This is a genomic window from Lujinxingia sediminis, from assembly GCF_004005565.1.
Lineage (GTDB): Bacteria > Myxococcota_A > Bradymonadia > Bradymonadales > Bradymonadaceae > Lujinxingia > Lujinxingia sediminis.
On record NZ_SADD01000001.1, the window covers coordinates 115,343 to 173,013 of the forward strand.

Genomic DNA, 57,671 nt, shown 5'->3' on the forward strand with positions numbered 1-57,671 from the left:
TCGGTGACGTCGTGGAGCACCAGGATGAGCCCGGGACCGTGTTTGGGCCAGGCGGCGCGCGCCAGGATGGTGCGAGGCAGGGGGGCGGTGAGCTGAAATTCGGCGGAGGCACCCCGGGCGCTGCGCGCGCCGCCGATAAGCTGCTCCAGGGGCGCGGCGGGCAAGAGATCTGCCAGGTCGCGGCCATGCGGGTCGCCCTCGAGTCCCAGGAGGGCGCGGGCGGCGCGGTTGACCAGGGTCAGGGTGAGGTGGGCGTCGGTGGCCACCACGCCTTCGGCCATGCCGTCGAGGACCGCGCTGAAACGATCGCGCTCGCGGGCCAATGAGCCCACGCTGCGCTCCAGCGCCTCGGTGAGCTGGCGTACGGAGCGAGAGTTCGCGGCCTCGCGGACGCGGGGCTCGGCACCTGCCCGGGGGGGGGCGTTGTCGGGAAGCTCCGTGGCCTCGCGGGCATGAATCAACAAGTTCTGCAGTGTGCTCGACATCAGACGTGTGGCGATGCCGCTTAAGAAGATGGCAATGCCCAGCGCAATGAGTGCGCCGATAAGCGCGAGGGTACGCAGGCGGTCGAGGACCTGGTCGACCTCCGAGAGGGGTACCGAGAGGCGGACCACCCCGTCGAAGCCGTTTCGGGAGGCCGGGATCGCCACGTAGAGCAGGTCGGTGCCGAGTGACTCGCTGTGACGTCGGGCGCGCCCGAACCCGGAGGTTGTCGCCGCGATGACTTCGGGGCGATTGGCGTGATCTTCAATCGCTTCGTCGGCTTCCAGGTGGGAATCGGCCAGCACCTGGCCGTCGGCAGCGATCAGAGTGATGCGGGTCTGGGAGGCCTCGCTCAGTCGCAAAACATGAGCGTTGATGTCGGCGCTCGGGTCGATGGAGGCGTCGACGAGCTGCGCCCGTTGGAGAAGATCGGACTCAATACGGCTCTGGGTCCAGCTGCGTAGCGTGTGGTGGGCGGCCAGCGTCGCGATCAGGACAAAGAGCCCGATGAGGGTGATCGCGATGGCGAAGATTTTGCTGCGGAAGGAGAGAAACACCGTGTGCCCTTTCGGCCCTGCGTGTACGCCTCAGAGATCCGGGGGCGTGGCACAGAAGCGGTAACCGATGCCGCGCAAGGTCTCGATGTAGGGGCCACAGGGGCCGAGCTTCTCGCGCAGTCGCTTGATGTGGGTGTCGACGGTACGGGTCATGACATCGGCCTGTATATCCCAGACATCGCTTAAGAGCACTTCGCGCGATTGCGCGCGGCCGCGGCGAGTGAAGAGGGTTTCGAGGAGCCGGAACTCAAGGGCGGTCAGGGAGATGGGTTCATCATCGATCCACACTCGCACCGCCGGGAAGTCGACGCGAAGCCGGCCGAAGCTGACCTGATCCAGGGCCGGAGCGTCGTCGGGCCCTTCACTGCGGCGCAACACCGCGCGCACCCGCAACATCAGCTCGCGAACGTTGAAGGGTTTGACGACGTAGTCATCGGCACCGGCCTCAAAGCCTTCGACACGCTCGTGATCTTCGCCACGGGCTGTCAGCATCAGGATGGGGATGTGACGGGTGGTCTGATCGGCGCGGACCCGACGGCAGATTTCAAAGCCGGAGAGATCGGGGAGCATCAGGTCGAGCACGATCAAGTCGGGCAGCGGGCGCTCGTGAAGACGCGCCAGCGCCTGCTGACCGGTGAGGGCGGCGTCGGCCTCGAAACCCTCGCGGCGGAGGTTGTAGTCGAGGTTTTCGACCAGATCGGGTTCATCTTCGACGATGAGTATGAGCTTCGACATCACATTCGCTTTTTTAGCAGAGGTGGATTCAACTCCCCGTGACAAGCACGCAACAATCTAAGACTGCTGGTTGTTCGATGCGCTGGAAGGAATTCGCCGGTGGGCCTGCGCGACGGCGTCGTCGCGGCGATCGCGAAGCGCCGTGCTCAGGCCCACTTTGTAGATATGCGGGTTTTTAAACCGGCGATGCTCTGCGGGCAGGGCTGCGAGCTGCTCGCGGGCGTAGGTGCGAGCCTCAAAGGCGGAGGGAAGCTCAGCGATGCGCCGACCTTCTCGCATCACGGGCTTCAGCAGTGGGGTCTGCTCGAGGTGGCCGACCTGCGTCTCTTTATGGGGCTCATGAGGGTGGTGGATGCGATCGATGTGGGTCTGCTCATCAAGCGCGATGGCATCGGCGTAGAGCCGGCCCTGGTCGTCGCGGATCCGAAAGACCTGTTTGTCGCCGGGGAAGGTCATCTTGCGCAGGCTGTCGGAGAGCTTGATGCGAGGCGTCCCATTGAGGGTCGCGAGTTTGTAGACGCCACCGAGGGCCGGATCGTCGTGGGCGGTCACAAGCTGGGTGCCCACGCCAAAGATGTCGATCGGCGCATTTTGCTCGGCGATCAGGCTGCGGATGACGTGTTCGTCGAGGTTGTTGGAGGCGGCGATCTTGACGTCGGGGAAGCCGGCCTCATCGAGCATCGCCCGGGCGTGACGGGCGAGGTAGGCGAGGTCGCCGCTGTCGAGGCGAATGGCACGAAGCGACTGGCCACGGTCGCGAAGTTCCCGGGCGATGGTGATGGCGTTGGGCACACCGCTTTTAAGCGTGTCGTAGGTGTCGACGAGCAGCACGCTGGCGTCGCCGTACTGGCGAGCAAAGGCGCGGAAAGCGTCGAGCTCGTGCTCAAAACTCTGGATCCAGGCGTGGGCCTGGGTGCCCGAGAGGGGAATATCGTAGTGCATGCCCGCGAGTACGTTGGAGGTGGCGTCGAAGCCCCCGACGACTGCCGCGCGCGAGGCGTGCAGGCCGCCGAAGCCGTGAGCGCGGCGAAGCCCAAAGTCGACCAGGACGCGATCGCCTGCAACCTGGCGCATGCGCGCGGCTTTGGTCGCAATCAGCGACTGGTAGTTGAGCAGGTTTAGGAGAAGCGTCTCTACAAGCTGAGCCTCCAGCAGCGTGCCGCGCACCTGCAGCGCCGGCGCATAAGGAAAGATCAGCTCGCCCTCCGCCGGCGCTCGAACTTCGGCCTCGAAGCGAAAGGTCTTAAGACGCTCAAGAAACGCGTCTTCGAAGCCCTGCTCGCGCAGAAACTCCAGGGCGTCGTTGTCGAAGCGGAAGTCTTCGAGGATCTCGACCAGCGTGGCCAGGCCGCAGAAGACGACGTAGCCTCCTCCGAAGGGCGGCGTGCGGTAGAAGTAGTCGAAGGTGGCATGCTGCTCGGACTTGCCCTCCTTGAAGTAGCCTTGAGCCATGGTGAGCTCGTAGAGATCGGTGTAGAGCGCGATGGGTTTGAACCAGGTCGTCATAGGGCACCTCACGTGAAAGCCATGCATAAGCGCAGGAGTTATGCGCCGAGGAGTTCTGATGTTGGGCGGAGGTCACGGCGCCATGAGTTAGCGATGCAGTCGTGTCGGCTGCATGGTTGAGGATGGTTTGCCGGGATAAAAAAGGCCTCGACGAGGCTGAATCATCGTCTTCGCCTGGCGCCGTGCCGGAGTCACTCTCCATCTCGGAGTTAGCGGCATCACCTTCTGCTCATGACGTAGGTAAGCGCGCGTCGGCAGAGCGGCAAGAGGGCAGGGCAGGCGTTGCCGTTGCGATGTGTAGACGCGCCGACTATGCAGAGCAGGTGTCGGCGCGCCGTGCGGATGGTTCTGACGAGGTGCGTAGCAGGCAAGGAGCGTCGACGTTCGTCGTGGCGACGCGGAACACAAAAGCCCCTGAAAGTGTAGGGGCGCGGAAGATCAACGCGAGCTGAGGATGCACCGCCGCGGCGTGGGTGTGAACCATCGGGATGGCAATGGGTGATCAAGAGATCGGGCTGAGGATGATCTGGGCGCTGGAGCGCGAACCGCTGAGTGACGCCGAAGGCGCGCGCGAGCTATGGGCCGGGGCGTTGCAGGCGTGCGGTGACGAAGCCGTCGACTACGATTTGAATCAGCGGGGGCAGTGGCGCGCGTTCGATGCAGACCGCCTCATCGTCGATACGCTCACCCAGCGTACGCAAGTGGTGATGGTACGTCTGAGCCAGGGCGGGATGATCGCGCTCTCGACGGGGAAACATGGTGAGCGGCCGCGTCTTGTCGCCGAGCTCCGGTTGAGACTCGAGGAGCATGTGGAGCGTCTCGATGCGATGACCGCTGTCGGCATCGCGCTGATGCGTTCCCTGCTCATCTTTGCGCGCATCGATCGTAGCGATCGCGCGCAGCCGGGAGCGTCAAACTGCGTCTCTATGGCCGCCTCCGGCGAGCCACCGCAGCGCCTCACGTCACTGCTCACTTCGATCGAGGGCGTCGAGCTGACATCGACACCCTCCGGCTGGCAGGCCAGGGCGCGCTCGGAGGCGGTGGGTGATTCCGCAGGCCCCGAGTGGCAATCGTTTTGCGATACACTCAGCGCCGAGGTATTGACCTGAGTGGACGTCGGGCGTAGCCCCTCACGTCCGCGACGTTGTGGTCGCCCGGGTCCCTCCGATACGACACCTGCGGAATGGCCTTACGCGTGCGATATGCGTCGCCTCATATAAGCGTGCAAGACTGACACTCCCCCGAGCTCCAAAGGTACTTCGATGGATGATCGCGCCAGCTGGGACGACTACTTCATGGCGATTGCCCGACAGGTCGCCACCCGCGCGACCTGCGATCGCAAACACGTGGGCGCCGTGATTGTGCGCGAGCGCACGATCCTCTCCACCGGCTACAACGGCAGCGTGCGCGGGCTGGAGCATTGCGATGAAGTGGGCCATATGATGGAGGCTGGCCACTGCGTACGCACCATCCATGCGGAGGCTAACGCCATCATTCAGGCTGCGCGCAACGGCGTGGCCATCGGCGGAGCGGACATCTACATTACCGCCTCGCCCTGTTGGCAGTGCTTTAAGATGATCGCCAACGCAGGCATCCAGCGCATCATCTTCGGAGAATTCTACCGGGACGCCCGTATCTATGAGGTCGCAAAGACTCTGGGGATCGAGCTTTTGCAGCTGAAAACCGGCGAAGAACCCCCGATTGAAAAAAAGTTGCCCGCCGAGTGAAAAAGCTCTTGACGCCCGAGAAGGGCAGGCCTATAAGACACATCCTGCCGCTGAGGAACACTCCAAAGCGACACGGCGCGAAGGTAGCTCAGTAGGTAGAGCACGGCCCTGAAAAGGCCGGTGTCGGCGGTTCGAGCCCGCCCCTTCGCACTCCAGATTAGCACCTTGTGAAAGCCCGCCCTCGCTTAGCGAGGGCGGGCTTTCAGCGTTTGTATGCGTGTGATTGCTGGTCGGGTCGGCTTGCTTGCAAGCATGCCCCCCATCGGGTAGAACGGTCCGCCGGATTCATGCGCGCGCCACCCCTTTGCCTGCGCCGCGCCCGGCCTTTACCGGCAGAACGACCCGATGATGAACGCCGGCGACATCGATGGAACAACCCGCAGTAAGGATTGATGCAATGACATACGGCTTGAGTTCGAAGCGCAGCCGATCCCGGCGCACCAGGCGTCTGAGCTGGGCGACCCTGGTGGGTCTGGCAGGTGTAACGCTTCTGGGTGCGACGGGCTGCGATACCGTCGCCAGGATCAGCTTCTCCGAGCGTCGCTTTAACGATGTGCAGCCGGTGAGCTTTAGCTCAGCCGGTGGCCAGTGCGAGGGGTTGACCCAGGGCGGCGAGATTGGCTTCGTGCTCATGGCGAGCGATAACACGCCGATTAAACCCGGTGAGGCTATCTCTCAGGGCGTCGTGAATCTGGACCGGAACAGTTTTTCATTTGCTGACGGGGCCGTTTATTCCACGCCGGAGCGGGTGTGCGCGAGCACCGATGAATGCCCCGACAGCTTTCTCTGCGGGGTAGGCCAGGATGGCGCCCAGGATCTCGGCAACCGCTGCCACATCACCACGACGGTCGCCGCGGCCTCCGATCCGGAGTTCATCGGGAAAGATCAGGCCAGCCACGCCTTCGGTGTGCTGGTGTCACGCGCGGGCTCCTGGCGCGGTTTCCTGCCTTCGGAGGTAGGTGCCCTGAACCTCGTCGCCAATGAGCTTACCGACAATCAGTACGCTGTGATCGCCGGGCCCGACGTCAGGCCCCGTCCGGCACGTGCAACCGACAACAACCGCCGTCGCTACAGCGCGCTCAGTGGTCTGGTGACTAACTGGAACAATGTGGCTTCGATCGTGCGCGAGAGCGGCCGCGAGTCGCTCTTCGGTCTGTGGACCTACGGCGGCTCCAGCGGCACGATCTTCTCCCACGTCAACGCCACTTCCGGCGGATCGCTCTGGACTGGAAGCCTTCGCGGAGCGCAATCGGCGGAGGAAGATATGAAGTCGGAGAGCATCAATGAAGGGAGTCGCAATTTCCTCTACGGTGCGATCCTCAAGGTGCTTGACCAGGGCTTCACCGACGCCCGCGTGGCCGACTTTGAGTCGCGAACGCTGGTGGTGCTCACCGATAGCCCGGATTCCTTCCAATCGACGAACAACAGTGCGCAGAACGTGATCACGCGAGCCAATGAGCTCGGCGTCTCGATTATGCTGGTGCACGTCGACCCGGCGCTCGATAACAACCTGCTGCGCGACGACTTCATCTACTATCAGGGCAAGCCCACCTGCGCATCGGATGATGAGTGCCGCAACTACGAGACCTGCCGCCAGCCGCAGTTCTTTCGTTCGGCCAACAACACTCAAAATGACAGTATCGACTATCCGGGGATGAACCATCTTGACTCAGCGTTCTGCCTTCCTACGCGTGATGAGAAGGGGCGCATCGGGCCGGTGGCGGAGTTCCAGGAGATCGCCTGCTCCACCGGCGGCACCTACAACTACGTGCCCGCCGCGGAGATCCCGCTGATGCGTAACGCGCTTGAGCACCTGCCCGCTTATGTCGAGGCCGGCTGGACGGTCGATGTGTCACTGAGTGCAACCGATACTGACGTGCTCTTCCCCGGGGAGGCCTTCCGCCTTCAGTCGGTGATGAGCGTGGATGTCGGTTCGTCCAACGGAACGTTTAACTTCGCGCAGAAGGGCAGTGTCAGCGGTGCCTCCGGGCTCGACCCGGCCGCAGCCGATACGCGCGCGACCTTCTTTACGGCGGAGTGATCGCGCCGCGACCTTGATGCTTTGATCGAATGAACTACGCAGTAGGAGATAGATCGGTGAATGCCAAGCGAATTCAAGTCCCGCTGTGGGCTCTGGTGGTAGCGCTGACCGTGGCACTTCTGGCCACGCCGGCCCTTGCCCAGGAGGCCGGCGACCCCGCTGCCGCGGGCGCAGAAGAGGCTGCCCAGAATGAAGGGTTGCCCGAGCTCGACGAAGATGATCCGATGTACTGGGCCGAGATGCGCGAGGTCTACGTGATGCAGCAGCGCGCCTTTCTTAAAGAAGGCCGGTTTGCGCTGACGCTCTACGGCGGGATCATCCCCAACAACATCTTCGAGCAGTACCTCCCGCTGGGGATTCGCGCGAACTACTTCCTGCTGGAGAACATCGGGTTGGAGCTTGCCGGCTCCTACGCGTTCCGTCGTGACACTCAGCTGCGCGACACCCTGCGCGATGAGTCGGGCGCTGACGCCCAGGAAGTGCTCATCGGTGACGGGCAGGCCTCGCACTTTAACTTCGGTGTGATGTGGAGCCCGGTCTACGGCAAGCTCGCCTACTACAATGACCGCATCATCTACCTGGATATGAACGTCTTCGGTGGGGCGGGCATGGTGGTCGCGCAGACCCAGAGCGACTTCAACGCCGGTCGCTCCACCACTGCCAAGTTCGAGGGTGTGCTCGGTGCCGGCCTTGCGCTCTACGTGGGCGAGCATGCCTCGGTGCGCGCCGATTACCGCCAGTTCATCTTTGGTAAGGTCAACGGCGGAGTGGCCAAGCCCTCTGAGATCTCGCTGGGCTTTAGCTGGTTCTTCTGAAGGTGCGCGCTGTGCACCGGGAGCTGCCCGCCAGGCGGGCGACGATGATTGACAGGTCTACAGAAGGTTCTTTCATGACGACCGTGAAGTTTAAATGGAGCGCCATCGCGGTGCTTGTTGCCGCCGCCACCGCGCTCAGCGCCTCGCCGGCCGCTGCGCAGCAAGCCCTCGATGAGGAGCTTGAGCAGTACTGGACCAGCGAGCGCGATCTTCGCGTGCTGCGCGATCGTCTCTACGATCGTGAAGGCCGTATTGGCGCGGGGATCTACACCGGGCTGATGAGCAGCGAGCCCTTCTACTACTACATCCCGGTCGGTGGCCGGGTCAGCTACCACTTCAGCGATCAGTTGGGCGTGGAGGTGGGTGGCGCGTTTATGAACGCCCAGGGTGTGCTCACGCGCAATACGCAGCTGATGGACTTTCTGGTCGCGGATCGCGGTGAGGGCTTTGATGCCGCCACCGACACCGAAGACCGCTTCTTGTGGCGGGCCAATGCCGTGGTCACCTGGAGCCCCTTCTACGGTAAGCTGGCGCTCTTGCAGCGCAAGCTCTCGCACTTCGACCTCAATGTGGCCGCCGGTCTGGGCGCGGTGAGCGTGGAGCGCCCCAATCAGACGCGCGACGCGGCCAACACCAAGCTCACCGTCGAAGGTGTGCTCGGCGTCGGTGCGCACTTCTTTGTGACCCCGGATTTGACCGTGCGTCTGGATGGCCGCGGGTACATCTATCGCGGCGCGAAGTTTGACCATAACGAGGACTCCTTCTTTGGTCAGCTGCGCCTTCCGGTGGAGTTTCTGGTCGGTGCCTCGTACCACTTCTAATGGATGACACCGGAGAGGCGCGACGGATGCCGCCGGTCAATTCGATAAACGCGCAAGCAGGAAGACAGTCTATGCAGGGACTCAATCTCAAGACGCATACACGCCCCGCAGCACCACGAGGGGCTCGGCAGAGCCGATGGGTTCGACGCCTGGTCGGTGCCCTGATCTGTGTGACGCTGGTGGCCGGGACGGCCTCCACGGCGTTTGCACTCGATAAGAACCAGATCGTTCAGATGACGAAGCTGGGCCTTGATGATCGCGCTATTATGGGAGCGATTGATTCGGCCGGTGAGGGCATCTCGTTGAGCGCCGAGGACGTGGAAGATCTGCGCGCTCAGGGCGTCAGCGACCAGGTGATCGACCACCTGCGCCGCCGCGGCATGATCGCCGGAGAGAGCGCCCCGACCGAGCAGGCCCCCGTTGATGAAGGTGTCGATCCTCTGGCACCGGCCCCCGCCCCGGCTCCGGCCGAAGGGGAGACGGATTATGAGCGTGAGGAGCGCGAGCGTCTGGAGGCCGAACGTCAGGCCGAGATCGAGCGCCGTGCCAACGAGCTCAACGCTCAGCGCGATGCCGAGGCCGAGCGTCAGCGCAAACTTGAGCGCGCCGCCGCCCAGCTGCCCCGCGCCGCCCAGATTGTGCGCGACGGCAACAACATGGAAGGCGCGCGCATGTACCTGGAGTTTCTCTCCTACGAGCCCGAACAGGGCTCGGAGAACTGGTATGAAGCGACCTTTGGCCTGGCCAAGGCGCTCTACCAGGAGGGCATTCTCTCCGGGGCGTCGACGCCTCTTCTTGAAGTGCTGATGGCCGGTGCCGACAAGCCGCATTTTGTCGAAGCCTTCCGTATGCTCGAGGAACTCAGCTCGCGCATCGGCTACAACCCGCCCATCCTTGAGGAGCTGACCCGCTTCTACGTGGGCGATAAGAACGAGCGTTTCCAGGCCGAGTTCAACTACTACATGGGCAAGTTCTTCTACGGGTATAACCGTATGGACCTGGCCCTGGAGTACCTCGACCAGGTGCCCGAGAGCGCCACGGATTACCCCGAGTCGCGCTACCTTGCCGGTGTCGCTCGCCTGGATCCGGCGGTGAATGACATCCCCGGGGCCCTGCGTAACTTCGAGGCCGCGATTCTCGCGGCGGAAGCCGCCCCCGGTGGCAACGAAGACATCCTGCAGCTGGGCTATCTGGCGCTGGCGCGTGTCTTCTTTGAGGTGGGTTTCTTCGATGTTGCGCTCTTCTACTACCAGAAGATCCCCTCGGAGAGTTCCCGTCACGCCGATGCGGTGTTTGAGTCGGCGTGGAGCTACTTCATGAAGAACGACTTCAAGCGCGCGCTGGGAGCCTTCCACACTCTTCAGAGCCCCTACTATTCGCAGCGCTACTACCCGGATCTCTACATCCTGGAGTCGACCGTCTATCTCAACCAGTGCATCTTCCCCAAGAGCCAGCGCGCGCTTGCCGAGTTCAAGAGCCGCTACCTGGATCAGCGCCCGCTTTTGCAGGCGTACCTGGAAAACACGTTCGAGCCGGAGGCCTACTGGCAGATGATGGAAGATGCCTACAAGCCCGGCGAGAGCGCGCCGATTCCGCGTCTGTTTACCAACGCTGTGCTTGAGAGCCTTCCCTTCTACAACGTGCACCGGGTGGTGCGTGCGCTGCAGGCGGAGCGCGCCGCGCTCAAGGCTAACATCTCGGCGCTCGGCGACTTCGGTGAGCAGGTGCTTGAGCGGGTCGAAGAGCAGCTTGAGCTCAAGGTTCAGGAAGGGGGCATTATCGTTCAGCAGCGGCTCACCGCTGTGGACCAGGAGTTGGAGAACTGGGAATTGCGCTCGCTGCAGATCGAGTTTGATATCGGTAGTGAGGAGCGCACGCAGCTCCAGCAGCGTCTTCAGAACCCGAATTACGAGGCCCCTGAAGCCGCCGAAGCCGGTACCACGCTGATGGTCGTCGCCGACGACTGGCAGCCCTGGCCCTTTGAGGGCGAGTACTGGCTTGATGAGGTCGCGAGTTACCGCAGTCAGATGCGCACGGAGTGCATTGAACAATGAAAAACCGTCATACAACCCGCACGATCTTCGGAGCGCTGATGGTGGCGCTTCTCGCCAGCCCCACCGCCGAGGTCTGGGCGCAGGATATCAGCACCCAGGAGCGCGAGCGCGCCACGACTGACGATATTCTCGACTCGGCCTCGCGCCGCCTCGATGAGCAGGCCGCTACCGAGAGCGAGCGTGAAGTTGAATCGGACCTTGAGGCCGAGACCAACGTCACACTCGACCAGGTTGAGGATGAGCAGCGCACCATGTCGGTCGAAGAGATCGAGGCGCTCAAGCGTCGCCTCGAAGCTCAGAACCGTCGCATGATCACGCAGCTCGACGAGATCATCGCGCGCTCTCCCTACGCCGCGCAGAAGCCGGACTGGATGTTCCAGAAGGCCGAGCTGCTCTGGGAGCTGCGCAACATGGAGTACGTGCGGGCCCGTACCGAGTTCAACGCATGTCTGGACGCGGTTCACGAGGGCACCCTCGATGAGAGTGAGTGCCCCGAGCCCATGCCCGACTACAGCGAGGCGCAGGCGATCTACGAAGATATCCTTCGCGAGTACCCGGATTACAACCGCCTGGACGAAGTCATCTTCCGTCTCGGAAGCGGGCTGATTGAGGCCAATCAGGGTGCGCAGGCCGTTGGTTATCTGCAGCGTCTGGTGACGAACTACCCCAACTCTCGCTACCTCCCCGATGCCTACCTGGCGCTCGGTGAGTTCTTCTTCGACCAGCAGCAGGCTGGTGTGGCGAAGATGAACTACGAGAAAGTTCTGAACTACGAGCAGTACCGTAACTACGACTACGCCCTCTACAAGCTGGGCTGGTCGCACTTCAATAACGGTGAGCACCGCGAGAGCGCCGATACCTTCAAGCAGGTTATCGCCCGCGCCGACTCGGCTGCCTGGAACTTCCTTCAGACTCAGGCCAGCAATGACCTGATGCTGGCCCTGGCCGAGATCGACGACGGCTGGATTGAGGCCCGGGACTACTTCACCGAGATTCGCGACATCGAATACACCTACGAGCAGATCAGCCGGATGGCGGGCTATCTCGAGCTCCAGGGTAAAGACGCCGATGCACTTGCCGCTTACGAGTGGTTCCTCGAAGAGCGCCCCAACGATCCCTCGGTGCCCGACTGGATGGACGCCATCGTCCGTTCGTTGCGTCGGAACAATTTCGAGGCCTACGAAGAGCGCGTGCAGCGCTACGTGGCCTATCTCAACCCGCAGGGCACCTGGTTCCGTAACAACACCGAAGAGGAGCGGGCGATCAGCAACGCCAACCTCCTTGTGGAAGGGAACCTGGCGCGCCTGGCCAACCATTACCACCGTCAGGCCCAGCGAGGCGGGACGCGCGAAGACTATGTGACCGCGGCCGACTACTACCAGCAGTTTATCGATCGTTTCCCGGAGCATCCGGCTTCGTTCGATATGACCTTCTTCCTGGGTGAGATTTACCTCTACAACCTGGAAGATTACGAGCGCGCCGCGCTTCAGTACCAGCTGGTGGTCGACCTCTACAAAGACGACAACATCCCCGAAGAGGCCAAGCCCGAGGAAGTCGAGGCGCTGGTGCGCGACGCGGCCTACGCCGTGGTCAGCTCTTACAACGAGCTTGTGAAGCAGCATCACCCCGACTCGATCCTTGTGGAGATGGCTGCGCGTGCCGGTGAGAACCCCGAGCCGACCTCGCAGCGCATGGACTCGGCGGCCGACGCTGGCGAGACTCCGCCGATTCCGCGCACCGACCTGCTGAAGTATGAGCAGGGCTTCGTGGAGGCGAGTGACCAGTTCTCGGAGATGTATCCGACCGAAGATGTGACTCCCACGGTCGACTACGTGGCTGCCGAGGTCTACAAGAGCCGTGGCCACTACGATAACTGCGTGCCCCGTTACGAGAGCATCATCGAGAACGCGCCGCGCCACACCTACGCCAGCTACGCCGGCAACAGCCTGCTGGAGGCGAACTACCGTCTGCAGCGCTGGGATGAGGTGGAGAAGTGGGCCCGTCACCTGTTGGAGAACGAGATCTTCGACGTGACCCCGCGTGATAGCCTGACGCAGTCGATCGCCTACGCGATCAACGAGAAGGCCATCGACCTTAAGGAAGAGAATAAGGTCGATGAAGCTGCCGGAGAGATGCTCCGCCTGGCCGGGGAGTTCCCCGACTCGGAGTTTGCCCCCGGTGCGGTGTTCAACGCTGCGGCCATTTATGAGGGTGGCAACGAGGTCAACCGCGCTGTCGAATTGTACCAGCGCGTCATCGACACCTACCCGGAGTCGGAGCAGGCCCCCAACGCACTCTACGTGCTCGGGCTCATCTTCGAATCTCGCGCCGATCTCTCGCAGGCCGCCACCTACTTCGCTCGCCTGGGCGAAGAGAACTATCGCAGCTACGAGAACGCCGGCGACGCGGTTTACAACGCGGCGGTCCTGCGTACTGCGATGGAGCAGTGGGACGAGGCGATCGCGACCTACGAATCTTACCTGGAGTACTTCGGGGCAGAGATCGAGGACGAGGAGGTGAACACCATCGAGCTTGAGATGGCCTTCCTCGAGAAGAATCGCGAGAACTGGGACGCTGCGCGCACCCGCTTTGAGGAGTTCCTCAAGAAGGACACGATCAAGGGCGCGGAGCGCGTCGAGGTGAACCTTGAGCTGGGGCTTCTTGCCGAGCAGATGCAGCCCCGGAACTGGGAGAGCGTCGCCGACGGGTACTTCACCGATGCGGTCAGTACCTGGAAGGAGCTCGACGAAGAGGGGCAGGGCGCCAGCCGGCAGTTCGCTGCTCAGGCCCGCTTCCACCAGGGTGAGGCCATCTTCCGGAAGTTCAAAGAAGTGCAACTCTCCTTCCCGGTGCGGACTCTGACGCGGACCGCTCAGGAAAAGGGTCAGTACCAGCTCGACGCCGAAGAGATCTTCGCCGAAGTCATTCAGATGAAGAGCCCGCGCTGGGTGGCGGCTGCCGCCTACCGCATCGGTCAGGCCTACAAGGACTTTGCCGAGGGGCTCTTCAACCTGCCGCTTCCCGAAGGGCTGACGCCGGACCAGGAGTTCGAGTACCAGCTCTCGGTGGAAGACCTGGCCTTCCCGCTTCAGGAACGTGCGCTCACCGCGTTTAACCGGGCGCTGGAGCTTGCGCTTGAGTATGAGGCCTACAACGAGTGGAGCCGTCTCTCCGCCCAGGAGATCAGCCAGCTTGAGCGTGGTGCCTACCCGATCACCGGGCAGGAAGGTGTGGCGGTGGAACACAACCGCACCGAGTTCTTCGCGCCGGCTCCGGTGACGGAGTTGTCGGTGGTGGCCGAGCGTGGTGCCGCGCGCTTGGAGCGTCGGCCCAAGCCGCAGCCCGCCCCCGCGCTGGATGAGAACGGACAGCCCATTGAGGCTGGGCCCGAAGGTGCGACGCCGGCTGAAGGCGAGGGTACGCCGTCGGCAACGACTGAAACCCCGGCCTCTTGAGTTAGGACGATCATCGACGACACACACGCCGCAAGGCGTGGTGCGAGGATAGCATATGAAAAACACACTCACTAACCTGACTCGCCGCCCCCTGATGGGGGTATTGGCTGGTGCGCTCGCGGTGACGCTGAGCGCGGGTTGCTCCAGCGCCCCGAAGACCGTCGATGAGGCGCCGGTGGAGGTTCCTGAGAAGTCGGAGCAGGAGAAGATCTCCGAGTCGACCGGGATTCCTCTGGAGGCCCTCGGTGCTTTTGAAGAGGCGATGGCGGCCATCGAAGCCGGCGCCACCGAGCGTCAGACGGCCATCGAAGCCCTGGAGCGTGCCATTGAGATCGAGCCTACCTTCGCGGAGGCTCACTACAATCTCGGGCTTCTCTACGGTGAGATCGATCGCAATGACGATGCCGTCGAGCGCATTCAGAATGCCCGTGAGCTCGACCCGGATGTCTTTGATTACACCGTGGCGCTGGCCAAGGCTTACGCCGAGAACGAGCAGTATGACGACGCGCAGACGCTCTTCTCGGAGGTGGTTGCACGCGATCCGAACAACCTGGTCGCCAAGAATAACATGGCGGTCATCGCGCTTCGCCGCGGCGAGGAAGATCAGGCGCTGCGCTACGTCGAAGAGATCCTTCGGGAAGATAACGTCAACGTCGGCGCGCTCAACACGCTGGGTCTGATCTACATGGAGCGCGAGAACCTCTCGCTGGCGAAGTACTCGCTGCGTAAAGCGCTCAAAGAGGATGAGGCCAACGTCGACGTGCTCAACAACCTGGGGCTGGTTTACATCCAGGAAGACAACGTCCCGCTGGCGGTTGACTCCTTCTCCAAGGCGATTGAGGCCGATGAGGATTATCTGGAGAGCCGCCTGAACCTGGCTGCGATCCTGCTCGAGTACCTCGATTATGAGCGCGCCAACGCGCACTTCACGCACGCGGTGCGCATTGCGCCTCATCACTGCGTGGCCAACCTGGGCAAAGGTGCGTCGTCTTTCGCCGTCGGTGAGCATGAAGACGCTGATGAGCGCTACAGCTACTACCTGGAAGAGTGCGATAGCGATCATCTCTCCAGTCTGGAGCGTCTGGCGCAGCTCAACGAGACGCATCTGCAACGTCCCGAAAAAGCCATCGCGTATTACGAGCGTCTGGTGGAGCTGGAAGATGACGTGAACAAGGTGGCCAACTACCAGGCGTCGATTAACTTCATGCGCTCGCAGCTTGAGCAGCAGGCGCAGCAGCCGGAGCCCGAAGCGGCGCCGGAGGTCGAAGAGGCTCCGGAAGGCGAGGGCGAGGAATCGGCTGAGTGATCCTCGTAGGCTGCGGCGTCTTTGACGGCGGGGTGTTGGGGCGCTACACTTTTTCGGCAGGACGCGTGATATGGCGCGGATCGATTGAGGAGAGAGACGATGAAAAAAGCAATCTTTTGTCTGGTGCTTGCGGCGACGACGGTGTTCGGTGCCCAGGCTTTTGCGCAGGACGCCGAAGAAGGTGAGACGCGCTCGCGCTTCTACGACTTCGAAAATATGCTCGTCGAAGGTGAGTTTCGCTCGCCGGACCTGATGAACATGGAAGGTCGTGGTCAGGCGCAGTTCCAGCGTCTGCTGGACCTGAAGACGAGCTTCCTGCCGAAGATTCAGGAAAGCACCGAAGAGGCTGCGCTGCAGCAATAAGCGCCTCTTCTCGTGAGTTCCAACGCAATGACGCCCCGCCATCCCGTAGAGGATGGCGGGGCGTTTGTGTTGATGGCGGACACATGAGGTGTGAGAGGGGCGCGGGCGGGCCTAACGTAAAAGGTTGTGTCGATGTGGGGGAGATCGGGCCGTTGAGGCGCCAGGCGCGGTGTTCCGGGGGAAGATCTCGGTTGGGCGGCAGGGGTGACAACAGATTGACGCTTCATAAAGCGCTTTGCTACGTTGGAAGCCGCTGACCGGCACGCTTCCTCATTGATGTACGCCCGGGAGAGAGCCCCCTTCTTCGATGGAGGGTACGCGCCTCCGGGGAGCTCGCTGCGCGAGCAGGTACGAGACGTTGAGGGTCGGTTGGAACGAGTGCGCAGCGAAAGGTTGCGAAAGAGAGGTGGCGGTCGCGGATGATCGTCACAGAGCTGGTCGAATCCACGCCGGCCGCCTGATGAGGCGGCGTATTAGAGGCAACGCGAAGGAGCGGTTCCCCGATGAAGATCGTTTGCGACAACTGCGGCGCGAAATATTCCATCGCGGACGACAAGGTCCAGGGCAAGGTCTTTAAGATCCGGTGTAAAAAGTGCAGCGAGGTCATCGTGGTCAAAGGGACCGCAGAAGGTAGTGAAGAAGGGGGCGGTGAGTTCGGCTCGGCCTACGGCAACACCGGCGGAGCGTCGGAGTGGTACGTGGTGATCGACGGCGATCGCGTCGGTCCGATCACGCCCGAAGAGGTGGAGGCCTACTTCACCGCCGGTCAGGTGCACCCGGATACGTTCGCCTGGCGTGACGGGTTGGATGACTGGGTGATGTTGAGCACGCTCAACGAGTTCGCGCATCTGATGCAGGACGCGGCCGGTCCGAATGACGCGACGATGATCGCCTCGGCGCATAATCCGCTGCCGGCGACCGATCTCGACGCGACGGCTGCAATTAACTCCGGGCGGTTTGATAGCCTGGAGGGCTACAGCGACAACAGCGCGTCGGTGGAGAGTGGTAGTTACGACCAGCAGCCCTCGATCGAGAGCTACTCCGACAACGGGTACGGAGGTGGTGGCTATGACGATGGCTACGACGCCGGCGGCTACGATGCTGGAGGCTATGACGACGGCTTCGGTGGTGGAGAGGGCGGAATGTTCGCCGCGTTTGATTCGACACCTCCGGAAGACGATTACGCCGGCGGTTATGGGGCCGAGGAGCCGGAGCCGGCTGCCGCTCCCGCGTCAGGCGATATGGTGGGCGCGCGCAATGAGAACAGCGTGCTCTTCAGTCTGAGCAGCGTCGACCAGGTCAAGGCGGTGAGTAAGCCCGCGGAAGGGGCGGCGCAGGGTAATGACAAGTCCGGTCTGATCGACATTCAGGCGCTGGCGAGCACGCACGCGTCAATGAAGGGCGATAAGAGCTCGGATGATGATTTTGCGCCGGGGACGATGAGCATGCCGGCGTTGATGCCGATGGGCAGTCATCGCAAGCAGAACAAGGGGCTGATGATCGGCGTGATCGCCGGCGTGGCGATTCTGGCCCTGGCGCTCGTGGTGGTGGTCGTGGTGCTGCTGGGCAAAGATGGTGGCGATCAGCCGGCACAGCCGGCGGTGGCTGCTGCGCCCGCAGCGGCACCGGCAGCTGCTGAGGCGGCACCGACGCCCGAGGAGCAGAAAGAGGCCGAAGAGGCCAAGGCCGCCGCGGAGGCAGCCATGGCCGCTGCCAATGACAAGGGCTCCGAGGAGGAGGCTGAGGACGAGGCCGCCGCCGAAGAGGACGAGAAAGAAGAAGCACGCGCGGAGGCTCCTGCCCGTAAGGAGCGTGCGAGCTCGCGTACGAGCACCCGTCGCAGTGAGCCCGCGCCGGAGCCGACGCGCACCGCGTCGCGCACCACCGGCTCGTCGGGCGGCGGTGTGGACTCGATCATCGGTCAGCTGGATCGTTCGGGAAGCTCGTCGAGCAGCTCCGGCGGCAGCGCCCCTGCGGCGGCGAAAGATGTGCCGGATAGCCTGTCGCGCTCCCAGGTCGCCGGGACGATTCGTAAGTACAACTCGCAGATCGCATCGTGTGCTCGCGATTCCAACTCGGGTGGTCTCAGTGGGACGGCGCGAGTGCGTTTTGCGGTGCAGCCTGCAGGCAACGTCACGGGAGCCAGCGTGCAGGGTGGCCCGATGGCCGGCACCGACCTCGGCGGTTGCATTGAGCGGGTGGTCAACTCGATGCGCTTCCCCGAGTCGAAGAGCGATCTTCCGATCACCTATCCCTTCGTGATTCGCTGAGCGCCGAGCTTCGGCTCTCCGTAAGAATCGAAAAGCCCGCGAGCGAGAGCTCGCGGGCTTTTTTTTGGGGGTGAGGCGTCGGTGTGAGGGGCGCGGAGTGGGTTCAATCGGCGTGGTCGTCGATTTCGCTTTCGAGCAGGCGCTGGAGGCGGTCTTCGTCGAGGGTGACAGCGAGGGTGGAGCCGGCAGCGATGGTCACCAGTCCGGGGGCGGCGCCCCGGGGTTTTCGCACGTGGCGGGCGTCGGTGTAGGTGACATCGATCAGGGAGTCTTCGCGACCACGGGAGAAGTGGGCGGCGAGTGTGGCGGCGTCGAGCAGCGTCTCACTGTCGAGGTCTTCGCCGCGGTCGCGGCGGACCACGACGTGGGCACCGGCCCAGTCACGGGCATGCAGCCAGAGGTCGCGTCCGCGGGCGATGCGGGTGGTCAACGCGTCGTTATGGCGTGCGCCTCGACCGACCAGGATGACTGCGCCGCGACGGGAGCGGAACTCGCGGTAGGGGGGACGCGGTGCGAGTGCCTTGCGGGCGGCGCGTTGCCGGTGGGTGGTCTTGAGGAGGCCCTGGTTTCGGAGTTTTGCGTTGAAGGCTGTCAGTGTATCGAGATCGGCTTCGGCGAGCTCCTGGAGGCTCTGGCGAGCGTCTTCAAGGGCTTCGAGCGTGTCGACCGACTCCAGGTAGCGGGTCTCGACGTCGTCACGGGCTTCTTTGTAGCGACGGTACTGGTGGAAGTAGCGATCGATGTTCCATTGGAGGTCGTGGGCGGGGTCGAGCTCAATGATGATCTCAGGCATGCCCTCGGCGTAGTAGTCGGGGACGCGGACCTGGGAGGCGCCCCGTTCGACTTTTCCGTAGGCGCTTTGGAGGAGCTCACCGAATTTTTTGAAGTCGGCGGCTTCATCGATCCGTTGGAGGTCCTGCTCGATGTGTTTGACGCGTCGGCGCAGGCTTTTGGCGCGGGAGCGAAGATCGCGGGAGAGCGTGCTGAAGAGGCTCTCGCGGGATTCCTGCGCAAGGGTGGTGCGGGTGTGGTGGTCGATGTAGGCCGAGCGGCTGCCGTCGGCTGGCAGTTGCTGGAGCGCGGGGGTGGGCGGAGGGCCGAGTTCGGGTGGGGCCGGGGGAGGGAGGTAGGGCGTGGAGGGGCGTAGCAGGCGATCGCCAAGGGTGCGGGCGTGGGCCAGGCCTAAGACGGTGCCTTCTTCGGTGAGGATGATGTTGGGGTGGTGGCCGACCAGCTCGGCGATGAGGCGCAGGGAGCGGCGGGGGGCTTTGTCGTCTTCGGGCTTCGGTTCCCAGTCCGGGTCGACCGCAGAGAGATGGAAGGTGAGGACGCGGTCGGCCGGGTCGAGCTTTATCGCCTCAATCCAGGCGCCGTGGAGCCATTTGCGAAGTTGCATCACGAAGGCGTCGGGGCGGCCCTCGACCCGAGGGCGCTCCTCGACGAGGTGGGCGCGTGCGTCGGCGGGGGCGGCGCTCAGGAAGATGTGGTGGGTGTGACCGGGGACGCGTACCTGGAGGGTGAGTTGGCGCGGGCCTGCCGAAAAGACTTTCTGGATGACTCCGGGAAGGGTCAGTGCGGCGAGCTCTTCGGCGATCAGGGCAAGGTCGGCGTGGGAGAGGGGCATGGGGGGCACGTTGGGGGCGGGAGGAAAATTTGGGAGGGCGCCTGGCTCGTGTTAGCGTCAGCAACTCAGAGAGGGCACGGATGATGTGCCATGGTGCAGGTGTGGGACCAGGCCTTGAGGGTAGCAGGTATGTGGCGAAGAGGGATGCTTGTTGTGATGGTGGTCGGGGTGCTGCTGGGGAGCGGGTGCGCGACCGGGGGGCCGTCGGAGGAAGAGCAGATCGAGAAGAGCGCGCAGTTTCATTATGACATGGGCGCTGGCTACTTCGAGTCCAACGAGGTGACCCACGCGATTCGGGAGCTGACCCGGGCGTTGGAGATTAACCCGGATCATGCTCAGGCCCATTACCTGATGGGGATTATTTATATGGGGAGGCGCGACTACCGTCGCTCGATGAATCATTTTGAGGAGGTTCTTCGGGTGGAGCCGAGCTTTCACTTTGCGCGCAACAACCTGGGGTCGGTGTATCTGGCCATGGAGCGGTGGGAGGATGCCGAGCAGGAGTTTTTGATCCTGATCGATGAGACGCTCTACACCACGCCGGAGCTTGCGCATAACAACCTTGGGTGGGCGTATTACAACCAGCGTCGCTTCGCCGAGGCGCTGGAGCACTTCAGGATGGCGGCCTTTCTAGCCCCGCAGATGTGCCTGGCCGATAACAACCAGGGGCTGGTGTATGAGGCGATGGGCAATGAGAGTGAGGCGGCGCGCTACTACCGCCTGGCCATTGAGAAGTGCCCGGAGAACTACCAGGAGCCGCACTTCAATCTGGGGAAGTTGATGCAGGCACGCGGCGACGGACGCGCTCATGAGCACTTCCGCCGCTGCGTGCAGATTCAGCCGCGCAATGATCTGGCGGAGCGCTGCCGTCAGTACTTGAGTGTGAACTGAAGGGCAGCGCTGCGGGCTCAGGAGTGGGGGCGGCCGCGAAGAGGGAAGACGTCCTGGTCGGGGATGTGTCGCCCGGCGTGAGTGCCTGGCGGGCAGAGGGTGTCGATGGCGTCTTCGAGTTCGGCGTCCCAGTCGATGTTAGCGCTGTTAAGGGCGTCTTCGGCCTGGGCCAGGGTGCGCGGGCCGATGATGACGGAGTCGACCAGGGGATTGGCCAGCGTCCAGGCGGTCGCGAGCTGGCTTAGGGGGATGTTGCGGGCGTCTGCCAGGGGGCGGAGTTCATCGACGACCTGGAGGGATTCTTCGCGCCACTCGGCCTGGCGCATGCGCACGTCGCCGCGTGCCAGACGGGAGCCTTCGGGGGCGGGGGCGTCCCAGCGGTACTTGCCGGTGAGGACACCGCGGGCCAGGGAGGAGTAGGTGACCACGCCCAGGCCGTAGTTTTGGGCCATGGGGATGAGCTCGCGCTCCATGTCGCGGTTGAGGATGTTGTAGAGGGGCTGGACGACGTCGACCGGTTGCCAGCCGTGGGTGCGGGCGATGCCGATACGGTCGGCGATCTCCCAGGCCTGGTGGTTGGAGACGCCGCTGTAGCGGATTTTCCCGCTTCGGGTGAGGTCTTCGAGCGCACGCAGCGTTTCTTCGGGGCGGGTGTGTGGGTCGGTGAAGTGGAGGTAGAAGATATCGATGTAGTCGGTGTTGAGTCGGCGCAGGGAGTCTTCGCAGGCTTGGATGAGGTGGCGTGCGGAGAGGCCGCGGTCGTTGGGGTGCTCGCTCATGGGGCGGCAGGCTTTGGTGGCAAGCACGATCTGGTTGCGGCGACCGGCCATCAGCTGGCCGACCATCGTCTCGGAGGCGCCGCGGCTGTACATATCGGCGGTGTCCCAGAAGAAGACGCCACGCTCCAGGCAGAGGTCGGCGATGTTGCGGGCCTCATTGAGGTCGGTGCGGTCGGCAAACATCATCGTACCCAGACAGATGCGGGAGACGTTGATGCCGGTTTTTCCGAGGCGGCGATGGGGGATGTTCGGGGTGGTGCTCATAGCGTTTTGGAGCTCGTTTTGGGGGAGGTTGATGGAGGAGGATCAGGTGGGGAATTCGTGTTTGACGCTGCGTCGCATCACGCGCTCAAAGATGGCCGGGGCGATCTTGTTGAGCCAGTAGGCCTGGTGGGCGGTGGAGCCGATAAGTGCGATGCGGCGGCGGTTTAGGGTCGCATCGATGATGGCTTCTGCGACCTCGGAGGGGGGAAGTTCGGAGGCGTTATCGCGGGCATCTTTGCGAAAGGCGGTCTTGATGTAGGCGGGGCAGGCCAGGGTGATGGAGACGCCCTGGTCGATAAGCTCGGTGCGCAGGGATTCGAAGAAGCCGTGCAACGCGTGTTTGCTGGCGGCGTAGGCTGTGCGTCCGGTCAGCGGAGCGAAGCCGGCAACACTGGAAATCGCGCAGATGCGGCCTCTGGACCGGGTGAGCCAGGGCAGGGCGGCTTCGGTGATGCGTACCGCGCCCATGAGGTTGACGTCGATGACCTCTTCGATGCGGGCGCTGGTGGTGTTTGAGAAGAGCGCGCGGGAGGGGATGGCGGCGTTGTTGTAGAGGACGTCGATGCTGCCGAAGGTGGCGCCTGTCGTGTCGATGGCGCGCTGGCAGTCCTCGGGGATGCGCAGGTCGGCGTTGATCGCCAGGGCTTGTGCGCCCAGGGCCCGGGTCATCATGAAGGTGCGCTCAAGGGCGTTGGGGTCGCGCTCCAAGAGCGCGAGGCGGTCGCCGCGGCGGGCGTGTGCGCGGGCGAGCTCGAAGCCCAGGCCACCGCCGGCACCGGTGATGAGTATGGTGGCCGGGCCGTCAAAGGTGCGGGCGTTGCGGTAGCGCTCAAAGGCCTCTTCGGAGTTCAGGGCGGGAGTGAAGCCGAAGTCGCGTTTAAGCGCGGTGTTGTCGAGGACGGGGCGGTGCTTGATGAAGAGGACCTGCTCGGGCCCGTAGGGCCCGATGCCGCGTTTGGAGAGCGCGGCCAGAGCGGTGCGCACCAGCGATTCGGGCAGGGGGAGGTAGCGGTTATTCATGCGGCGGGCGATCTCTTTGAGGGAGAGGACGCCGTCGCCGGTGAGGTTGTAGATGCCGGTCTTGCCGGTGTGAATCCCGTGGCGAATGGCGTCGACGACGTCGAAGTCGGCGACGATGCAGAAGGGGGAGTCTGCGCCGCGAATGCCGGGGACGACGGGCTGCTCGAAGAGTCCGGTGATCTGGTTGTCGGTCTGAGGGCCGAGGACGGTGGAGACGCGGAAGATCAGCTGGCCCAGGTGGGGGAAGTCCTGGCGAGCGCGCTCCAGATCTTCTTCGACCGTGCGCTTGTGATGGGCGTAGGCGAAGACGTCGTTTCCGCGGACCGGGTCGTTTTCTTTGAGGGCGGGCGGGTTGTCAGGGTGGTAGCCGTAGGCGGCACCGCTGGAGGTGTAGATCAGTTGTTTGACGCCGTGGTGAGCGCAGGCCTGGACGACGTTTCGGGTGCCGATCACGTCGACATCGTACTGGAGTTTGCGAGTGTCCCCGGGGGGAGGTGTGACGATAGCTGCGAGGTGGACGACGATGGCGGGCTTGTGTGTGGCGATGAGGGTGTGAACGGCGTCAGCGTCGCGGATGTCGAGGTCTGCGGGGATGAGGCGCGGGTCATCGGGAAGATCCTCGGCCAGGGGGCGGATATCGGAGGCGATGATGGTGCGAAAGGCTGAGGTCTCTTCGAGGAGTGAGCGCAGCAGGGCGTCACCGACAAAGCCTGCGGCGCCGGTGATGAGGATAGTGGCGTCTGCAGCGGAGTTTTTCTTGGACTTTGCCATAGGAACAACCATCTCGGCGTCGGGAAAGGGAAACGTTGGGGTGAAGAGCGGTGTGAAGACAGGGGGAGGAGGTTCAGAGGGCGGTCCGGGGGCCTGGCGAGCGCGACCAGAGAGTGGCCATGAAGAGGCCAGCGACAACATGCCAGATTCCCCACCATCCGGCGATGACGGCCATGCCGCCCAGGCCGTTGAAGAAGCTGAAGATGAGGACGAGTCCCAGGCCGGAGTTCTGGATGGCGACTTCAATGGCCAGCGCGCGGGTGTCTTCCAGGGGGAGACCGGCGGCGCGGCCGGCGGCGTAGCCCACGACCCACGCGGTGGCGTTATGGAGGGCGACGGGAATGAAGATGATGCCGATGACAGCGAGAAAGGCACTCATGTTGGAGCGAAAGGCCACGATGATGAGCAGGACGAAGAGGAGGATCGAGAGGATTTTAAAGGGGCGTTCGGCCTTGCTGGCGAGCGAGGGAGCGTAGTGGCGCAGGAGCATACCCGAGGCCAGGGGGATTCCGAGGAGCATCAGAACATTGAGGAGCATGTCGAGGGGGTGAAGGCTGAACTCGGTGAGGATCGCGCGGGTGTCGGCGGATCGGGAGCCCCAGAAGGCGACGTTGAGCGGGGTGAAGATCATCGCGGCGGTGGTCGACAGGGCTGTCACTGAGATGGAGAGGGCGGTGTTGGCCCGGGAGAGATGGGCGATGAAGTTGGAGATGTTTCCGCCGGGGCAAGACGCCACGAGGATCATGCCCATGGAGATGGAGGGGGGAAGCTCAAGGAGGCGAGTGAGGCCCCAGGTCGCCGCAGGCAAGAGACCGAATTGGGCGAGTATGCCGACGAGGGGGGCGCGGGGATGTTTGACGACGTAGCGGAAGTCGTTGATGCGCAGGGAGAGCGCGATACCGAACATGATCAGCCCCAGGATGGCGTTGAGGGCCATCAGGCTGGAGGGCTCGAAATTGAGCTCGATTGCGTCGATGCTCTCGCGCATGTCAGGTTGCCTCTGCGGAGGATGAGGGACTTGACGTATCTGACCGTTCGGTTAGTGTTTTATCCAAATGAAACGAACGTCGTCAACGCGAGGGAGGATCATGAGTGAGCCAAGCACGAAGGTCGAACGCATCGTGGAAGCGAGCGCGATTGAGGAGAGGGCGATCGTCGCCGGATTGCCTCACGGGGTCAAGGGTGAGGTTGTGGACCGAAGCGATCGAGTATGCGTGATCGGCGCGGGGCCGGCGGGACTGGCGACGGGGCGTGCGCTGGCGCGAAACGGGGTGCTCTACGATCAGTTTGAGCGCGCCGACGATGTGGGTGGGGTGTGGGATATCGACTCGGAGTTCAGTACGATGTACGAGTCGGCGCACTTGATTTCATCGAAGAAGTCGACGCAGTTCGATGACTTTCCGCTGGGGGAGGAGGTGGCGGATTACCCGTGTCATCGCACGGTTCTGACGTATTTTCGGGATTTCGCGCGGGAGTTCGGGCTCTATGAGCGGATTCGCTTCGGTGCGAGTGTTGAGGAGGTGGCGCGCGAGGGGGAGGGCTGGCGTGTGACGTTGGATACGGGGGAGGCGTTTTTGTACGACGCGGTGTGCATCGCCAACGGGCATCTCAACGATCCGAACTGGCCGCAGTTTGAGGGGGAGTTTGAGGGGGAGATCTTTCACTCCTGCGACTATCGCAGCGCGGAGGTGTTCAAGGGGAAGCGGGTGTTGATTGTGGGGGCGGGCAACAGCGGGTGTGATATCGCGATCGACGCGGTGCACCAGGCGGTGTCGGTGGATCTATCGATGCGGCGGGGCTATCACATCGTGCCGAAGTATATTCTGGGGGTGCCAGCGGCGGATTTCGGCTCGGGCAGCGGTAAGCTGAAGATGCCGATGTGGTTGAAGCAGCGGGTGGACACGTTGTTGTTGCGTCGGATCGCGCCGGATCCGCGCAAGTACGGGATCCCGGAGCCGGACCATAAGTTGTATGAGAGCCACCCCATTGTGAACTCCCAGCTGCTTTATCATCTGGGGCATGGGGACGTGAATGTGCGCAGCAACGTCGCTCGTTTTGAGGGGAAGACGGTGCACTTTGTGGACGGGAGTCAGGGGGAGTACGACGTGGTGGTGATGGCCACTGGCTACACGCTGACGTTTCCCTTTCTGGATCGGAAGTATTTGCCCTGGCGCGGGGGGAAAGCGCCGCAGCTCTATCTGAACATCTTCCACCCGGAGGAGGATGATATCTTTGTGATGGGGTTGATTGAGAGCGACGGTGGGGGTTGGCAGATCCGCGACTGGCAGGCGGAGGCGGTGGCGCGTTTTCTGGTGGCGCGGCGAGAGGCTCCGAGGCGCGCGGAGGCGTTTCGGCAGCTTAAGAAGGGGCCGGCTCCGGATACCAGCGGCGGGGTGGATTTTTCGAAGTTCGAGCGGATGGCCTACTACGTGCGCAATGCGGTGTACCGGGAGCGGATCCAGGAGTTGATCGGGTGGTTTGAGGCGCCTCTGGGGCGGAGGCGCTGAGGGCCGGGGGGGCTCAGAGGTGGGCTCGGGACTCGACGGCATCGAGAAGGACGTCGACGAGCCAGTGGAGGTGAGCGCGGCGCTCGGCGAGGTGGCGCTCGGCCAGGGGCTCGTTCTGCCACATATTGGCGAGCACGGGGGCATAGGTGAAGTGGTGGAGGACGGAGCCGGCGACGGTTTCAAAGAGGTTTCGCACCGAGATCGGGCCTTCGTCGGGGGCAATCTCTCCGAAGGTTTCGTTGGCCCAGGCGATCATGGGGTCGAGGCCGCGCTGGACGGTGGGGATGTGTTCGCTGTGTTCGGTGGCGGCGACGTGCTGGACGAGTTTGGGCCAGGCGCGGTGCTCGACGATGAAGTCGACGTAGGCTTCGATCATGTTGTGGACGCGGTCGCGCAGGGAGCCGGTGGAGGTCCAGGCCTCGCGCAGGGCTTCGGTGTGGCTCTCGAAGTAGTGGAGGAGGACGGTCTCGAAGAGCTCATCTTTGCTGTTGAAGTGGTAGAAGATCAGCGCTTTGTTGACCTCGGCACGTTCGGCGATGTCACGCACACTGATGCGGTCGAAGCCGTGGGTGCCGAAGAGCTCTTCGGCGGCTTTGAGGATTCTATCGCGTCCTTCAGACATAAAGGCTCCACCGTGAGGATGGCGAGGTGTGGGAGTGTCAGCGGGAGGGGTTGAGTTCGGCGTCGAGTTCAACGACGAAGGTCAGCTCCGGGCGGTTTTGCAGGGCACCCAGGGGAGCTCGGTAGGGTGTGAGGCCGAGGTCGGTGTGGGAGAGCTGGATCTGGCCGCGGGCACGGATGTGGTGCGGATCCACGTGAAGGTCCAGGGGGAGCTCAAAGTCGCAGCGGGTGTTGCGAACGGTGAGGCTGGCCTGCATGCGGGTGTCGGTGCCGGTTTTGATGCCGTGGCAGGCAAAGCGAAGCTCGGGGTGGCGTGTGGCGTCGAGCTGGTTCTTTGCAAGCATGTTGTCGGCGGTGGCGTTGCGATCTTTGAGCGCGATGGTTCCGGGGAGGCCGACGCGGGGGCGGTCGAGGTCGGCGTCGACGATGAGGTCTCGGGCCGGAAAGGAGAGCTCAAAGCTGAGGGCGTCTACCTGTTCGGTGTCGAGCTCGATGCGACCCTGGGAGGGGATGGCGCGCACGACATGATCGTGGCCCATGCGCGAGAGCATGCGGCTGGTGTCGTTTCGGACGATGACAGCGGCGAAGAAGTTCGCCGGGGAGAGTTCGATGAAGCCAATCATGGGGCGCTCTCGCGGACGGTCGTCATAGGACCGCTCCGTGGTACATCAACCTGGAGCGGGGGGTAAAGGCGTATTGTGGGGGCGTACTCAGGAGTGGGTCGCTCCCCGGCGCAGCGCGCGTGCGCGGCACCGGGGAGCGCCCGACCACGGTGAAGGAGTCCGGGGAGGTGGGGGCTATTCTGCGGCCGGATCGACGGCATCGTAGCGGGTGTTGCGGCGGCGCAGCTGAGCGCGACCTTCGGTGGAGATGAGGGTGCCTGTGGCACCGCGGCCAAGGTTTGCGGCGTTGCCCTCATCGGTGTCGATGTGCATCTCCAGACGGTATTTTTCGGAGACGCGGACGAGGACATCGCCGAAGGTGAGGTCGCGGTCGCCCCCGGCGACGGCGACTTCGACGACGTCGCGGTCCTGGACACCGAAGTGTGCGGCGTCATCGGGCGTCATGTGGATGTGGCGCCAGGCGCAGATGACGCCCTGGTCGAGTTTGACCTGTCCGGCGGGGCCGACGAGCAGGATGCCCGGGCTGTTGGCGACGTCGCCGGAGGCGCGCACCGGGGCGTCGATGCCCAGGGCGAACTCGTCGGTGCGTGAGATCTCGAGCTGGTTGAGTGAGCGGGTGGGGCCGAGGATACGGACGGCGGGAAACTCGTTTTTGGGTCCGACGACGCGCACGGTCTCTTCGGCGGCAAACTGGCCGGGTTGGGAGAGGTCGTTTCGGGGCGTGAGCTCGTACCCGGGGCCGAAGAGGGATTCAACCGCCTCGCGGGTAAGGTGGACATGGCGTGCGGAGACGGCGACAGGGATGGGGCGTTGGTCGAGGGTGAGTTCGTCGGATTTGAGGATGAGTTTGGAGACGGCCTCGGCGATGGCGCGGCTCTCGTCGGTGCGGGCGACGAGGAGGCGAGTGCGAGCGTGGGGAGTGGAGAAGCTCTGAACGGGTTGTTCGCTGGCGAGTTGGAGCTCGCGGTTGCGGTCTTCATCAAGGCGCGCACCGAGGAAGTCGAGGCGCTGGGCGATGCGATGTCGCATCAGCGCGCTGTTTTCGCCGATGCCCCCGGCAAACACGATAGCGTCGACGCCGCCCATGATGGCGGCGTAGGCGCCGATGTATTTGCGCACGCGGTGGGCGAAGACCTGGATGGCGAGTCGGCAGTGGTCGTCGCCGTCGGCGGCGCGGGCCTCAATGTCGCGAAGGTCATTGCCGACGCCGGAGAGGCCGGCCAGGCCGCTTTTGCGGTTGAGGAGTTCGTCGAGTTGTTCGACCGTGTAGCCGTGTTCCCGCATCAGGTGGATGAGCAGACCGGGATCGATGTCACCGGTGCGGGTGCCCATGACGAGGCCTTCCAGGGGAGTGAGACCCATGGAGGTTTCGATGGAGCGGCCGAACTCGACGGCGCAGAGGCTGGCACCGTTGCCGAGGTGGCAGGTGATCAGGCGCAGGTCGCGCACGTCGGCGTCGAGGAACTCGGCGGCGCGCTGAGCGACGTAGGCGTGGCTGATGCCATGGAAGCCAAAGCGGCGCAGGCCGGGGTCGTTGGCCATCGCGTAGGGCAGCGCGTAGGTGCGGGCGCGTCGAGGGAGGGTAGCGTGGAAGGCGGTGTCAAAGACGGCGACGTGGTCGACGTCGGGGAGGAGTTTGCGGGCGGCGCGGATGCCGGCCAGGTTTGCGGGGTTGTGCAGGGGGGCGAGGCTTGCGAGTTCGTCGATGGCGTCTTCGACCTCGGTGGTGATGCGGACCGGGTGGGTGAAGCGCGCGCCGCCGTGGACGACCCGGTGTCCGACGCCGGCGATGGCGCCCGGGTTATCGAGGCGCTGGAGGAGGAGGGCGATGGTTTTTGTCAGGGCTTGCTCGTGGTCGACCGGACCGAGGTCGGTGGTGACATCTTCGCCATCAAAGCGCAGCGTGGCGTTGGGTTGGCCGATGCGTTCGATGTCCATGCGGGCGACAAAGGCACCGGTGGCGTGTTCGCGAACGTCGGCCTTGATCGACGAGCTGCCGCAGTTGATGACGAGGATCTTCATCGGTGTCTCCTGAGGAGGGGGGAATTAGGCCGGATAGCGCGCGATGGGTGCGAGAGCCGGACATGCTAAGCGTTGACTGCGGGCACCATTTCATAGCGCGGCGAGGGTGTGCAACCCGGGTGGCGACGCGATGGGGAGAGGAGCGGGGTGTGGAGGGGGAGAGTCGCGCTGCAAAGCACGTCGGTGAGGTTGCGCAGCGGGTGAAGAGCTCCAGAGACCCGGACGGTGAGGTTGCGGAGAGCTTGAGGCACCGCGCAACCGTGGGGAGTGAGGTTGTGGTGAGGTTGAGGCGCAGCGCAACCGTGATCGATGAGGTTGTGGCGAGGTTGAGGCGCAGCGCAAACGTAAGCGACGACGTTGTGGAGAGGGTGAACGCCTCGAAAACCTCGGTCGACGAGAGATTCGGGGTCACCTGACCCCACGAAAACCTCGGTCGACGAGAGATTCGGGGTCACTTAACCCCACGAAAGTCTCGGTCGGTGAGAGATTCGGGGTCACTTGACCTCACGAAAACCTCGGTCGACGAGAGATTCGGGGTCACTTGACCTCACGAAAGTCTCGGTGACCGAGGTTTTCGAGGGGTGATTCATCCTAAAAGGGTACGTCTGTAGCGTTTTCGAGACGCGTATCATCTCGCAAGAGTGGCCGGGTGGTGTTTTTGAGGGGGGGAATGTTCTCAGCGGGGCAGTGTCGTGAGTAAGATCGAGCGTGTGGCGGCGGCCAGCGTCTGGAGGGAGCGGGTACGGAGGCTGGGGGAAGGGGGAGCGGGTGTGGCGCGCGTGAGGGCGGAGAACCAGCGCTCAGGGTGAGCGTCGTTGAGGATGCCTTCGAGGCAGAAGATGGCGACATCGTGGACGCCGGCGTGCAGGGTGGCGCCGAGGTCCAGCGCGAGCTCGGTGGGGGAGCTATAGGCGGGCTCATCGCCCAGCACACCGGTACCGGTGAGGCCGATGGAGGCATGGGCGCGTGGGCCGAAGTGGGTGTGCAGATGACGTAGCAGGCGCCAGTGGATGTAGCGGGCGTCGGCCGGGGAGAGGAGGCCGCGGGAGTAGCCCGAGAGCATGGAGCCGTAGGTCATGATGCCGGCCAGCTGCCAGTCGATATGCATCCAGGGGGTGCGGGCGATGCGTTGCCAGAGGTTGTGGCCGTCGCGAAGATCATGGGCGGCGGTGGGCAGCGTGATGCCCAGGGTGGGGATGGTGAGGCGATGAAGATCGGCGATGAGTTCGTCGAGAAGGGTGCGGGCGGTGGGGAGGTCCACGGTCGGACGCAGGTGAGGTGCGTGTCGCGGGGGAGGCGCCGGGACGAAGGGGCGGAGCACGCGTTCGTGGAGGCGTTTGAGGGCGTCGAGTGGGGGCTCAAGGTCGATGGCGGCCAACGCCGGGACGGCCTCTCTGGCGAGCAGCTCCTGGATGAGGTTGCGGATATAGGGGGCGAAGAGGGGGAGGGTGGTTGTGTTGGGCCAGTAGCCCTGCTCCGGGCTGAGCAGGGGCCAGATGCCGGGCTGGAGGTCGAGCGCGCGGGCGCGGCGTATGTACGTGGCCGCCAGGTGGAGGTCGGCATCGGGGCGAAGCGCGGCGATGGGGTGGATGCGGTATCTGGCAAGCAGGCGAAGCAGCGGTGGGCTTGCGAGTTCGGAGAGGGGAAGGTGTTCGGACCAGATGCGCAGGGTGGGGGAGGGCATAAGGGGGATGTGGGGTGTGGGTGAAGGGAGGGGGGCGGTGTGTCGTGCGTGGACTCGGCAGGGAGGTCCGAGATGCGTTACACTACGGTGACAAAGGCGGTGTTCGGTTCCGGCCATGTGCGAGCAGGGCGCGCGCGTGTCGGTGGCGAGAAGGCTTATGACGAGGCGATGGCGATCACGCTCCGGTGTAGGGCGGAGATGATAGGCGGTGTGGAGACCAGGTCCATAGCTCTGGCGAAGATGCGATGGGCTGGCGAGCGAAAAGGTAGAGTGATGACTATGTGGCGGGCGTTCGGATTAAGGTTCGGGTTGGTGTCGGTGATGGTGATGGGAGCGCTGGCGGTGGGATGCAGCGATCCGGAGGTGGTGGACGGGGAGGGTGAGCCAGACGCGGAGGTGGGTGAGCCTGATGGGGGAGACGTGGGCGGGGAAGGCGATGTGGATGCCGGCGAGGAGGAGCTGGAGCGGGCGGAGATCGACGTGGAGGCGGTGCTGGAGGCCCCGGGAGAGGGCTTTGTGCGTGCGGTGCAGGTGCAGAGCGCTGAGGAGGGCATCGTCGGGGAGGTGGCGCAGGGGGTGGCGGGGGACTGGGTGCTGGAGAACGACTTCGGGCGCTATCAGATCGGTTTCGGGGAGCGTGTGGTCGGGCCGTGTTCGTGGGATGGGAACCCGATCGCGGTGAGTAGGGCGGACGAGGGGGCGGAGAGCGTGCTCGGGGAGATCTGCTTTTTGCTCAACATCGGGCAGACCTTCCGGCCGGAGGTGGTGGAGGTGTTGGAGGATGGGTCCGAGGGGCGCGCGGTGGTGGCGGTGACGGGGAGGCCTGTGCCCCTGGATTTTTTGAACGTGAGCTCGATGGTCGATGATTTTGCTCCGGGGCTTCTCGACGCGCTGGATTTTGATCCGGTTCGGGAGCTGCCTCTGACGGTGACGGTGTATTACGCGTTAACGCCTCAGAGTCGGTCGTTGCGGGTGATCACGGCGATGCGCAACGACGGGGGGGCGGCCGAATATGTGGTGGCGGCACATCTGGTGTTGTCGGGGTCGACGGGAAGTTATTTCAACCCGTTTGGGGGGCCGAAGGGGTGGGGCTATCGCATGCTGGGCAGTGATAATTTGAACGCGGATCCGGTGAGTTATCTCGGGTATTTCAATCGCCGGGGGGGATATGCAGTGGTTCCCGATGCCTGGGAGTACCTGGAGCGAGACGGGATGCCGGTGGGCGCGGGGATGCTGGCGGTGAGCGGGGCGGCGGGGCTTATACACGGCGCGACGGATTTGTTGCAGACGCTGACGGCCCCGCGTTCGCGCTGGCCGCAGACCCGGGGGTATCAGGCGATTGAGCCGGGTGCGGTGAGTTTTGTTGGCTACAGGCTCTATCCGGGAGCGGGGGCGGTGAGTTCGGTGACCGATGCAATTTACGAAGATATGGCGTTGGGAGCCTCGGAGGTGAGCGGGCGCGTGGTGGACGCGCAGGGAGAGGGCGTGTCAGGCGTGAAGGTGAGCGCGTTGCGCGATGGCGATCGCGCGTTTGTGGCCGGGTGGACCGACGCGCAGGGGGGCTTTGCTTTTGATCTTCTGGAGGGGAGCTGGGAGCTGCGCTTTCGCGACGATGGTGTGCTCACGCGCGTCTCGGATGTGGAGGTCGGCGGTGAGGATGTGGCGCTGGGTGAGGTGGCGTTAAGCGAGCCCGGGGTGATGGCCATTCAGGTGAGGGACGCAGCAGGGGAGCCGGTTCCGGCGCGTGTGGTCATTGCCTGTGTGAACGACTGTGGTGATCGGCGCGAGGATAGTCGGGAGCGCGACGCGGGCCTTGCGCCGCCCTACGGGTGGTTGCGCATCGAGGAGTTGGGGGTGGGCGGGCAGGCGACGCTGAAGATGGCACCGGGGGAGTACCGGGTCAGCGTAAATCGGGGGATGACCTGGTCGGTGTGGCCCTCGGATGCGACGTTGACCGGCGGGGAGCCGGTGAGTGTGGTCGCCGGTGAGGAGGTTGTGGTGGAGGCGGAGATCGCCGAGGTCATCGATACGAGCGGTGCGCTCAGCGCGGACTTTCACATTCACGCGATGTACTCGCCGGACTCCAACGTCTCGGAGGAGCAGCGGGTGCTGGACTTTATGGCCGGCGGGCTCGATGTGATGGTGAGCAGCGACCATGACGCGATCAGCGATTTCGGGGCGGCGATTGTGAGGCTGGGGGCGCAGGCGCAGATTGCGAGTGTGGTGGGAAGCGAGATCACGACGTCGAACCTGGGGCATATCAATGCGTTTCCGTTGCAGCGGGACGCTCAGGCGCGTCGTGGTGGGCCGCTGGACTGGAGCAATGACGGTGGTCTGCATCTGACGCTGCAGGAGGTCGTGGATCGGACGCGGGAGCACCCCGGGGAGCAGGTCATTCAACTCAACCACCCGAAGAAGCCGATGGGCGCGATCGGGTTGTTGGAGGCGGATGTGATAACGGGGCAAAGTTTCGCAGATCCGGCGGCGCGGCGGATGACGGACGCGTTTGTGGATGAGGTCAGCGGCGATACGGGGCTGTGGACCGATGATTTTGACGCGATCGAGGTGCTCAACGGGTTTAGCGAAGGTGACTTCTGGAGCTCGATGCGCTGGTGGCTTGCGATGGTGGGACGCGGGTTTTCACCGACGGCGACAGCGGTCAGTGATACGCACGGGGTGTACGGGAGTCTGGCCGCGAGTCCGCGCAGCTTTGTGATGGTGGATCAGGGGCGAGATAGCGCGCAGACGATGTCGATCGAGCATCTGGTGGAGCGGATCAAGGAGGGGGCGTTGGTGGGGACGACCGGTCCCTTTATGCAGGTGGAGGCGGTCAACGGGGCCCAGGAGAGTGCCGGGCCGGGCGATGTGCTGGATGCGGCTTCCGGGACGGTGACGCTGCGTGTGACGTTGCAGCTGACCGACTGGGTGGATGTGGACCGGCTCGACCTCTATATGAACGTGCCGGCAGAGGGGCTGGTGGGGGCGCCGGGAGAGGCGGTGGAGGAGGCGTTGGCACCAACCCGACAGGTAGATGTGGTGTGGGATGAGGCTTCGCACCGGGAGTTGGTGGCGCAGGGAGCCCGGGCGCATTATCGCTGGCGGCAGGAGGTGGAGGTGGAACTGGAGGTCGAGCGCGATAGCTACGTGGTGGTGATCGCGCGCGGTGCGAATGGGCGAACGATGGTGCCGGTGCTGGCCAGTTCGGTGAAGCCGATGGCATTCTCGAACCCGGTGTTCCTGGATGCCGACGGGGGTGGGTATGATAATCCGCCGCTGGCGTCGTATCGTCAGGAGCTTCTGGAGGCGCGCGCCAGCGGGGAGGCGGTAGGGCAGCGGCGCGGAGCGCTGGTGGCGCCTGTGATTCGGCCTGGCGAGGAGGTTCGCGCGGAGCATTTTACAGGGCTGATCAATGCCTTGAGTTGTGGTCACGGCGGCGAGGAGGCGACGCATGTGCACGGTCATCACCACGATCATGGGCATGAGCATGAAGGCGGTCATCATCATCACCACGGGGGGAAGGCCGGGCATGTGCATTGAGAGGATGGGCGGGGGGATTCGTTGACATGGGAAGGGGCCCGGCGCTAGGTTCGGGCGCACGTTTGTTAGAAAAGCGGTGAAAAGGTGGGTTCATCTGCGGTGCGGATGTGCCCTGGTCATAAACGCGTGCGGAAGGCGCGACGGAGGTTCGGATGGGAGCAGTGTTGGTCGTGTTGGGCGTGATGTTTCTCGGGGTGGTGGTCCTCGTGGTGTTCGGGGTGGGGATTTACAACAAGCTGGTGACGCTGCGGAATCGTTTTCGCAATGCGTTCTCGCAGATCGATGTGCAGCTGAAGCGACGCTACGATCTGATTCCTAATCTTGTGGAGACGGCGAAGTCCTTTATGGCGCATGAGCGCGAGACGCTTGAGGCGGTGATTCAGGCGCGGAATGCGGCGCAGTCGGCCAACCAGCGCGCCGCCCAGAACCCGGGGGATGCCCAGGCGATTCAGGGGCTGATGGGGGCGGAGGCGGCCTTGACCGGCTCGCTGGGTAAACTCTTTGCGCTTTCGGAGGCGTATCCGGAGCTTAAGAGCGACAAGACGATGAGCGGGTTGATGGAGGAGTTGACCTCGACGGAGAACCGTATCGCGTTTGCGCGTCAGGCGTTTAACGACGCGGTGACGACGTACAACACGGCGCGGGAGAGTTTTCCGGCGGTGCTCTTTGCGCCGACGCTGGGCTTTCAGCCGGCGATGCTCTTTGAGATTCAGAACCCGACGGAGCGTGAGGCCGTGCGTGTGAGCTTCGGCTAAGCGAGGTGGGGGAGGGGGGATAGTGATGTGCTGATCAGGCGACAAACGACGTGATGCGAGTGGTCAATGATGGACTTCTTTGAGCAGCAGGATTCGGCCAGGCGCAACACGACGTATTTGATCGTGCTCTTTGCGATGGCCGTCGTCGCGTTGACCACGGTGATGTATTTGCCGGTCTATCTTGTTGACTATCACATCACGGGGGGACGCTTTGAGACCGAGATGGTGATGGTCGACGGGCGCTACCTTGCCCTTGAGGTGCTGGACTATTTTCAGTGGCGGCTGGTGGGGTTTTCGTTTCTGGTGACGGCGTTGGTGGTGGGGCTGGGGAGCTACTATAAGATCTCGCAGCTTGGGGAGGGGGGGAGCAGCGTGGCGCTGGAGTTGGGCGGGGTGGAGGTGGATGCACGCAGTGAGGATCCGCTGCGTCGCAGGCTCTACAATGTGGTGGAGGAGATGTCGCTGGCCTCGGGGGTGGCGGTTCCGCTGGTGTATGTGCTTCCCGATGAGGTGGGGATCAACGCGTTTGCAGCGGGCTATACGATCAATGATGCGGCAGTGGCGGTGACCCAGGGAGCGCTGGAGGCTCTGACGCGCGATGAGCTGCAGGCGGTGATTGCGCATGAATTTTCGCACATCCTCAACGGGGATATGCGGCTGAACATCCGACTTATCGGAGTGGTGCACGGGATCTTGCTAATCTCGATGGCGGGTCGGGGAATGCTGGAGATGATCTGGCGAGGGGGAAGTCGGCGGGGTGGCAAGGGTGGGGGAGGAGCGATTGTTTTTATCGGGGGTGTGGGCCTTTTGCTGGCGGTGGGGGGCTGGCTGGGGGTGATGTTCGGGCGCATGATCAAGAGTGCGGTGTCACGCCAGCGGGAGTATCTGGCCGATGCGGCGGCGGTGCAGTTTACGCGCAATCCGGCGGGGCTTGCCGGGGCGTTGAAGAAGATTGCAGCGCACCAGGCGGGCTCAGGGCTCTTCTCTCCGCACGCCGAAGAGGTCAGTCATATGTGTTTCGGGCGGGTGAGCAGCCGCTTTACGATGACGATGACCGGGTGGTTTGAGTCACACCCGCCCCTGGAAGAGCGGATTCGGCGGTGGGACCCGGGCTATCACCCCTCGCAGCTTGACGCGATTCGGTCGCAGCTGGAGCGAGGCCAGGCCCGGGCGGGCCTGGCGATGGCCAGTGCCTCGGCCACGGGGGCTACGGTGGGGGCGGAGGTGGGCGGAGCGATGATGATGGCGGCAGCAAGGCCCGGAGAGCCTGCTTTGAGGTCGGGAGTCGGGCCGGGGGCGCAGTCGCATGGTTCGAGCGGAGGAAATGATTGGAGCGGGCAGTCTCGGGAGCTGAGTTATGCGGTGGGCGCCGAGGAGATCGTCGCTATGATCGGAAACCCGAGCCCGGAGCGGCTGGTGTACTGCTCGTCGCTTCTGGGGGAGTTGCCGCGTCCGATCATGGAGGCGCGCAGCGATGTGATGGGAGCGACGGCGCTGGTATTCGCGTTGTTGATGGACGAGCGCGAAGAGGGGCGTCGCCCTCAGATCGAGCTCCTTCACGCGGAGACCTCACCGGCGATCCTTCGGAAGGTGCGCAGGCTCTGGGAGCATGTTTCGGCGTTGGATGCGGAGTTTCGGTTGCCGCTGGTGGACCTGCTCTTTCCAACCTTGAGGCGGATGACACCGGAGCAGTACCTGAGCTTTCGGGAGCTGGTTGGCGGGCTGATCTATGCGGATGAGCATGTGACCCTGTTTGAGTTTGTGGTGCAGAAGGTGTTGATGCATCGCCTGGAGGTGGCGCTGGGGAATCCGGGGCGCCGAACCACACAGTTTGTGGCGATGCGGGCGATGTTGCCGGAGCTTCAGGTGTTGTTGAGCGCGTTGGCGATCATGGGACATGATCACATGAGTGAGGCACGGGGGGCGTTTGATGCGGGACGCTCAGCGTTACCGCCAGCGTTTGCAGGAGAGCTTGTGTTTCAGGAGGGGGCGGTGAATCTTCAGCAGGTCGGTGCGGTGCTTGATCGTTTTTCGCAGGCTTCGTTGCAGATCAAGCGGCACGTGATCAACGCTGCGGCGTTTTGCGTGTTGGGCGATGGGCGGGTGAGGTTGGAGGAGGTGGAGATGTTGCGGGCGGTGTGTGATGTGCTCGATTTGCCTCTGCCGCCCCTGGTGCCCCAGGCCACGCGTCGTGTGTGAGGCGCGCCGGTGGCTGGCCAGTTGCTTTGCGTTCATCGTTGCTTAGGTTCGCGCTCGTTCGACTGATTCGTACACACACGCACGAAGGAGTTGCTATGAGCGAAACCGTCGATAAGGCGACCCTGTTGGAAGGGCTCAACGAAGACCTGGCCCACGAGTACCAGGCCATCATCATGTACAACACGTATGCGGCGGCGGTGAGCGGCATTCACCGAAAGGAGCTTCAGGGCTTCTTCCAGGAGGAAGTTGCCGATGAGTTGGAACACGCCAAGTTCCTCGCCGATAAGATCACCGCACTGGGCGGTACGCCGGTGACCCGGCCCGCTGAGGTGACCTATACAACCGACCCGCGGGAGATGCTGGAAAACGTCGTCGAGGCCGAGAGCGAGACGGTCACGCGCTACGTCAAGCGCATGAAGCAGGCCGAGGCCTACGGGGATTACGGTCTGGCGTCGATGTTGGATACGATGGTCGCCGATGAGACACGCCACAAAGAAGAGAGCGAGAAGATCCTTCGCGGACAGTGGGGCTCATGAGCCCGCTGTGAGAAGGGGGCGGCCGAGGCCCCTGAGAGCATAAAAAAGCGCCGCCGGCACATCGTGCCGGCGGCGCTTTTTTATGCCGCTTGAAGGGGAGGCTGGCGAGAGACGACGGGTCTGAATCAGGCGCTTGCATCGGACTGAGTGCGGTGTTCGATCAGGGTGGTATGGATGGCGTCGAACTCCGCCGGGGGAAGCTGCCAGGCATCTTCCGGGCAGTCGATGCGGGGAACGCGGGAGGCGCGCCAGACTTCCGGTTCCGGGTCGAAGGTCATCAGATGGACGGGGGCGTGGTAGGGCGGGTCGATGGTGAGAACCCAGCCCAGAGTGAGGTCTTCAGGGGACTCCCAGCGGTTGAGCTCGACACGGCGAAGCTCGGCGATAGGCCAGGAGGTGCGGTCGAGGATCAGGCGCGCGTTCGTCGCGCGAAGATCGGCTTCCTCTTCAACTTCGCCGCGGGCGATGATTCGGAAGCGAGCGCCGTGCCACATGGGTCGCCATGCGCGAACCAGGGGGAGAATCCCCAACAGACCCAGGGCGGCGAAGGCGGCAGGTTGGGCCCAGGGGTGAACCCGAAGGGGGTTCTGTGTGATGTCGAAGAGGGAGAGGATGCAAAGGATGGCCAGCCCTCCGATGAAGACGCCGGGAGGCCCCAGAGTGGCGGCGATTTCTCCGCCTGTGAGGATTTGCCAGCCTTCGCGGATGCGGTAGCAGCGCACGCGAACCCGATCTTCGGGGGGCCGACTGGGGGCGGCGGAGTCATCGAAGATCGAGGGGGCATCCTCGTCGGGTTCGTTGGCTTCTGGAGCTTCTGGTGAGAGCGTCGCGTCGTCGAGTGGCGAGCGGGATCCGTGCTCGTCATCGGGAGCATCCTCCGCAGCGTGGTACTCGCCGATTGTGGCCAACGCGTCGTCGGTGGACACCGTCGAGGCGGGGGCGGTCTCCGGGGCGTCCAGGGATTCGGGAGCTTCCGGCGGGACCTCATCGACGGCGGTCGGTGTGGTGTGGTCGACGGGCTTTGCTTCGCTGTCCCGAGTGAGCAGTTGGGTGACGACCTCGTCGGTCATCGGGGCGGTGGGGCCGGGGAGGTCGATCTCGTTCTCGTTCTCGTGCTCGTACTCGATCTCGATCTCGTTCTCGTTCTCGTTCTCGTTCTCGTTCTCGTTCTCGTTCTCGTTCTCGTGCTCGTACTCGATCTCGTGCTCGTGCTCGTGCTCGTACTCGTGCTCGTTCTCGTTCTCGTACTCGTGCTCGTACTCGTTCTCGTTCTCGTACTCGTTCTCGGCCTCGTTCTCGTACTCGTTCTCGGCCTCGTTCTCGTACTCGTACTCGTACTCGTTCTCGGCCTCGTGGTGGAACGCGTTCTCGAGCGCGTTTTGAGGCTCGGGGCGGGGGGGGCGGGCGTCTTCCCTGGCGGAGGGAGAGGAGGCGGTGTCGAGGAGGCCTCCACCGAGGAGGCCAGCACCGATGAGGCCTTCGCGGGCGCGGGCGCAGAGATCGTCGAGCTCGGTGAGACCTTCGAGGGTGGTATCGATGCCTTCGCGGTGCAGGATGAGAAGATCGTCCCAGACGCCTTGAAGTTCATTGACGCGTCGGCGTTGATCTTCCCAGAGTTCGGCGATCTCGGCCTGGGCGGCGCGTCCGCGGTCGAGGTCGCCTTCGGAGATCATGGATTCGAGGGCCTCGACGTCGGCCTCGCGACGACTCTCCAGATCGAAGACGATCGCTTCGAGGAGGCGCTCCAGGGCCTGCGGGCCGTCGTCGGCCAGGGCGCGCGCAGCCTGGCGAGCATCGTCGAGGAGGGCGTTGAGACGCGCGAGGTTCTCGGCGAGCTGCTCGGGGTCGTGGCTGGCGAGGTCGGAGTCCTGGTCTAAGAACCAGGTGTGAATGAAGTTCTCGATCTCGGCAGCGGTCACCGCGGTGGTGCGGGGGCCGATCAGAGTACCGGCGAGCGCTTCAGGGCTTTTGAGCTTAAAGGGGGCGCGGAGCTCGGCGACGGGTAATGCGAGCCACAGGGGGATATGCCGGCAGGTTCGGGAGAGGCGTCCCTCGAAGTCTTCGAGGGCGTCGGCCAGCTCGGCGCGGAGATCGTCGAGGTCGTCGTCGAGGCCCATGCGTGTGCGTCGCAGGATATCGAGGCGTCGGTGAGCGTCGTCGGTCAGTAGGGCCATGCCAGCGCGGGGAGAAAGAAGGTTGAAGGTGGGGCCGCCGTCGCGGTTGGCGGGAGTGTGCCACCAAGGTCAAAGCGCGCGCAAGGTGGCCTGCGCGCCGGGGTGTCAGAAGTAGTGGATGGAGACGATGAGGACCATCATGTTGGCGCAGGCGTGGAAGATGGTGGGAGCGATGATGGAGTCGGATCGCTCGCGCATCCAGCCGAAGATCAATGAGGGGAAGAAGACCGCAGCGCGGGAGGCGATGATGGCACCGCCCACCGGGACGAGGAGGTGACCCAGGGCGAAGAGGGCGCTGGTGAGCCAGTTGGCAAGCGAGAGGCCTGCGAATCGCCGGGGCTGGCCGTGAGCATCGCACAGGATCTGGCTGAGGCGGGTCTGCAGGTAGCCGCGGTAGAAGATCTCTTCGGGGAGAGCGACGAGAAGCAGGTGGGTCAGCGCCCAGAGCACAAGCCAGCCGAAGCCGCGCTTAAGGGGCAGGGGCTGGCCGGGGGCGACGCTCTCGGTGGCGGAGGTTATGGGGGCGTTGTCGAGGGAGAGTTCGATCGAGGAAAGGGTTTGCGGATGGGCGTGTGGGTCGAGGGGGGGCAGGGTGAAGCGGGTCAGCGGGGCGGTGGGGGTGAGCTCCCAGACGAGGCGCTCATCGTCGGTGGGCCGGGCCAGACCGGAACCGAGGGGCTGCCAGTGGATGGGCCGATCGGCGCGGGCGATCAGGGTGGGGGGCGGCGTGTCGTCGGTAAAGTCGGCGATTTCCAGGTGGAGGGCGCGGCGGTTCACCCAGACGCGGGCGCCGTCCTTCTGAAGTTCGGGGGGACGGCGCTCAAGCGAGGGAGACCACTGGCGCAGGTTGTGGATCGAGGGATGGAAGTCGCGCTCCAATGCCTGCCGCTCCCAGACGTGGTTGCCCAGGGCGAAGAGGGGAAAGACGAGGGCGCTGACGCCCAGACCAAAGAGAATCTGACGCGGGGGGATGCGATCGAGATCGATGCCGAAGTCGGCCGGCGATGCGCCGATGCGACGGATCGCAAGGTGGGCCAAACCAAAAAAGACGAGGCCGACGATGGCCACGAGGTTCTGCGAGAGCAGGGGCAGAAGGGGGCTTAAAAGACTCAGCGCGATGATCGTCAGAAGTGCCAGGCCAAAGACGCCCAGGGGCTCGCGCCAGTGAGGTGTTGAGGCAGGCTCAGTCATCGGAGTTAGCCCGTGGGGCGGGTGCCTTCAGCGTTATTTCGCGCAGGGCGCGCACGCTTCGGGTGAAGATGCGCGGGCCGTCGGTGCCTACCGCCAGCGCGCCGCGGGGAGCGAGTGCCGCCCGGGTGGCCAGACCTGTACGTGGGTCGAGGCTGGTGAGGAGGGGCGGGGCATCGCTGCGGCGCACCAGGACCAGCAGGGCGTCGTCGGTGGTGGCCAGAGAGGGGTTGTCGACGCCGACGGTCATTGTGATTCTTTGCGTCCCGTCGGTGGTGCTGAGGGCATGGAGGGTGTCGCCGATCTTGAAGACGAGAAGTTCGAGAGAGGGGAAGCTCTGGCCGGAGTTGGGTTGTGGTTTGTCGGGGAGCGTGAGCTGCCAGTCGATCTCCAGGGTCTCCAGGTTCCAGGCGCTCAGCACCGGGTCGCCGTCGGCCGGGACAAAGAAGACGTGGGTGGGGCTGGAGGCGTAGAAGGCGGTGCGACCGCCGCGGGCGCCAAAGGCGCGGTGGCGCATCTCCACGCCGGTGAAGGGATAGCGGAGGGTCAGGCCGTTGATGTCAGCACCCACAAGAGCCGGGCCCACTCCCACCAGGTCGATGCCCGACCAGAAGTTCATCGTGCCCTCGAAGATGATGTCGCCGGAGTCCTGGTGCGCGCAGAGGGCCTGGGTGCCGCCCTGCCAGCGGGTGCCGGCGCAGACAAACTTCTGATCGACGTGGGTCAGAAAGGAGCCGCGGAAGTTGGCCGTGAAGTTATCGCCCTGATGCTGGCGGTCGATGCGCTGCTGCCAGAGGAGTTCGCCCGTGTCGTTGTAGGCGACCAGGCGAAGATCGGTGGCGCGGGAGTCCGTGGGGCGCGGGAGGCTGTAGGCGACCAGTCGCATGGGGGGAGCGCTTAAGGTGAGAGCGGCCTCCGGCTCGCACCCGAAGAGGGTGGCGTCGGCCTCATCGTGGTCGAGGGGCCAGGCGCGGGGGCTGCCCTCAGGCTCAAAGAGCTCGTGGCAGCGGGGATAGAGGGTGGGCTGGCCAACCTCGGTGGGATGCATGGGGAGGGCATCGGGATTGCGGAGGTCGACGGGCTCCGGGGGGGCCCAGGTGGCCTGCGGGATCTCGGAGACGGCGACGTCGTCGCTCGGGGCCGATGCGCCCTGCGGGTCAGCCGGCGCATCGCAGGCCACAAACGCCAGTGCGGCGCTCAGGCTCATGGCGAGTGCGTAGATGTGAGGCGCGCGCGGGAGACGAGGGGATGGGTGGAGGCTCATGGACAGGTCCAGGTGTGCCAGGTGGTGTGGGGGTGCTCAAGCCAGGGGCGAAAGAGAGGATCCTGGAGGAGGCAGCCGGAGTGTCCGACGATGATCAGCTTACGGCGGGCGCGGGTCAACGTGACGTTGAGGCGACGCGGGTCGCTCAGGAAGTCGCCAGGCCGCTCGCTCTTGACGAGGCTGGCGATGATGACGTCGCGCTCGCTGCCCTGGAAGCGTTCGACAGTGTCGATGTCGATGGAGGTCCCTTCGGGCAGGGTGAGCTCGTCTGCGACGAGCGTGCGCAGCAGGTGGACCTGGGCACGGAAGGGGGAGATGACGCCGACCGAGAGGGAGGGAGCGCGGTCGATGAGTACGCTGAGAAGTTCAACCACAGCGCGGGCCTCTTTGAGGTTGGTGCGGGCGTCTTCGGTGCCGCGTACGTCCAGAAAGGCCACCGGCTCATCGCTTGCCAGGGCGGGGTGGAGGAGGTCGACCCGGGGCAGGTGTCGGTCTTCGACGTGGGGGGCGGCCTGGAGTTTATTGTCGTAGAAGGTCTCGGCCGGGAAGCTCATGATGGGGCGGTTCATGCGGTACTGCACCTGGAGCATGTGTACCGGGAGGCCGACGGAGGCCAGGCGTTCAAAGAGGCTGCGGTCGAGGCCGGCCAGGCCGGCCTGCTGCAGGTCGTCGTTGAGCTTAAATGGGCTATGGTCGGCTGTGATGAAGGCCGAGAGGGCACGTTCGCTGGAGACGATCGGGGGGAGCTGGGCGTGGTCGCCCACGAGCACGAAGCGGTGTGCCAGTGAGATCGGGCCCAGTGCCAGCGGTTCGGTGAGCTGGCTGGCTTCGTCGACGATGGCGACATCGAAGGCGTAGCGGTCGCGCTGGCGCTCAAAGAAGGCGATCAGCGGGGATCGCAGTGCGCTGTGGGTGGTGGTCGCGATGATGGTGGCGCGGCCCACAGCTTCGCCCAGGCGGTTGAGGCTTGTGTGGGCGTGGGCCAGATCGTCGGCGAAGTAATGGTCGGGGTTGAGGCCACGTTCCTGAAGCGCGCGGGCGACCCGGGGGCTTTTGGCGGCGGAGCCGATGCGCAAAAAATGGGGGTGATGTCCGCGCTGGTCGCCGGCCTCCAGCAGCTTGATAAGCATCGTGTCGACGGCGGTGTGGGTGAGCGCGGCGAGGAGGACGCGCTGGTCGCGGTCGGCGGCTTCGAGGGTGAGATGGGCGATGACGGTGGTTTTTCCGGTGCCGGGAGGGCCCTGGATGAGCGCGCCGGTGGGGGCACAGAGGGCGTGTTCGATGGCGTTGCGCTGAGGAGCGTTGAGGGCGTCGAAGGTGGCCGGGTGGAGGTTGGGCGTAGCGCCCTGGCCACGCATGGCGTTTTGAGCGGCGGGCGTGGTGGGGCGGACCAGGACCTCGAGAAGATCGCGTCGTTGCTCGCGAAGCACGCGGTAGAGAGCCTGATGGGCGCTGCGGTAGCCCAGGCGTGCGGGGGGCAGATCGGCGATGTATCCCGGGCCGCTGAGGGCCTCAGGGAAGTGGGCGGCGCGCAGGCGAAGTTCCAGGCTGTCGTCGTCCACCGAGACGCAGCGGCCGCGCAGGATATGGGAGGCGTCGACATCACCGCGGTGGATGAGCAGGGCGTCGCCCGGGGAGAAGATCTGCAGGTTGTTGCCGCGCAGGCGAGCGCGGTCGGGGTGGCCTTCGACCGGCTCCAGGTGAAGATCAGCCGAGGCCAGACCGGCCTCCACGCGCTCGGAGAGGCGCTGGGGCTCGAAGATGGCGCCCAGGGCTGCGTGATCACTCCAGCGCTCCATCGCGACCAGGCGGCTCATGTGGGCGTGGTAGGCGCGGGCCTGGCGCACGAGTTCCGGATCGGTGGAGGGCCAGGCAAACACGCCGTAGTCGGGCTGGGGGGCCAGGCCGAGAAGTTCGGACTGAGCTTTACAGCGGTCGCGACGAAAGCGGCAGGTGCCCTGGCGGCACAGCGCAGGCTCCTCCATGTAGTAAGGCGCGCGGTAGGCGAAGGCCGGGTCGACCTGCGCGCGGTAATGGGCCACGAGATCGTTTCGGGCGTGGAGGATGCGACGTTCGCGATCGATATCGTTAAGGGGGGCCTGGCGCATGGTGCCGTCGCGCGAGTAGAGGAGGTGGCCGGTCATCGGGAGGCTCTCGGCCCTGGCGAGCTCCTCCCAGAGAAGGGCGTAGCTGCGAACCTGGCCGATGTGATCGTCCCAGGGTTTGCCGCTTTTAAGCTCGATGATCTGCACACCTTCGTCGGGGTTTTCGACGACGAGGTCAATGCGACCTTCCAGGCCGTAGCGCGAGGAGAAACGGGTGGCCTCAACGTGGCGACCGCTCCAGCCGACGCGGGCGGCACCGGGGCCCGACGCGCTGTGGGTTCGCGGGGCGGTGAGCCGGCGCATATGATCAAAATGGGTGCGGGCCTGAACTTCGAGGGAGGCCAGGGTGGCGTCGTCAACGCCGGCGGCCAGAAGGTCGAGGCGAAGGTCGGGGAGGCGGCTCTCCAGAGAGGCTTCGAAGCTCAGAGGTTCAGGGGCGGTGAGATCTTCGAGCATGCCGTGAATGAGGTTTCCGAAGGCCAGGTGGTGGGTCAGATCGCCGGGGTCGCGGGCGTCGACGAGGACGCGCTGGGGGCAGCCCTGGGCTTTGAGCACGTCGCTCACCGAGACGGGCCAGGAGGGCTCGACGATGGGCAGCGTGTTGGCACCGGCGGTCAGGAAGGTTCGCCCTCGGGAGTCGTGCAATGGCGAGGCGTCGATGAGGTTGAGGCGCGCGCCCTCCCAGAGGTTTCGGGCGCTGTTATAAACCTCACTGTGATGGCGAGCGTAAAAGAAGACGCCAACCGAGCCCTCCTCGCCGTGGTCCAGGGTAAAGCGCAGGCCGGGCCCCTGGCGGGGATGCTCAAAGTGGTCGAGGTCGCGCACCACACCGCCGAGGATCGTGACCGGGGTATCGTCGGAGTCGCCTGCGTCAGGCAGCGCATCAAAGCCCTCGGAGGTCCGAAAGCGAAGCCCGGCCAGGAACTCATCGATGGTCTGGGGACGGCGCGCCGGGTCGGGGCTGATGGCGCGCTCCAGGGTGCCGATGGCAAAGGAGGGGATCGTCTCGAAGTTGGGGCGTGCGGCCGTCGCCTCCCGGGGGGGAAGCGTCAGAAAGAGCAGCACGCGCGCCAGGCCCTCGATGTCGGTGAGTGGCGAGGGGGAGGCGACATTTCGGGGAAGCGCAGCCCATTCGCCCAGGCCGACCGCGGAGAGCCGACCCGTGGTCGGCTCATAGAAGACGCGCTCGGGGCCGAGCGCGCCGTGCACCACGCTGCGGCGGTGGGCCGACTTCAGCGCAAGCGCAAGAGGTGTGATGGCGTCGACCGCGGCCGAGAAGGTCAGGCGCTCCAGAGCCGCGTTGGCCAGGAGCTCGCCGCCGGGATAGGGAGCGCAGAGGTAGAGGGCGTTATCATGCAGCCACCAGCGCTGCGGGGCGTTGAGGCCGGGGTGATGGGCGGTGGCAGCGTGGCGTAACGCCACGGAGACTCTCAGAAGCCCGCCTGAAGCCTCGTGCCGCCAGACCACGTACTCCCCCTCCTCGTCGCGGTCCATGAGCCAGACGGGGCTATCGCGTAGCTCCCAGCGGGGTGGTTGGTCGAGGAGGGAGGTGGGGAACTGGTGCATCTGCGGGGTCGCTTGCGTCGGGGGCCAGAAGTGCGGGCTCATCGGCGCGCCACTCTACTGATGGGGCAGAGGGGCAGCAAGGCAGATGCGAAAAGTCGGGCTCACTCCTCGGTGTCGACCGCCGGAAAAAGCACGAGGGTGCCGGGAGCGTGTCGGACAACCCCGCGGGCCACGCCACCTAAAAACCATTCGGCGACCCGGGAGCGGCCGGTGCAGCCCAGGAAGATGATGTTGGCGTCGAATTCCTCGGCTGTTGCCAGAACTTCGTGGGAGGGGTAGCCGGGGCGGACCTCGGTGGTGAGCTGAGCTCCGAGATCGAGGGCGTCGGCCAGGCGATCGAGCTGGGCACGCGCGACCTTCTGGGTTTCTTCAAGGTGGGTGACCAGTGCGGCCGGATAGGCGCTGGGCTCGACCAGCGAGGGAGTGGAGCGAGGGAGTTCGATGACGTGCAGGACGTTGAGGTGCCCTCCCTGGTTGCGGACCGTGTCGGCGGCGAGCTCGACAGCACCGGTGGCCGAGGGGCTGAAGTCGGTGGGAGCGAGCGCGCGGGCATCGCCCTCCCAGGCAAAGCCGTCAGGGTGCACAATCGCAAGCGGGCAGGGGGGGCGGTGGGCCAGGCGCTCGGCGGTGGATCCCATGATCAGGCGCGAGAGTTGGCCGCGCCCGGAGACGCCGACGACCAGCCAGTTGGCTTTGTTGAGCTGAGCTGCATGCACAAGCGCACCGGCCGGGGCGCCGATCTGAATGGAGATCTCAACGTTGATACCGAAGGTTTCGACCTGGCTCATCCACTCGCGAAACTCGTCGCGGAGCGCGTCGGTGGCATCTTTGTCACCGCCGCCGGAGGCCACCCGCAAGAGCGAGAGCTCCTCGGGGCTGATGGCGTGCACGCCCACCAGACGCACCGGGCGACCATCCTGCTGATGCAGACGCGCCAGGCGCGCGGCCCAGCGGGCGGCGGGGATGCCATGTTCGGAGAGATCGCTGCCGAAGAGAATCGTGGTCATTCAAAACTCCAGTGTGTCGCCAATCATCAGAGGGCCGAAGTCATTGTGGCCCCATTATAGTGGTAATGAGGAAGACCAAAGCAAGGGCAGGTCGGCAATCGGAGGGTCAGGGGCGGTTTAACTTTACAGCGGAGGCGGGCGTTCGTAGCGTCTGGCCGCGACGACCCGCACACCCCAACGAGGCGTTATGATTCACGAGAGCATGTTCTCCCGACAACAGGTCTATCCGGCAGTCTTTGTGGGGCGAAGCTCCGCGGAGATTGCGCGCCGTTACAGCCAGCGATTCAAGCGTCTGGCCGACGCGGGATTTGAGATTCATGTGCTGGCAGCGGATGACGGTGGCTTCGATGCACTTCGGCGTCAGGGGGTGCAGTGTAAGGCGATTCCGGTGGCGAGCCCGCGTAATGCAGCGGCGCTGATGGGGGCGTATTTCATCGTTCAGGGGGTGATGCTCGAGCTGAGGCCTGTGCTGGTACACATCTTCTCGCATCGGCTGGCCTGGCTGAGCGCGTTTGCGGCTCGCCAGGCCGAGGTGCCGGCGTTGTTTGTGACTCTGGAGTATCACTGGCTTGAGGAAGAGCCGGTGCATCTTCCGCTGGGGCCGATGGCGCTGGTCACCTCCAATGAGGGTGTGCGAGCGGCCGAGGAGCGCATCAACGCGGTGGTGGGCTACCCCTGGCGTAAGGTGATGTTGCAGGCGTATGAGCGCCTCGGCACGCAGGTCGATCGTTATGTGGTGACGACGGAGTTTGATTTTCGCCTGCTTCAGGACCTGGGGCTGGTGGCACCCTCGCGCCTGGAGGTGGCGGTGGGGGGCGTGGGCGTTGATGTGACACGTTATCGGCCGGCCAGCGGCGATCAGGACGAGGCGCGTCAGCGAGCGCGCGAGGCGCTCGGGTTGCCGACGCATTGGCGACAGGTAGTCGGGTGGGTGGGGCCGGTGAGTAGGCGCCATGGGGCCGACGATCTGGTGGCGACCGTCAAGGCACTGCGCCGCACGCACCCCTCGCTGGGCTGGGTGATCGCCCCCCGCGGGACGCTTGCCGACGGGCAGGCTCGCCGCCTGCGGCGGCTCGCGGACCGCGGCTGGGTGCGGCTGGTTCACGGGGAACGCAAGACCGACGCGAATTTCTACCAGGCGCTCGATGTGATGGCGTGTTTTGGCACGACCTCCACGCCCATCGACGGTGTGCTGGAGGCCGGGGCCTGCGGCGTGCCGACGGTGGCGTACAATACGCCGGCGACGCGTTCCTTGATCGTCTCGGGAAGCACGGGAGAGCTCGTCCTTGAAGGCGATCAGCCCACGTTGACGAGTGTGCTCAGCGCCCGGCTGCGCGCTCCGGAGCTGCTCCGGGGCCAGGGCACGAAGATGCGCGAGCGGGTCGAAACGTTCTTTCGTCGCGAGAGCAGCGATGACCAGATGCTACAGCTCTACGATGCGGTGCTCGGCGCAAAGCTCGTCACCTCGTAAGCCCGGGAGCATCGTCCGAAGGCCGCGCGAGAGTGCCTGGGGGCCGACGCACACGGGGGGCTTTAAAGGCGCGTTGTTCTTGGCATGATGGCGGTCACGACCGTCAACGTGCATCTTCGGATGCGCGCCGGTGGAGGAAGGTGCTCAGGGGGTCTCAAATTCAAAGTGAAGCTCGCTGATCGGCGCGTCCAGGGTGCGGGTCTGCTCGTCGTTGGCGTTGAGACGCGCGCCGATTTTCACGGGGAATTGCGACGCTTTGAGTTTGAGGTCGACGGGGCTAAAGCCCTGGGAGTTGCCGTTGAGGAGCACCCGGAGCGCGGGGGGAGAGGTGGTTACCCGCAGGGTGTAGGTGGCCTCGGTCGGCGTCTGCTCCTCAAGAGCCTCGGCCCGGGCGCTCCGGGGGACCTCGGTGGGCGACATCAGCAAAAAGGCCGCCGCGCCAGCAAGCGCCAGCGCGATGAGACCGAGCCCCAGCAAGGGAGGGGCGGACTTTTTGGCTCCCGGGGTCGGAGTGCGGTGGGCACCTGCCCGGGGGGGCCGAGGCTGGATCGGTCCCGAAGCGGGGGAGGCGGGGCGGGGCTGGGTGGACGTCGCGCTTGTGATTGCGGGCTCGGGCGCAACCTCAACGGCATCGGGGATGTCGTTGTAAGCCTCCGAGGGCAGCTCATCGAGCCCTTCCGGCACCGGTTCCTCAATTGAGATGCTGGCTGAGCGCGAGGCAGCGGCGGTGTCTGCGGGGGCAGGGTCGTCGTCCTGGCCGAAGTTCAGTTCGGAGGCAAAAAGATCGTCAACGTCGGCGTCGTCTGAGAGGAAGTCGAGCGGCGACTGGGTGTCGATGCCCAACGCGCTTCCATCGCTGAGCGAGCGCAGACCGCTCTTTTCGGAAAGGAAGAGCTCGTCGACATCGCCGGCGTCATCCGAAGAAGCGGGCACCGGCGCAAAGGCGCGCGCCGCGTCGTCAGACTCAACCTCGCTTTCGGGGGAAATCATAAACGGGTCGGAGGGCATCTCCAGGCCCGGCGTCCTCCGCGGGGAATCGTCGGTTTCAACCTCGGAGCTGACAACCACCGAGGAGGGGACCGGCTCCGGCTCGATGGCCGGAGGTTCGTAGACGAAGCGCTCTCCTTGTTGGTTGAGGATGTCGCAGGCCGTCGCGGCGTTTTGGAGGCGAGCGTCTCGATCTTTGGTCACGAGCATCGACAAAAAGGTGCGGAAGCCTTCCCCGGCGTCGACAAAGTAGGGAAGTTCGGGAGGCTCGGGCGCGAGCTGACGAGCGATAAGCGCGATGCGATGGTCTTCAGGGTAGGCCGGTGTACCCGTGAGCATCTCGATGGCGATAAGTCCCACGGTATAGAGGTCGGCTGCCGGTGTGAGGGTACGCTCGCCAAAGATCTCAGGAGCCATGTAGCGGACCAGCCGGCGCGAGAGGTGCGACTCATCGAAGGCTTCATCGCCGCTGGAGAGTTCGTAGAGCTTCCAGATCTGAAAATCGACCACCGAGAGCAAGGGCGGCCCGCCGGGCCGTGGCGCGACCATAACTTTGGAGGGGCGCAGGATGCCGTGGGTCAGGTTGACCTGGTGGGCGGTGTCGAGCGCGTAGAGAAGTTGCTGCATCAGCGGCAGCGTGACCTTCAGAGAGAGCAGCCCCTGCTTCTTCAGGTAGGTGTCCAGGGGCATCCCCCGGGCCCACTGAGTCACGATGTAGGGAAATCCCCGGATGGTTCCGTGCGCGTAAGGTGTTGCGATGGTGTCGCTCTGGAGTGCGCGGAGTTCGGCGGCCTGGCGGGCAAATCCGGTCGGGTTTGCCGGGCCATCCTCGCCCATGGGAAAGATGCGAATGGCCACGGGACGATCGCCAAGGTCGAGATCGCTGGCGCGAAAGACGCTTCCCCAGCGCCCCTCATGAATCAGGGATTCGAGGCGATAACGATCATCGATGAACTCGCCGATCTTAACGCGAGGTTGAACTACCATAGAGCTTCCGGCAACGTCTGGGGAGGGGAGAGGGCAGTCGGGCGAATCTTAACAAGGGTTTACAGTTCCGACAAGAATACTCACTTTCGAGAGGCGCGCAGGCGCGCTGAACTTTGCACGAGATATCAAAGCGTTATGAATCAGGCAGCAGAACGGTCGGCTGGCGAGTCTCCTTCGCTGAAAGATGTGCGTGAGCGCGGGGAGTTGGAGGTTTCTATCGACGACTTCGGGTTCACCGGGGAGGGATATGTTCGGCTGGAGGATGGCTGGCTCTCGGTGCCTGGTGCGCTTCCGGGGGAGCGGGTGAAGGTGCGGGTGCAACCGGGCCAGCGCGAGGGGGCGCGGCGCCTTTACGCCGATGTGGTGGAGGTGCTTGAGCCTTCAGCAGAGCGTCGCGATCCGCTCTGTGAGCGCGCCGCGATCTGCCGGGGATGTCAACTCCGGCATATCAGCGTGGACGGGGAGCTTCGATTTAAAGCCCGGGGCATTGCCGAGGTTGTGGAGAAGTTCGCCGGGTTGAGCAGAGCCGAGCAGCCGGAGGTGGAGATCCTCACCCCGCAGCCCACCGCACGCGGCGATGCTTTTCGGTATCGGACGTCGTTGAGCTATCGGCGAGTGGGGAATCGGGTGGAGTTGGGGCTGTACAGCCCGGCGAGTGAGGGATTGATTTCGATGTCGAACTGCCCGGCGTTGACGGTGCAGACGCAGCGCGTGGTGGGAGTGATTGAGCGCTCTTTTGAAGGGCAGAGCACGCTCCCCTGGGATGGTGAGATGGCCCGGGAGGTGGCCGCGCAGGTGGATGGCTTTGAGGTGGCACCGGGGGTTGAGCTGATTCGTCTGGCCGTTCCCAATCACGGGGTGGGGCTCGTGGAGGTGCGCCTGACGGAAGCACGTGATGAGGCGCAGTTTGAGGGCTTTTGCACCTCTGCACCGCTGGCGAGCTGGCTGGGGCGGCTTGCCGAGGCCCTGCCAACGCAGGTGGGGCTGGCTGTGGGCAGCGGCGCGTACCGTCGCCAGCTCAAAGAGCCGAATCGGGTGCGGATCCCGCTGGGGCGCTTGCAGATGGAGGTGGGCTACGATGACTGGATTCACGCCACGCTGGCGCCGGCCGAGGTGCTCTATGAGGCGGTGGAGCAGTGGTTGGAGCCGGGGCGGGGTGAGCGTTTTCTGGATGTGGGGTGTGGCATTGGCAGCATTGCTTTGCTGATGGCGCCCCGGGTTGGCGAGGCGGTGGGGCTGGATCAGAATCAGGCTTCGATTGAGTCCGCGGAGATCAACGCGGTGGGCCACGGGATCGCCAACGCACACTTTGTCGCCGGCGGGTGGGAGACGGGACTGCGGCGTCTGGCGGCCGCTGGCGAGCGTTTTACGTTGGCCACGATCAACCCGATGCGCGAGCCCCTGGGGCGCCGTGCGCTGGCCTACCTCACCATGCTCGGCGTGGAGCGTCTGGTATACCTGGGGCCCTCGCCGGCGGCGGCGGCCCGCGACCTCGGCGCGCTGCGTGAGATGGGGTGGGAGATCGATCGGCTTGCGGCGGCCAACCTGCATCCGGCGACCTACCACAGCATGCTTGTGGCGAGGGTGCGGCGAGGGGGTGGGGAGCGCTGATCTGGCGACGCGAAAACCTGCAAAAAAAAACGCCGCGCATCTGCGCGGCGTTTTTTTTCTACCTCAGGAGAACTCAGTCTTCGAGGTGCGGACGGTAGTACTGCTCGCGGATCGTCTCCACGGCGAAGTGCAAGAACTTGTCGATGGCGTCTTCGGGCACATCTTCGATGGCGCCTTCGATCTGGCCGTAGTGGTTGATCGGAGCATTTTTGATCTGGACGCCTTCCAGGCCGCTGACGAAGTTGTTGGCGCGGTCGCGCAGCTCGTCGGAGAGATCTTTGTTGGGGTGGGGCTTGATGTGAAGGAAGACCTCACCCTTGGTGTTCAGATCCATGACGGCGTACTTGAGCGAGCCGTAGCGGATGTTGAAGCCGCCGACTTTTCCGCCGCCGGGGGTCGCATCGCAGCCGAGCTGACGGGCTTTGATGATGGTCTTCATCATGGCCTCGCGGCGTTCGTCGCCACCGAGTTCCTGGGCTTTGGAGAGAATTTCGAGAGTATCCAAGTGTCCTCCTCAACTGCTGTGGGCCCGGACGATCCAGGCACCGGCGGGCGGTGACGTGGAGAGCATCGCGGGGAAACCTTACAAAGATAAAGGCGCCGGGCAAGTCAAAGGAAAGAGCCGGGGCGCCGAAAAAATGTGTGCGATGTCGATTCCATCCGTCACCGGACATACCGTAAAAACGCCGCAAAACGATCCCCTATTTCTGCCGGATGATCAAGGAGGGAGTTTAGGGGTGACGGGGCGTTGCTGTGCGGGATGTTCCGGGTGCTTAAACTCAGGACGGAGCGCAGGATCGGTGGCGAGCAGGGCCCGGGGGCCATGGCGCGCATGGGAAGGGATCACGAACTGATTCGGTCAGGGGGAGAACATGGGAGTGTCGGGGGGAAGGTCGTTGGCGATCGGACTGATCGGCACCAGGGAGCGCACGGTGGCGTCGCTGGGGGCGATGCTTGAGGCCGGGGGCTATGAGGTGCGATTGGCCTCACGAGGGGATGTGTCGGAGACGTTGCGAGAGCTCCAGGCTTCATGTTCGGCGGTGGTCGTCGAGGCGATCGAAGCCACAGCGCTCTCCGATGCCCTGGAGAAACTGGCTGGCCAGGGGCAGGGCGGGGGTATTGTGACGGTGACCGACGCGCGTGAGGTGAGTTTGCGGGTTCGGCTGGTGGAGGCGGGCGTAGGCGATGTGGTCGCGCGCCCTCTTGCCGGAGCGGAACTCCTGGCCAGGCTGGCGCGGGTATGCGCGAGGGTGGTGCCGGAGTTGCGTGGAGCATTGAGGGTGGCCGGGCTGAGCGAGGTGCTCATGCTCCTTCACCAGCAGCGTGCCTCCGGAGAGCTTCAGGTTCGCGCTGAGCGGCTCACAGCGACGGTGTGGCTGTGGCGAGGCGTGCTCCTGGGAGCGCGGGCCAGCCGTGGCCTGTGGGGCGAGAAGGCTCTCTTCCGGGTGTTGCGCGTGGTGGAAGAGGCCGCCGGAGTCTTTGAGTTTTACGAAGGCGATCCGGGCCCGGCCGATCTTGGGGGGGCGCAGTTCGATCCCCTGCCCACCTTGATCTTACGAGCTGCCCAGCATGCCGATGAGTTTCGCGCGCTGCGCGCACATCTTCCCTCAGGGCCATTGAGGCTGGTATCGGCCCTGACCTATAATGAGCGTTGCGCCGAGGTGAGCCGGTTGCTTCAGCGCAACCCTTTACGGAGCTGGAGCGTTGATGCCCTGATCGACGCCAGTCCCTTGCTGGATCTTGAGATCGCCCGGCAGCTGCATGAGGCGCTCACCCTTCACGAGGTTTGCTGTGACCCACCCCCTCGCCACGACCCTGCAGGATGTTGATATGCGCACTCAGCGCGCGCTTGTGCTGGGGGCCGGCGGCAGGCTGGGAGGCCATCTGGTCGCCGAGTTGAGCCGGCGCGGATGGCCGACACGCGCGCTGCGCCGCTGGCGTTCGGCCCCTCCCTCCGTACAGCTTCGGGGCGTGGAGGACGCAGTGGGGGATATCTTCGATCCGGTCTCGCTGGACCAGGCGCTGGCCGGGGTCAACCACGTCTTTTATTGCGTGGCGCTCAGGCCCGAACATCGTGGCGAGACGTGGATGGGTCGGGCGGTGGAGGGGATACGACGCACCCTGGAGGCCGGGCGGAGCGCGGGGGTTGACCGGGTTGTCGTGGTCAGCTGTGCGAGCACGCTGGCTCGCGTGGCCCCCGGGAAGTTCGCTGACGAACGCGGTCATTACCTTCCCGGGACCAGCGATGACCCGAACCTCGAGAGCAAGTACGCCGTCGAACAGGAGTGCTACCGCTACTTCGCCGATGGCATGGATATCGTGATGGTGCTGCCCACCCTGATGGTAGGGCCCGGGATTGACTTAGGCCCCTTCGCCTCGCTTGATGTGCCGTCGGAGCAGCCTTTGAACATCGTTGATGTGCGTCAGGTGGCCTTTGCTACCGCGCAGGCGCTGCAACACGGCCGAAGTGGCGAGCGCTACATCATCGGAGCGAAAAATACCGTCGCCGCTGAGGTTTTTGAGGGGTGGGGCGCATCCGATACGTCGCGTTGGTTTCGAGCCGAGCCTTCACCGCCGCGTGACCAGGCCATCGTTTCACGGGGGCAGTGGGTCAGCAGCGCGCGTGCCTACCACGATCTGAAGCTCGATGAACGCCTTGAGGGCTCGTCACTCCCGTCATGATGCGATCGCTACGTCATCCTCCGGTGGAGAGCGAGGTCAGGCGATCGGGGGGCGAGTTCGGCCCATCTCAATGCGGCTACGGCCGTTCTTTTTCGCACGAAGAAGGCGAGCGTCGGCCACGCTGAAGAGCGTCTCGGCTTCCTGTCCGTCATTGGGAAACGCAGCCAGTCCAGCGCTGAAGCTCACCGAGAAGGTGGTATCCTGATCGCCCTCAAAGATCATCGCGCTGAATTCGTCGAGGACCCGGCGTAGCGCCAGCGCCGAAGTCTCCAGTCCCTCGTCGACCAGCACCACCACAAACTCTTCGCCCCCCCATCGTGCCCGCAGATCCTCGATGCGAAATCGGTCCTGAAGAAGGCGTCCCAGCGTGGCGAGTACTCTGTCGCCTACCAGATGTCCGTGGCGGTCATTGACGTCTTTGAAGTGATCGACGTCGAGGATGGCAAAGACCAGCCTGCGTTGGCGGCGGGTCACTTCGGAGAGGCGCGCAGCGAGCTGTTCGAGAAAGGGCCGTCGGGTGAGAAGGCCGGTCAAAAGATCGCGATCGGAGCGTTCTGCCGCCTGTCGGGCACGTTCAAGGCGAACGCTCAGGCGAACCGTCAGCTCATCTGGCGAGATGGAGGTGCCGATCACGTCGTCGGCACCGGCCCGGTACGCCGCGATGCGTGTAGCCGCGTCACACCGGGGAGCGAAGAGCACGATGGGAATCTCACGCCAACTTGCCACGGCTCGAAGTGAGCGGCAGACGTCGGTGGCATCCATCCCGGTGAGTTCGGAGCTGAGCAGCACCAGGTCGGGACGATGGTGCTCCAGGGCATCAAAGATCGTCCGGGTATCGGGAAGATACTGGATCGCCATATCGCGATCGCCGAGATGCTCCGCGACCCTGGCGGCAAAATCGCCTCGCGGATCGACCACCATCACGCTGGCCTGAAGCGAGCGTCGAAGGGTGGTCAGCCGTCGGGCGATCTGCGAGAAACTCACTGCACTCACCGGACGGGGGGCCACATGCGAGGCACCGGCCCACAGCCCCTGGACGCGATCCAGAATGCCGGACACATCACTCACCAGGGCCAGGGGCAGATGGGGCAGTCCCGAGGCTTTTTGCAACGTCGCGATGCTCTCCGAGAGCGACTTCTGGGAGTCGCTGTCTCCCGGGGTAAGGATCACGCCAGCGAGCAGCGGTGTCTGCACCTTGCTGGCAGCCTCGGCCACCGAGGTGGCTGTGCGAACCGGGATCATGAACTGATCGGCAAACCCGCTGATGCGACGCAGGTAGTCCTGATCCTCGTCGATGACCACAACAGTGAGCGCGCGACTCTGGCTCTCGGAACTCAGCGTGGTGGTGGGGGTGTTGAGTTGGGCGGCACGCACCTGTGCTCGTAGCGTCTCCAGGATGGCCGGTGCCATCTCCGCAAATGCCTGGCCGCTTGAGGCCTGTGCGATAAGCCCCGAGAGTGTGCGCGCCACGTCGTCGAGTCCGTGGTCACGGGCGGCGTCAAGCACCGGGCGGGCCGTCCGCGCCAGCACCTGGCCGGAGTGCGTGCCTCGTGCCACGTCCTCGGCCAGGAGACTCAGGTGGGCGACCTCCTCGTCGAGACGCGTGACAAAGTCGAGCCGACGTGAGCCTTCCTCCAGCACGGCCACGGACTCTTCGTGGAGGGAGCCGAGCGCAACCTCCTGCGACGCGTTCGACTTCAGCGTCTGCTCGATCGCGCCCACAATCGTTTCCGCGGAACTCCGGGCGGGCAGGCAAAGGTCTGCATGGGCGCACTCACCCAGCGCGACGATACGAAGATGAGGATGGCCGCTGAGGAGCCTCTCGGCCAGGGCGGAAGGTTCTTCCGAGAGTCGTGTGACGTCCATAATGAACACGTCGACGCTCCGGAGCAGTGCGTCGGCGTCCCGGCGGATATGCTCGGGATTGAGTTGAGTGAGCGCAACGCAGCGATCGGCCAGGAGTTCGCGGAGCCGGGAGGCTCGCTCATCTTCTGGCAAACTTGTGATAACGATGTGTCGCATCTCAACCTTCGCGCGCGATCCAAATCACCATGAACATATGCGCTATGTGCGTTCGTTGATGACGCGCGGGCGGGCGGCATCAAGCGCTGCGTTGCGGGGCCTCCAGGGTGCCGGAACGCGTGTTGCCTTGTGTGCGCAGGTTGCGTCGTACCTCAGCTTGCGGTGCGCAGCACCGAGGTTGCGCGAAGCTCAACATCGCGCCCCGGGACGGCGCGAACGTCGTGCACTGGCAACGTCTTTTGGAAGGTAAGAGGCTGCAGCCGCTATTCCACCCTGAATGTGAACTCTCGTTATCCCGAGAGGCGCGCGCGCAGCCGGGAACTCGCCGCGTCCAGCAGCGTTACAACCGCCAGAAGAAAGAGCAGGGCGGTGGCCGCCCGGTCATACTGGAAGTTGTTGATGTAGGTGTAGAGGTAGAACCCGATGCCGCCGGCACCGACCACACCCAGAATCGAGGCTGCCCGCACGTTGTACTCGAGCATGTAGAGCGTGTAGCCCAACATCAGCGGGAGTACCTGGGGGAAGACGCCGAAGCGAAAGCGTTGCAGCGGGGTGGCTCCCACCGTCCGCAGCGCCTGCAGGGGACGAGGATCGATCGACTCGATGCCTTCGTAGTAGAATTTGCCCAGGTAGCCGGCCGC

The 57,671-nt window shown here is 64.4% G+C and carries 40 protein-coding genes and 1 tRNA gene (2 of these 41 running past the window's edge); 21 read left to right on the forward strand and 20 right to left on the reverse strand.

Annotated features, from left to right (window positions below; genetic code table 11):
• The 3 genes in view from EA187_RS00475 to EA187_RS00485 are tightly spaced (at most 57 nt apart) and all read right to left on the reverse strand, a layout consistent with a single transcriptional unit that may run on beyond the window.
• On the reverse strand, positions 1–1,040 hold the 5' portion of the coding sequence (locus tag EA187_RS00475; protein ID WP_127778812.1) for a sensor histidine kinase. It extends 715 nt beyond the left edge of the window; 1,040 of the gene's 1,755 nt are visible here — the first part of the coding sequence; its start codon is at positions 1,038–1,040; its stop codon lies beyond the left edge, outside the window.
• A 30-nt stretch (positions 1,041–1,070) separates the two neighbouring features.
• Positions 1,071–1,775 carry a response regulator gene (locus EA187_RS00480; RefSeq protein WP_115603451.1) on the reverse strand — a complete coding sequence of 235 codons (705 nt, stop codon included), beginning with the start codon at positions 1,773–1,775 and terminating at the stop codon, positions 1,071–1,073.
• 57 nt (positions 1,776–1,832) lie between these two features.
• Positions 1,833–3,281: a nicotinate phosphoribosyltransferase gene (locus EA187_RS00485; protein ID WP_115603450.1), complete on the reverse strand. Its 1,449-nt coding sequence runs from the start codon at positions 3,279–3,281 to the stop codon at positions 1,833–1,835.
• Between the two features lie 494 nt (positions 3,282–3,775).
• Here EA187_RS00485 and EA187_RS00490 point away from each other — a divergent pair, with 494 nt between their 5' ends.
• From EA187_RS00490 to EA187_RS00540, 11 genes are all read left to right on the forward strand, one after another.
• On the forward strand, positions 3,776–4,390 hold the full coding sequence (locus tag EA187_RS00490) for a hypothetical protein (protein ID WP_115603449.1): 615 nt from the start codon (positions 3,776–3,778) through the stop codon (positions 4,388–4,390).
• Between the two features lie 153 nt (positions 4,391–4,543).
• Complete coding sequence (locus tag EA187_RS00495; RefSeq protein WP_115603448.1) at positions 4,544–5,008, forward strand: deoxycytidylate deaminase; 465 nt, start codon at positions 4,544–4,546, stop codon at positions 5,006–5,008.
• A gap of 77 nt (positions 5,009–5,085) precedes the next feature.
• Positions 5,086–5,158, forward strand: a tRNA-Phe gene (locus EA187_RS00500).
• Positions 5,159–5,405: 247 nt separating this feature from the next.
• Positions 5,406–7,049: a vWA domain-containing protein gene (locus EA187_RS00505; RefSeq protein ID WP_127778813.1), complete on the forward strand. Its 1,644-nt coding sequence runs from the start codon at positions 5,406–5,408 to the stop codon at positions 7,047–7,049.
• Between the two features lie 56 nt (positions 7,050–7,105).
• Positions 7,106–7,864, forward strand: coding sequence for an outer membrane beta-barrel domain-containing protein (locus EA187_RS00510; RefSeq protein WP_164855861.1), 759 nt, complete (start codon positions 7,106–7,108; stop codon positions 7,862–7,864).
• A 74-nt stretch (positions 7,865–7,938) separates the two neighbouring features.
• Positions 7,939–8,685, forward strand: a complete 747-nt coding sequence (locus EA187_RS00515) for an outer membrane beta-barrel domain-containing protein (protein WP_164855862.1) — start codon at positions 7,939–7,941, stop codon at positions 8,683–8,685.
• A gap of 71 nt (positions 8,686–8,756) precedes the next feature.
• Positions 8,757–10,739 carry a hypothetical protein gene (locus EA187_RS00520; RefSeq protein WP_127778815.1) on the forward strand — a complete coding sequence of 661 codons (1,983 nt, stop codon included), beginning with the start codon at positions 8,757–8,759 and terminating at the stop codon, positions 10,737–10,739.
• Positions 10,736–14,194 carry a tetratricopeptide repeat protein gene (locus EA187_RS00525; protein WP_127778816.1) on the forward strand — a complete coding sequence of 1,153 codons (3,459 nt, stop codon included), beginning with the start codon at positions 10,736–10,738 and terminating at the stop codon, positions 14,192–14,194. Before EA187_RS00520 ends, EA187_RS00525 begins: the two co-directional genes overlap by 4 nt.
• Positions 14,195–14,249: 55 nt before the next feature.
• A complete protein-coding gene (locus EA187_RS00530; RefSeq protein ID WP_127778817.1) occupies positions 14,250–15,500 on the forward strand; it encodes a tetratricopeptide repeat protein in 1,251 nt (416 codons plus the stop codon).
• Between the two features lie 99 nt (positions 15,501–15,599).
• Positions 15,600–15,863: a hypothetical protein gene (locus EA187_RS00535; protein WP_115603441.1), complete on the forward strand. Its 264-nt coding sequence runs from the start codon at positions 15,600–15,602 to the stop codon at positions 15,861–15,863.
• Positions 15,864–16,366: 503 nt separating this feature from the next.
• Complete coding sequence (locus tag EA187_RS00540) at positions 16,367–18,133, forward strand: GYF domain-containing protein (protein WP_127779485.1); 1,767 nt, start codon at positions 16,367–16,369, stop codon at positions 18,131–18,133.
• Between the two features lie 103 nt (positions 18,134–18,236).
• Here EA187_RS00540 and EA187_RS00545 read toward each other — a convergent pair whose 3' ends face one another.
• Positions 18,237–19,757 (reverse strand): Rqc2 family fibronectin-binding protein, encoded by a 1,521-nt coding sequence (locus EA187_RS00545; protein ID WP_127778818.1) that lies wholly within the window; start codon positions 19,755–19,757, stop codon positions 18,237–18,239.
• Between the two features lie 144 nt (positions 19,758–19,901).
• On the opposite strand from EA187_RS00545, the gene EA187_RS00550 reads away from it, so the two are divergent.
• Positions 19,902–20,648: a tetratricopeptide repeat protein gene (locus tag EA187_RS00550; protein ID WP_164855863.1), complete on the forward strand. Its 747-nt coding sequence runs from the start codon at positions 19,902–19,904 to the stop codon at positions 20,646–20,648.
• 17 nt (positions 20,649–20,665) lie between these two features.
• Here the strand turns inward: EA187_RS00550 and EA187_RS00555 are convergent, their stop codons facing one another.
• From EA187_RS00555 to EA187_RS00565, 3 genes are all read right to left on the reverse strand, one after another.
• A complete protein-coding gene (locus EA187_RS00555) occupies positions 20,666–21,691 on the reverse strand; it encodes an aldo/keto reductase (RefSeq protein ID WP_115603437.1) in 1,026 nt (341 codons plus the stop codon).
• Between the two features lie 42 nt (positions 21,692–21,733).
• Entirely contained in the window at positions 21,734–23,482 is a 1,749-nt protein-coding gene (locus tag EA187_RS00560; protein ID WP_127778819.1) for an SDR family oxidoreductase, read from the reverse strand.
• 73 nt (positions 23,483–23,555) lie between these two features.
• A complete protein-coding gene (locus EA187_RS00565) occupies positions 23,556–24,470 on the reverse strand; it encodes a bile acid:sodium symporter family protein (RefSeq protein WP_115603436.1) in 915 nt (304 codons plus the stop codon).
• Positions 24,471–24,570: 100 nt separating this feature from the next.
• Here EA187_RS00565 and EA187_RS00570 point away from each other — a divergent pair, with 100 nt between their 5' ends.
• Positions 24,571–25,989 (forward strand): flavin-containing monooxygenase, encoded by a 1,419-nt coding sequence (locus EA187_RS00570; RefSeq protein WP_206524143.1) that lies wholly within the window; start codon positions 24,571–24,573, stop codon positions 25,987–25,989.
• Between the two features lie 13 nt (positions 25,990–26,002).
• On the opposite strand, the gene EA187_RS00575 is transcribed toward EA187_RS00570, so the two are convergent.
• The 4 genes from EA187_RS00575 to EA187_RS00590 all read right to left on the reverse strand — a co-directional run bounded on the left by EA187_RS00575 (position 26,003) and on the right by EA187_RS00590 (position 30,939).
• The gene (locus EA187_RS00575) at positions 26,003–26,611 is read right to left on the reverse strand and encodes a TetR/AcrR family transcriptional regulator (RefSeq protein WP_115603435.1); all 609 of its coding nucleotides are present in this window, start codon (positions 26,609–26,611) and stop codon (positions 26,003–26,005) included.
• A 37-nt stretch (positions 26,612–26,648) separates the two neighbouring features.
• On the reverse strand, positions 26,649–27,233 hold the full coding sequence (locus EA187_RS00580) for a YceI family protein (RefSeq protein WP_127778820.1): 585 nt from the start codon (positions 27,231–27,233) through the stop codon (positions 26,649–26,651).
• Between the two features lie 174 nt (positions 27,234–27,407).
• Complete coding sequence (locus EA187_RS00585; RefSeq protein WP_127778821.1) at positions 27,408–29,255, reverse strand: acetate/propionate family kinase; 1,848 nt, start codon at positions 29,253–29,255, stop codon at positions 27,408–27,410.
• A gap of 676 nt (positions 29,256–29,931) precedes the next feature.
• On the reverse strand, positions 29,932–30,939 hold the full coding sequence (locus EA187_RS00590; RefSeq protein ID WP_127778822.1) for a hypothetical protein: 1,008 nt from the start codon (positions 30,937–30,939) through the stop codon (positions 29,932–29,934).
• A 273-nt stretch (positions 30,940–31,212) separates the two neighbouring features.
• On the opposite strand from EA187_RS00590, the gene EA187_RS20890 reads away from it, so the two are divergent.
• From EA187_RS20890 to EA187_RS00610, 4 genes are all read left to right on the forward strand, one after another.
• Positions 31,213–34,476: a CehA/McbA family metallohydrolase gene (locus EA187_RS20890; protein ID WP_127778823.1), complete on the forward strand. Its 3,264-nt coding sequence runs from the start codon at positions 31,213–31,215 to the stop codon at positions 34,474–34,476.
• A 152-nt stretch (positions 34,477–34,628) separates the two neighbouring features.
• Positions 34,629–35,231: a LemA family protein gene (locus tag EA187_RS00600; protein WP_115603430.1), complete on the forward strand. Its 603-nt coding sequence runs from the start codon at positions 34,629–34,631 to the stop codon at positions 35,229–35,231.
• 66 nt (positions 35,232–35,297) lie between these two features.
• A complete protein-coding gene (locus EA187_RS00605; RefSeq protein ID WP_127778824.1) occupies positions 35,298–37,430 on the forward strand; it encodes a M48 family metallopeptidase in 2,133 nt (710 codons plus the stop codon).
• A 95-nt stretch (positions 37,431–37,525) separates the two neighbouring features.
• Positions 37,526–37,966 (forward strand): ferritin-like domain-containing protein, encoded by a 441-nt coding sequence (locus EA187_RS00610; RefSeq protein WP_115603428.1) that lies wholly within the window; start codon positions 37,526–37,528, stop codon positions 37,964–37,966.
• A 125-nt stretch (positions 37,967–38,091) separates the two neighbouring features.
• Here EA187_RS00610 and EA187_RS20225 read toward each other — a convergent pair whose 3' ends face one another.
• The 5 genes from EA187_RS20225 to EA187_RS00640 all read right to left on the reverse strand — a co-directional run bounded on the left by EA187_RS20225 (position 38,092) and on the right by EA187_RS00640 (position 47,270).
• Positions 38,092–40,140 carry a hypothetical protein gene (locus EA187_RS20225; RefSeq protein WP_164855864.1) on the reverse strand — a complete coding sequence of 683 codons (2,049 nt, stop codon included), beginning with the start codon at positions 40,138–40,140 and terminating at the stop codon, positions 38,092–38,094.
• 105 nt (positions 40,141–40,245) lie between these two features.
• Complete coding sequence (mrtP, locus tag EA187_RS00625) at positions 40,246–41,331, reverse strand: myxosortase MrtP (protein WP_127778827.1); 1,086 nt, start codon at positions 41,329–41,331, stop codon at positions 40,246–40,248.
• On the reverse strand, positions 41,324–42,592 hold the full coding sequence (plbQ, locus tag EA187_RS00630) for a PLuB system PQQ-binding repeat protein (protein ID WP_127778828.1): 1,269 nt from the start codon (positions 42,590–42,592) through the stop codon (positions 41,324–41,326). The genes mrtP and plbQ overlap by 8 nt, the downstream gene beginning before the upstream one ends.
• Entirely contained in the window at positions 42,589–46,263 is a 3,675-nt protein-coding gene (gene plbH, locus EA187_RS00635; protein ID WP_164855865.1) for a PLuB system helicase-like protein, read from the reverse strand. The genes plbQ and plbH overlap by 4 nt, the downstream gene beginning before the upstream one ends.
• Before the next feature lie 101 nt (positions 46,264–46,364).
• A complete protein-coding gene (locus EA187_RS00640) occupies positions 46,365–47,270 on the reverse strand; it encodes a universal stress protein (protein ID WP_127778830.1) in 906 nt (301 codons plus the stop codon).
• A 187-nt stretch (positions 47,271–47,457) separates the two neighbouring features.
• Between EA187_RS00640 and EA187_RS00645 the strand changes: the two genes are divergently transcribed.
• Positions 47,458–48,741 (forward strand): glycosyltransferase family 4 protein, encoded by a 1,284-nt coding sequence (locus EA187_RS00645; protein ID WP_127778831.1) that lies wholly within the window; start codon positions 47,458–47,460, stop codon positions 48,739–48,741.
• A gap of 144 nt (positions 48,742–48,885) precedes the next feature.
• Here the strand turns inward: EA187_RS00645 and EA187_RS00650 are convergent, their stop codons facing one another.
• Complete coding sequence (locus EA187_RS00650; protein ID WP_127778832.1) at positions 48,886–50,715, reverse strand: serine/threonine-protein kinase; 1,830 nt, start codon at positions 50,713–50,715, stop codon at positions 48,886–48,888.
• 135 nt (positions 50,716–50,850) lie between these two features.
• On the opposite strand from EA187_RS00650, the gene EA187_RS20895 reads away from it, so the two are divergent.
• A complete protein-coding gene (locus tag EA187_RS20895) occupies positions 50,851–52,326 on the forward strand; it encodes a class I SAM-dependent RNA methyltransferase (protein WP_115603419.1) in 1,476 nt (491 codons plus the stop codon).
• A 73-nt stretch (positions 52,327–52,399) separates the two neighbouring features.
• On the opposite strand, the gene EA187_RS00660 is transcribed toward EA187_RS20895, so the two are convergent.
• Positions 52,400–52,831, reverse strand: a complete 432-nt coding sequence (locus EA187_RS00660; protein ID WP_115603418.1) for a hypothetical protein — start codon at positions 52,829–52,831, stop codon at positions 52,400–52,402.
• A 391-nt stretch (positions 52,832–53,222) separates the two neighbouring features.
• Here EA187_RS00660 and EA187_RS00665 point away from each other — a divergent pair, with 391 nt between their 5' ends.
• Positions 53,223–54,155 (forward strand): DUF4388 domain-containing protein, encoded by a 933-nt coding sequence (locus EA187_RS00665; protein WP_164855866.1) that lies wholly within the window; start codon positions 53,223–53,225, stop codon positions 54,153–54,155.
• Positions 54,118–55,008, forward strand: a complete 891-nt coding sequence (locus EA187_RS00670; protein WP_164855867.1) for an NAD-dependent epimerase/dehydratase family protein — start codon at positions 54,118–54,120, stop codon at positions 55,006–55,008. The genes EA187_RS00665 and EA187_RS00670 overlap by 38 nt, the downstream gene beginning before the upstream one ends.
• A 36-nt stretch (positions 55,009–55,044) precedes the next feature.
• Here the strand turns inward: EA187_RS00670 and EA187_RS00675 are convergent, their stop codons facing one another.
• Together EA187_RS00675 and phnE are read right to left on the reverse strand one after the other, a co-directional pair.
• Positions 55,045–57,030: a diguanylate cyclase gene (locus EA187_RS00675; protein ID WP_127778835.1), complete on the reverse strand. Its 1,986-nt coding sequence runs from the start codon at positions 57,028–57,030 to the stop codon at positions 55,045–55,047.
• 290 nt (positions 57,031–57,320) lie between these two features.
• Positions 57,321–57,671 carry the final stretch of a phosphonate ABC transporter, permease protein PhnE gene (gene phnE, locus EA187_RS00680; protein WP_127778836.1) on the reverse strand. The gene runs 1,263 nt beyond the window's last position, so the window shows 351 of its 1,614 coding nt (coding positions 1,264–1,614); the start codon falls outside the window, past its right edge; its stop codon occupies positions 57,321–57,323.

Excerpts from the sequence above, each read along its gene's own strand:
- EA187_RS00610 (WP_115603428.1), top strand. The coding sequence starts at position 37,526 with ATGAGCGAAACCGTCGATAAGGCGACCCTGTTGGAAGGGCTCAACGAA.
- EA187_RS00480 (WP_115603451.1), bottom strand. The coding sequence starts at position 1,775 with ATGTCGAAGCTCATACTCATCGTCGAAGATGAACCCGATCTGGTCGAA.
- EA187_RS00605 (WP_127778824.1), top strand. The coding sequence starts at position 35,298 with ATGATGGACTTCTTTGAGCAGCAGGATTCGGCCAGGCGCAACACGACG.
- EA187_RS00590 (WP_127778822.1), bottom strand. The coding sequence starts at position 30,939 with ATGCCCTCCCCCACCCTGCGCATCTGGTCCGAACACCTTCCCCTCTCC.
- EA187_RS00540 (WP_127779485.1), top strand. The coding sequence starts at position 16,367 with ATGAAGATCGTTTGCGACAACTGCGGCGCGAAATATTCCATCGCGGAC.
- EA187_RS00645 (WP_127778831.1), top strand. The coding sequence starts at position 47,458 with ATGATTCACGAGAGCATGTTCTCCCGACAACAGGTCTATCCGGCAGTC.
- EA187_RS00640 (WP_127778830.1), bottom strand. The coding sequence starts at position 47,270 with ATGACCACGATTCTCTTCGGCAGCGATCTCTCCGAACATGGCATCCCC.
- EA187_RS00570 (WP_206524143.1), top strand. The coding sequence starts at position 24,571 with ATGAGTGAGCCAAGCACGAAGGTCGAACGCATCGTGGAAGCGAGCGCG.
- mrtP (WP_127778827.1), bottom strand. The coding sequence starts at position 41,331 with ATGACTGAGCCTGCCTCAACACCTCACTGGCGCGAGCCCCTGGGCGTC.
- EA187_RS00485 (WP_115603450.1), bottom strand. The coding sequence starts at position 3,281 with ATGACGACCTGGTTCAAACCCATCGCGCTCTACACCGATCTCTACGAG.
- EA187_RS00675 (WP_127778835.1), bottom strand. The coding sequence starts at position 57,030 with ATGCGACACATCGTTATCACAAGTTTGCCAGAAGATGAGCGAGCCTCC.
- EA187_RS00520 (WP_127778815.1), top strand. The coding sequence starts at position 8,757 with ATGCAGGGACTCAATCTCAAGACGCATACACGCCCCGCAGCACCACGA.
- EA187_RS00650 (WP_127778832.1), bottom strand. The coding sequence starts at position 50,715 with ATGGTAGTTCAACCTCGCGTTAAGATCGGCGAGTTCATCGATGATCGT.
- EA187_RS00495 (WP_115603448.1), top strand. The coding sequence starts at position 4,544 with ATGGATGATCGCGCCAGCTGGGACGACTACTTCATGGCGATTGCCCGA.
- EA187_RS00600 (WP_115603430.1), top strand. The coding sequence starts at position 34,629 with ATGGGAGCAGTGTTGGTCGTGTTGGGCGTGATGTTTCTCGGGGTGGTG.
- EA187_RS00560 (WP_127778819.1), bottom strand. The coding sequence starts at position 23,482 with ATGGCAAAGTCCAAGAAAAACTCCGCTGCAGACGCCACTATCCTCATC.
- EA187_RS20895 (WP_115603419.1), top strand. The coding sequence starts at position 50,851 with ATGAATCAGGCAGCAGAACGGTCGGCTGGCGAGTCTCCTTCGCTGAAA.
- EA187_RS00550 (WP_164855863.1), top strand. The coding sequence starts at position 19,902 with ATGCTTGTTGTGATGGTGGTCGGGGTGCTGCTGGGGAGCGGGTGCGCG.
- EA187_RS00565 (WP_115603436.1), bottom strand. The coding sequence starts at position 24,470 with ATGCGCGAGAGCATCGACGCAATCGAGCTCAATTTCGAGCCCTCCAGC.
- plbH (WP_164855865.1), bottom strand. The coding sequence starts at position 46,263 with ATGCACCAGTTCCCCACCTCCCTCCTCGACCAACCACCCCGCTGGGAG.
- plbQ (WP_127778828.1), bottom strand. The coding sequence starts at position 42,592 with ATGAGCCTCCACCCATCCCCTCGTCTCCCGCGCGCGCCTCACATCTAC.
- EA187_RS00545 (WP_127778818.1), bottom strand. The coding sequence starts at position 19,757 with ATGCCCCTCTCCCACGCCGACCTTGCCCTGATCGCCGAAGAGCTCGCC.
- EA187_RS00530 (WP_127778817.1), top strand. The coding sequence starts at position 14,250 with ATGAAAAACACACTCACTAACCTGACTCGCCGCCCCCTGATGGGGGTA.
- EA187_RS00505 (WP_127778813.1), top strand. The coding sequence starts at position 5,406 with ATGACATACGGCTTGAGTTCGAAGCGCAGCCGATCCCGGCGCACCAGG.
- EA187_RS00575 (WP_115603435.1), bottom strand. The coding sequence starts at position 26,611 with ATGTCTGAAGGACGCGATAGAATCCTCAAAGCCGCCGAAGAGCTCTTC.
- EA187_RS00555 (WP_115603437.1), bottom strand. The coding sequence starts at position 21,691 with ATGAGCACCACCCCGAACATCCCCCATCGCCGCCTCGGAAAAACCGGC.
- EA187_RS00535 (WP_115603441.1), top strand. The coding sequence starts at position 15,600 with ATGAAAAAAGCAATCTTTTGTCTGGTGCTTGCGGCGACGACGGTGTTC.
- EA187_RS00490 (WP_115603449.1), top strand. The coding sequence starts at position 3,776 with ATGGGTGATCAAGAGATCGGGCTGAGGATGATCTGGGCGCTGGAGCGC.
- EA187_RS00525 (WP_127778816.1), top strand. The coding sequence starts at position 10,736 with ATGAAAAACCGTCATACAACCCGCACGATCTTCGGAGCGCTGATGGTG.
- EA187_RS00585 (WP_127778821.1), bottom strand. The coding sequence starts at position 29,255 with ATGAAGATCCTCGTCATCAACTGCGGCAGCTCGTCGATCAAGGCCGAC.
- EA187_RS00515 (WP_164855862.1), top strand. The coding sequence starts at position 7,939 with ATGACGACCGTGAAGTTTAAATGGAGCGCCATCGCGGTGCTTGTTGCC.
- EA187_RS20225 (WP_164855864.1), bottom strand. The coding sequence starts at position 40,140 with ATGGCCCTACTGACCGACGACGCTCACCGACGCCTCGATATCCTGCGA.
- EA187_RS20890 (WP_127778823.1), top strand. The coding sequence starts at position 31,213 with ATGACTATGTGGCGGGCGTTCGGATTAAGGTTCGGGTTGGTGTCGGTG.
- EA187_RS00580 (WP_127778820.1), bottom strand. The coding sequence starts at position 27,233 with ATGATTGGCTTCATCGAACTCTCCCCGGCGAACTTCTTCGCCGCTGTC.